The sequence below is a fragment of the Corynebacterium oculi genome, from assembly GCF_001412105.1.
Lineage (GTDB): Bacteria > Actinomycetota > Actinomycetes > Mycobacteriales > Mycobacteriaceae > Corynebacterium > Corynebacterium oculi.
Genome location: NZ_LKST01000004.1, coordinates 225,457 through 283,127, shown reverse-complemented (window position 1 = coordinate 283,127; position 57,671 = coordinate 225,457). Strand labels below are relative to the sequence as shown.

The 57,671-nt window shown below is 64.3% G+C and carries 46 protein-coding genes and 1 pseudogene (1 of these 47 running past the window's edge); 25 read left to right on the top strand and 22 right to left on the bottom strand.

What is annotated here, in order from left to right:
- Positions 1-153: 153 nt before the first annotated feature.
- From Cocul_RS10980 to Cocul_RS10970, 4 genes are all read left to right on the top strand, one after another.
- Positions 154-981 carry a GDSL-type esterase/lipase family protein gene (locus Cocul_RS10980; protein ID WP_055123329.1) on the top strand — a complete coding sequence of 276 codons (828 nt, stop codon included), beginning with the start codon at positions 154-156 and terminating at the stop codon, positions 979-981.
- Between the two features lie 13 nt (positions 982-994).
- On the top strand, positions 995-1,147 hold the full coding sequence (locus Cocul_RS12520) for a hypothetical protein (RefSeq protein ID WP_160318516.1): 153 nt from the start codon (positions 995-997) through the stop codon (positions 1,145-1,147).
- A gap of 179 nt (positions 1,148-1,326) precedes the next feature.
- Positions 1,327-4,560 (top strand): bifunctional cytochrome P450/NADPH--P450 reductase, encoded by a 3,234-nt coding sequence (locus tag Cocul_RS10975; protein ID WP_055123328.1) that lies wholly within the window; start codon positions 1,327-1,329, stop codon positions 4,558-4,560.
- A 32-nt stretch (positions 4,561-4,592) separates the two neighbouring features.
- Positions 4,593-6,278, top strand: coding sequence for an AMP-binding protein (locus tag Cocul_RS10970; protein ID WP_055123327.1), 1,686 nt, complete (start codon positions 4,593-4,595; stop codon positions 6,276-6,278).
- 55 nt (positions 6,279-6,333) lie between these two features.
- On the opposite strand, the gene Cocul_RS10965 is transcribed toward Cocul_RS10970, so the two are convergent.
- The 4 genes from Cocul_RS10965 to Cocul_RS10950 all read right to left on the bottom strand — a co-directional run bounded on the left by Cocul_RS10965 (position 6,334) and on the right by Cocul_RS10950 (position 12,541).
- Complete coding sequence (locus Cocul_RS10965; RefSeq protein ID WP_055123326.1) at positions 6,334-7,545, bottom strand: YibE/F family protein; 1,212 nt, start codon at positions 7,543-7,545, stop codon at positions 6,334-6,336.
- A 249-nt stretch (positions 7,546-7,794) separates the two neighbouring features.
- Positions 7,795-9,048 carry a pyridoxal phosphate-dependent aminotransferase gene (locus Cocul_RS10960; protein ID WP_055123325.1) on the bottom strand — a complete coding sequence of 418 codons (1,254 nt, stop codon included), beginning with the start codon at positions 9,046-9,048 and terminating at the stop codon, positions 7,795-7,797.
- Positions 9,049-9,228: 180 nt separating this feature from the next.
- The gene (locus Cocul_RS10955) at positions 9,229-9,789 is read right to left on the bottom strand and encodes a DUF1707 SHOCT-like domain-containing protein (RefSeq protein ID WP_160318515.1); all 561 of its coding nucleotides are present in this window, start codon (positions 9,787-9,789) and stop codon (positions 9,229-9,231) included.
- A 40-nt stretch (positions 9,790-9,829) separates the two neighbouring features.
- A complete protein-coding gene (locus Cocul_RS10950) occupies positions 9,830-12,541 on the bottom strand; it encodes a (Fe-S)-binding protein (RefSeq protein WP_055123323.1) in 2,712 nt (903 codons plus the stop codon).
- A gap of 485 nt (positions 12,542-13,026) precedes the next feature.
- Between Cocul_RS10950 and Cocul_RS10945 the strand changes: the two genes are divergently transcribed.
- Positions 13,027-13,353 (top strand): type II toxin-antitoxin system HicB family antitoxin, encoded by a 327-nt coding sequence (locus tag Cocul_RS10945; protein ID WP_055123427.1) that lies wholly within the window; start codon positions 13,027-13,029, stop codon positions 13,351-13,353.
- A gap of 1,120 nt (positions 13,354-14,473) precedes the next feature.
- A complete protein-coding gene (locus tag Cocul_RS10940; RefSeq protein WP_150114471.1) occupies positions 14,474-14,779 on the top strand; it encodes a hypothetical protein in 306 nt (101 codons plus the stop codon).
- A 50-nt stretch (positions 14,780-14,829) separates the two neighbouring features.
- Here the strand turns inward: Cocul_RS10940 and Cocul_RS10935 are convergent, their stop codons facing one another.
- A complete protein-coding gene (locus tag Cocul_RS10935) occupies positions 14,830-16,560 on the bottom strand; it encodes an alkaline phosphatase D family protein (protein ID WP_055123321.1) in 1,731 nt (576 codons plus the stop codon).
- A gap of 367 nt (positions 16,561-16,927) precedes the next feature.
- Here Cocul_RS10935 and Cocul_RS10930 point away from each other — a divergent pair, with 367 nt between their 5' ends.
- Genes Cocul_RS10930 through Cocul_RS10900 form a run of 7 tightly spaced genes read left to right on the top strand, consistent with a single transcriptional unit; the run spans position 16,928 to position 23,401 of the window.
- The gene (locus Cocul_RS10930; protein ID WP_055123320.1) at positions 16,928-18,619 is read left to right on the top strand and encodes a nitrite/sulfite reductase; all 1,692 of its coding nucleotides are present in this window, start codon (positions 16,928-16,930) and stop codon (positions 18,617-18,619) included.
- Entirely contained in the window at positions 18,616-18,855 is a 240-nt protein-coding gene (locus Cocul_RS10925; RefSeq protein ID WP_055123319.1) for a hypothetical protein, read from the top strand. Before Cocul_RS10930 ends, Cocul_RS10925 begins: the two co-directional genes overlap by 4 nt.
- Positions 18,852-19,631, top strand: coding sequence for a phosphoadenylyl-sulfate reductase (locus Cocul_RS10920; RefSeq protein WP_055123318.1), 780 nt, complete (start codon positions 18,852-18,854; stop codon positions 19,629-19,631). The genes Cocul_RS10925 and Cocul_RS10920 overlap by 4 nt, the downstream gene beginning before the upstream one ends.
- Entirely contained in the window at positions 19,628-20,524 is an 897-nt protein-coding gene (gene cysD / locus Cocul_RS10915) for a sulfate adenylyltransferase subunit CysD (protein ID WP_055123317.1), read from the top strand. The genes Cocul_RS10920 and cysD overlap by 4 nt, the downstream gene beginning before the upstream one ends.
- Positions 20,524-21,771, top strand: a complete 1,248-nt coding sequence (locus Cocul_RS10910; protein WP_055123316.1) for a sulfate adenylyltransferase subunit 1 — start codon at positions 20,524-20,526, stop codon at positions 21,769-21,771. Before cysD ends, Cocul_RS10910 begins: the two co-directional genes overlap by 1 nt.
- On the top strand, positions 21,768-22,493 hold the full coding sequence (locus Cocul_RS10905) for a sirohydrochlorin chelatase (RefSeq protein ID WP_055123315.1): 726 nt from the start codon (positions 21,768-21,770) through the stop codon (positions 22,491-22,493). Before Cocul_RS10910 ends, Cocul_RS10905 begins: the two co-directional genes overlap by 4 nt.
- The gene (locus Cocul_RS10900) at positions 22,493-23,401 is read left to right on the top strand and encodes a sulfite exporter TauE/SafE family protein (RefSeq protein ID WP_055123314.1); all 909 of its coding nucleotides are present in this window, start codon (positions 22,493-22,495) and stop codon (positions 23,399-23,401) included. The genes Cocul_RS10905 and Cocul_RS10900 overlap by 1 nt, the downstream gene beginning before the upstream one ends.
- A gap of 406 nt (positions 23,402-23,807) precedes the next feature.
- Here Cocul_RS10900 and Cocul_RS12040 read toward each other — a convergent pair whose 3' ends face one another.
- The 5 genes from Cocul_RS12040 to Cocul_RS10885 form a co-directional block, all read right to left on the bottom strand.
- Positions 23,808-24,140 carry a HigA family addiction module antitoxin gene (locus Cocul_RS12040; RefSeq protein WP_082422299.1) on the bottom strand — a complete coding sequence of 111 codons (333 nt, stop codon included), beginning with the start codon at positions 24,138-24,140 and terminating at the stop codon, positions 23,808-23,810.
- Positions 24,141-24,159: 19 nt separating this feature from the next.
- Positions 24,160-24,393, bottom strand: a complete 234-nt coding sequence (locus tag Cocul_RS12035; protein ID WP_150114470.1) for a type II toxin-antitoxin system RelE/ParE family toxin — start codon at positions 24,391-24,393, stop codon at positions 24,160-24,162.
- An 80-nt stretch (positions 24,394-24,473) separates the two neighbouring features.
- The gene (locus Cocul_RS10895; protein WP_055123313.1) at positions 24,474-25,877 is read right to left on the bottom strand and encodes an AI-2E family transporter; all 1,404 of its coding nucleotides are present in this window, start codon (positions 25,875-25,877) and stop codon (positions 24,474-24,476) included.
- Positions 25,878-25,897: 20 nt separating this feature from the next.
- Positions 25,898-28,267, bottom strand: a complete 2,370-nt coding sequence (locus tag Cocul_RS10890) for a hypothetical protein (RefSeq protein WP_055123312.1) — start codon at positions 28,265-28,267, stop codon at positions 25,898-25,900.
- On the bottom strand, positions 28,264-28,959 hold the full coding sequence (locus tag Cocul_RS10885; protein ID WP_069723630.1) for an ABC transporter ATP-binding protein: 696 nt from the start codon (positions 28,957-28,959) through the stop codon (positions 28,264-28,266). The genes Cocul_RS10890 and Cocul_RS10885 overlap by 4 nt, the downstream gene beginning before the upstream one ends.
- Positions 28,960-29,729: 770 nt before the next feature.
- On the opposite strand from Cocul_RS10885, the gene Cocul_RS12410 reads away from it, so the two are divergent.
- Positions 29,730-29,924: a hypothetical protein gene (locus tag Cocul_RS12410; protein ID WP_150114469.1), complete on the top strand. Its 195-nt coding sequence runs from the start codon at positions 29,730-29,732 to the stop codon at positions 29,922-29,924.
- 30 nt (positions 29,925-29,954) lie between these two features.
- Here the strand turns inward: Cocul_RS12410 and Cocul_RS10880 are convergent, their stop codons facing one another.
- The 8 genes from Cocul_RS10880 to Cocul_RS10845 form a co-directional block, all read right to left on the bottom strand.
- Positions 29,955-30,509, bottom strand: a complete 555-nt coding sequence (locus Cocul_RS10880; protein ID WP_055123310.1) for a PepSY domain-containing protein — start codon at positions 30,507-30,509, stop codon at positions 29,955-29,957.
- Between the two features lie 45 nt (positions 30,510-30,554).
- Positions 30,555-34,007: a bifunctional proline dehydrogenase/L-glutamate gamma-semialdehyde dehydrogenase gene (locus Cocul_RS10875; RefSeq protein WP_055123309.1), complete on the bottom strand. Its 3,453-nt coding sequence runs from the start codon at positions 34,005-34,007 to the stop codon at positions 30,555-30,557.
- A gap of 82 nt (positions 34,008-34,089) precedes the next feature.
- Positions 34,090-35,118 carry an ornithine cyclodeaminase gene (locus tag Cocul_RS10870; RefSeq protein ID WP_055123308.1) on the bottom strand — a complete coding sequence of 343 codons (1,029 nt, stop codon included), beginning with the start codon at positions 35,116-35,118 and terminating at the stop codon, positions 34,090-34,092.
- Between the two features lie 50 nt (positions 35,119-35,168).
- The gene (locus Cocul_RS10865) at positions 35,169-36,701 is read right to left on the bottom strand and encodes an amino acid permease (RefSeq protein WP_281176089.1); all 1,533 of its coding nucleotides are present in this window, start codon (positions 36,699-36,701) and stop codon (positions 35,169-35,171) included.
- Positions 36,702-36,978: 277 nt separating this feature from the next.
- Complete coding sequence (locus tag Cocul_RS10860; RefSeq protein WP_055123306.1) at positions 36,979-37,887, bottom strand: helix-turn-helix domain-containing protein; 909 nt, start codon at positions 37,885-37,887, stop codon at positions 36,979-36,981.
- 11 nt (positions 37,888-37,898) lie between these two features.
- Positions 37,899-39,257, bottom strand: a complete 1,359-nt coding sequence (locus Cocul_RS10855) for an MFS transporter (protein ID WP_055123305.1) — start codon at positions 39,255-39,257, stop codon at positions 37,899-37,901.
- A gap of 1 nt (position 39,258) precedes the next feature.
- The gene (locus Cocul_RS10850) at positions 39,259-40,467 is read right to left on the bottom strand and encodes a cytochrome P450 (protein ID WP_055123304.1); all 1,209 of its coding nucleotides are present in this window, start codon (positions 40,465-40,467) and stop codon (positions 39,259-39,261) included.
- Positions 40,460-41,110 carry a tRNA-dependent cyclodipeptide synthase gene (locus Cocul_RS10845; RefSeq protein WP_055123303.1) on the bottom strand — a complete coding sequence of 217 codons (651 nt, stop codon included), beginning with the start codon at positions 41,108-41,110 and terminating at the stop codon, positions 40,460-40,462. Before Cocul_RS10845 ends, Cocul_RS10850 begins: the two co-directional genes overlap by 8 nt.
- A 489-nt stretch (positions 41,111-41,599) precedes the next feature.
- Between Cocul_RS10845 and dnaK the strand changes: the two genes are divergently transcribed.
- From dnaK to Cocul_RS10825, 4 genes are all read left to right on the top strand, one after another.
- Positions 41,600-43,435 carry a molecular chaperone DnaK gene (gene dnaK / locus Cocul_RS10840; RefSeq protein ID WP_055123302.1) on the top strand — a complete coding sequence of 612 codons (1,836 nt, stop codon included), beginning with the start codon at positions 41,600-41,602 and terminating at the stop codon, positions 43,433-43,435.
- Entirely contained in the window at positions 43,432-43,971 is a 540-nt protein-coding gene (gene grpE, locus Cocul_RS10835) for a nucleotide exchange factor GrpE (RefSeq protein WP_082422297.1), read from the top strand. Before dnaK ends, grpE begins: the two co-directional genes overlap by 4 nt.
- 90 nt (positions 43,972-44,061) lie before the next feature.
- Positions 44,062-45,216, top strand: a complete 1,155-nt coding sequence (gene dnaJ, locus Cocul_RS10830) for a molecular chaperone DnaJ (protein WP_055123301.1) — start codon at positions 44,062-44,064, stop codon at positions 45,214-45,216.
- Between the two features lies 1 nt (position 45,217).
- A complete protein-coding gene (locus Cocul_RS10825; protein WP_055123300.1) occupies positions 45,218-45,649 on the top strand; it encodes a heat shock protein transcriptional repressor HspR in 432 nt (143 codons plus the stop codon).
- Here the strand turns inward: Cocul_RS10825 and Cocul_RS10820 are convergent.
- Both Cocul_RS10820 and Cocul_RS10815 read right to left on the bottom strand, forming a co-directional pair.
- On the bottom strand, positions 45,600-46,619 hold the full coding sequence (locus tag Cocul_RS10820) for an alpha/beta hydrolase (protein WP_055123299.1): 1,020 nt from the start codon (positions 46,617-46,619) through the stop codon (positions 45,600-45,602). The two genes, Cocul_RS10825 and Cocul_RS10820, sit on opposite strands and share 50 nt — an antisense overlap.
- Positions 46,620-46,836: 217 nt before the next feature.
- Positions 46,837-47,085, bottom strand: coding sequence for a hypothetical protein (locus Cocul_RS10815; RefSeq protein ID WP_055123298.1), 249 nt, complete (start codon positions 47,083-47,085; stop codon positions 46,837-46,839).
- Between the two features lie 91 nt (positions 47,086-47,176).
- Between Cocul_RS10815 and Cocul_RS10810 the strand changes: the two genes are divergently transcribed.
- Complete coding sequence (locus Cocul_RS10810) at positions 47,177-47,980, top strand: carbon-nitrogen hydrolase family protein (RefSeq protein WP_055123297.1); 804 nt, start codon at positions 47,177-47,179, stop codon at positions 47,978-47,980.
- 21 nt (positions 47,981-48,001) lie between these two features.
- Here the strand turns inward: Cocul_RS10810 and Cocul_RS10805 are convergent, their stop codons facing one another.
- Complete coding sequence (locus tag Cocul_RS10805; RefSeq protein WP_055123296.1) at positions 48,002-49,168, bottom strand: hypothetical protein; 1,167 nt, start codon at positions 49,166-49,168, stop codon at positions 48,002-48,004.
- A gap of 153 nt (positions 49,169-49,321) precedes the next feature.
- Positions 49,322-50,457 (bottom strand): annotated as a pseudogene (locus tag Cocul_RS10800) (NAD(P)-binding domain-containing protein).
- A gap of 86 nt (positions 50,458-50,543) precedes the next feature.
- Here Cocul_RS10800 and Cocul_RS10795 point away from each other — a divergent pair.
- The 6 genes from Cocul_RS10795 to Cocul_RS10770 form a co-directional block, all read left to right on the top strand.
- Entirely contained in the window at positions 50,544-51,881 is a 1,338-nt protein-coding gene (locus Cocul_RS10795) for a sodium/glutamate symporter (RefSeq protein ID WP_055123295.1), read from the top strand.
- A gap of 527 nt (positions 51,882-52,408) precedes the next feature.
- Positions 52,409-54,979, top strand: a complete 2,571-nt coding sequence (gene clpB, locus Cocul_RS10790; RefSeq protein WP_055123294.1) for an ATP-dependent chaperone ClpB — start codon at positions 52,409-52,411, stop codon at positions 54,977-54,979.
- Between the two features lie 121 nt (positions 54,980-55,100).
- On the top strand, positions 55,101-55,424 hold the full coding sequence (locus Cocul_RS10785; RefSeq protein ID WP_055123293.1) for a hypothetical protein: 324 nt from the start codon (positions 55,101-55,103) through the stop codon (positions 55,422-55,424).
- Between the two features lie 204 nt (positions 55,425-55,628).
- Complete coding sequence (locus Cocul_RS10780; RefSeq protein WP_211257129.1) at positions 55,629-56,777, top strand: type III secretion system chaperone family protein; 1,149 nt, start codon at positions 55,629-55,631, stop codon at positions 56,775-56,777.
- A 3-nt stretch (positions 56,778-56,780) separates the two neighbouring features.
- Positions 56,781-57,320, top strand: coding sequence for an orotate phosphoribosyltransferase (pyrE, locus tag Cocul_RS10775; protein ID WP_055123291.1), 540 nt, complete (start codon positions 56,781-56,783; stop codon positions 57,318-57,320).
- On the top strand, positions 57,313-57,671 hold the 5' portion of the coding sequence (locus tag Cocul_RS10770; protein ID WP_055123290.1) for a TrmH family RNA methyltransferase. Its footprint extends 292 nt past the window's final position; only the first 359 of its 651 coding nucleotides appear in the window; the start codon lies at positions 57,313-57,315; its stop codon lies off the right edge, out of view. The genes pyrE and Cocul_RS10770 overlap by 8 nt, the downstream gene beginning before the upstream one ends.

Sequence of the window (57,671 nt, the reverse complement as noted above, 5' to 3'; positions counted from 1 at the left end):
CTCGCTTGCCCTCACCACCGTGTGCACGGTGGTCGGCATGGGCCTAGCAGGGGGGGGGGAGGAACTGCCCTCGCGCAGGAGAATCAGCAGGACGCTGGTGCGCAGTTCCTGGGGGAGGTTGCTAAGGCGCAGTCCCCGATTCCGCAGCCGAAGGTGGCGGCACCCGCCCCGATCAATCCCGATGCGAACGATAGCTACGTCAGCTTTGGTGATTCCTTGGCGGCAAACCCGACCGTGCTGGACATCATGGTGACCCGCGCGCAGAGGCAGGGCCTGGATATTCAGTGGCCCACCATCCGTGAGGGATTCTGCGCCCAGGGGCCCAATAACTTCCCGTCGCAGGTGGCCCAGCAGACGGGCCTGCGCCTTGAGGATTACTCCTGTGGTGGCGCCACCGCGTACATGGAGGAAAACCCCAAGAGTGCCATTCCCCATGACACGATCAACGATCAGGTGACCAAGGCCCTGGACGCTGGCGCTCTTGACGGCCGCACCAAGCTCGTGACCGTTTCCATCGGCGTGAACGATCTGTGGCAGCCCGGTAACTATGAGAACGTGGGCCAGGAGCGCCGTAACGCCTTGTACCACGAGAACGTGACCCGCGCCCTCAATCGGATCAAGCAGGCGGCTCCGCAGGCCAAGGTGGTTATGCTGGGACTTCCGGATCAGACCGACGGTGCCAACCACACCTGCGCCACCAACCTCCTCGGCGTGGTGTCCCACTGGTACTTCCCGATCGTTTCCTACTACCAGGACGAGCTGCGCAATGCTCAGCGCGCGGCCGCGCAGGCCACGGGTTCGCAGTACCTGGACATGGTGAGCGAGATCAACCTGGCCAATGACAACAACGGTTGCTCGCCCAACCCGAATCGCCTAAGTGCCGCGATCTTTGATGACATGCCGCACAACTTCACCTTCCACCTCACCGATGCTGGTCATGGCTACTACGCCAACCGCGTGGTGCAAGAATTTAACGCATAAGGAGAATCTCCCCATGAGCCCTGAGTTGCTGACCCAGATCGTCAACGACTACCCCCTGACCACCCCGCTGGTTCACTTCACCGGATCCCTGGAGCTGGATGACTTTGTGGAGCGCACCCTCAACGCATGGCCGGATACGCGCCAGCTGATTGAGTATTACGGCTAACCCAGTATCCGTAGTACGGATGGTCTAGCCGGGTGCCTCGATCCCTCCGGAGCGAGGCACTTTGCGTATCTCCTCGGTTTCTCGCGCGTACCCCGTTTCTCAGAGTCCCCGGGAAATTCACCGGCGATTGTTAGTGCCGTTGAATTTTTCCAAATAAAAAGTAAGGATCTCCGCTTTCCATGACCACCGCTGTTCCTGGACCCAAGCCCCTACCAGGTATCGGAACCGCATACACCATCAACCCCAATAACCTCGTGCAGTCCGCGGTGAGGCTCGGTGAGAAATACGGGGAGGTGTACGCTCACCACTTCCCCGGACACAATCCGCTGTATATCGTCAGTTCCCAGCGGTTGGTCAACGAACTCTCGGATGAGACACGCTTTAAAAAGCAGCTTCATTCCTCCCTCCGGGAGATCCGCAACTTCGCCGGAAACGGTTTGTTCACCGCGGAGCAGGAGGACCCCGAGTGGGCCAAGGCTCACCGCATCCTCATGCCGGCCTTCAACCCGGTGGCGCTCAAGGCCATGTATGACGGCATGACGGACATCGCGGATCAGTTACTTATGAAGTGGGCGCGTACGCGCCCGGACGTCCCCGTGGATATTCCCGGAGACTTCACCCGCCTGACCTTGGACACCATTGCTCTTTGCTCGTTTAGCTATCGCTTTAATTCCTTCTACTCCGAGGGTTTCCATCCCTTCATCGAGTCCATGGGCGATGCCCTGGGGGAGTCGGGGCGTAGGGCACATGCCACCGACGTTCAAAAGAAGTTGAACGTTTTAGGCCAGCGCCGCTTTGATAAGAACATTGACACGATGAATGAGATCGTGGATACCCTCATCGCGGAACGCCGGGAAAACCCCAGCCCTGCGGGCGAGGAGGACATTCTCGATGTGATGCTGTCCGCCAAGGATCCCGAGACTGGGGAATCCCTTTCCGATGAGAACCTGCGTTACCAGCTGGTAACCTTCCTGATCGCGGGCCATGAGACCACCTCGGGTCTGTTGAGCTTCACCATCTACGAGTTGCTGCGTAACCCGCGCGTGTGGCTCAAGGCGCGCAAGATCGTCGATGAGGTGTTGGGTGGGCGGTTCCCCGAGCACGGGGACCTCAAGAACCTTGGTTATATCGATCAGATTCTGCGCGAGGGCCTGCGCCTGTACCCCACCGCTCCCGCTTTCGCGGTGACTCCCTACGAGAGCACCATTGTGGGCGCGGACGAGGAACACGAGGGCTTCGAGGCGCATCCGGGGGACATTCTCCTGGTGATCCTCCCGCTCATGCACCGCGATCCCAAAGTGTGGGACAACCCGGAGGAGTTCCGCCCCGAGCGCTTTGACTTTGAGAACGCCAAGAAGATTCCGCACAATGCGTGGAAGCCCTTTGGTAACGGGCAGCGCTCCTGTCTGGGGCGCGCCTTTGCGCTGCAAGAGGCCACGATGGTGCTGGCCCTGATTATCCAGCACTTTGACATTGAGCTCGCGGACCCTGGCTATCAGCTGGAGGTTTTGGACGGCCTGACTTCCAAGCCGAAGGACTTTTATATCAACGTGCGCCCCCGCCCCGAGTGCCCCTATCGGGGCCGAGGCGAGGAGAAAAAGACCACCGGCGTGGACGCGGACGTCTCCGGCATGGAGTGCCCCGTGGCGCATGCCGAGGTGGAGTCCTCCCCGAACGGGCATAACGTGCAGATCTTGGTGGGGTCGAACGCCGGCACCAGCCGGAACTTTGCGCGCCGCCTGGCGGCCTTTGCCACCGCCCAGGGCTATGAGGTTACTACCCTTGACCTCGATGACGCCGTGGACAACCTGTCCACGGACGGCCCGGTGCTGATCTGCACCGCCTCTTATGAGGGCCTGCCCACGGAGAACGCCAAGAAGTTCGTGGAGTGGATCAGCGGCGATGCCTCCATCGACCTCAGCGGGGTGGATTACGCCGTCTTTGGTTGCGGCAACAGCGAATGGGCGGCCACGTTCCACCGCATCCCCACGCTTATCGACGACCAGCTTGCCGCCCTCGGCGCGAACCGCATCGTGGAGCGCGGCGTGGGCGATGTACGCAGCGACTACGTGGGTGCCTTCGAGGAATGGGCCGAGGGCCTGTGGGAGGCCGTCTCCGAACTTGAAGAGGTGGAGCACTCCGCGGTTTCCGCTACGGAGAAGGTCAGCCTGGAGATCGTGGACGGTGGCCGCGGTGAGACCCTGCGCACGGAGAACAGCGAGGGCTTCGTGCGAGGCGTGGTGGAGGAAAGCTACGCCATGAGCCCCACGGAGGACGAGGGGCCGATCCACGCCAAGCACCACGTGGCTATCCGCCTGCCGGAGGGACAGACCTATCGCACCGGCGATTACCTGGAGGTCTTGCCGCGTAACCCGCAGGCCCTGGTGGATCGGGTGTTGGCCAGGTTCAACCTGAACTCGGATACCCGCGTGCGCCTGGACGGGCGCGAGAGCTTCCTGCCACTGGGCGAGCCGGTGAGCATCGCGGAACTGCTCGGCGGGTACGTGGAACTCACGCTCCCGGCGGGGCGTCGGCACGTGCAGGCCCTGGCCGAGACGTGCCCCTGCCCGCCGGAGAAGGCGGGGCTGATGGCCTTGCTGGAGGCGGAGGCCTATGAGGCCGAGGTGCAAAAGAAGCGCCGCAGCGTGCTGGATCTGTTGGAGGAGTATCCCTCCGTGCAGGTTGAGTTCGAGGACTTTGTGAACATGCTGGAACCGCTGGCCCCGCGCCGGTACTCCATTTCCTCCTCGGCGCTCACCGAGGGGGCCAACCGCCCCGCGCTCACCTTCACTGTGATTAACGAGCCCGCCTGGTCTGGCCGTGGGCAGTACGCGGGTATTGCCTCCACGTATCTTGCGGAATTGCCGGTGGGCGCCTCTGTGCCCGTCAGCGTGATTCCCGGCACGGAGCATTTCCGCGCGGAGGAGGACGTCACCCGCCCGATGATCCTCATCGGGGCGGGCACGGGCCTGGCCCCGCTGCGCGCCTTCGTGGAGGACGCCGCCCTGCGCGCCGAGGAACAGGGAGTGACCCCGGGGCGCAGCCTGCTCTTCTACGGCTGCCATGGCAAGGATTCCGATTACCTCTACGCCGAGCAGTTCGAGCGGTGGTCCGAGCAGGGCGTGGTGGACATGCGTCCGGCCTTTTCCCGGCACCCGGAGCAGGGAATCGACGGAATAATCAAGTACGTGCAAGATCGCTTGTGGCAGGATCGTGACGAGGTCATGGAACTGGTGAAGCAGGGTGCGCGCCTGTATGTGTGTGGAGACGCGGAGCGCCTAGCGCCCTCGGCACGCCTCACGATCACCCGCATGGTGGCCGAGGCGTACCGGCTTTCCGCCGACGACGCCGCGGAGTACGTGCAGCGCATGGAGCACGAAGAGTTCAGCTACGTCAGTGACGTTTTTGACTAATCCTAATTAAGTACAACGAGAAAGGCTTTTCAATGGCTAGATACACTCTCACCCCCGAGGCAGAGCACGGTGTGCCTCGGAAGGAGATCATCAAGCAGTTCCTCTTCTTCCTCAAGACGATGAAGCAGCGCAATGTTCTGGAAACCTCTCCGGCCTCGGAGATTCCCGGTGAGATGAGGTTGCGCAAGCGCTGGGGCAGCCTGGAGGGCGGCACGCTGACGCTGACGGCCAAGCGTCACCCCGAGCGCCTGGGTCTGGTGGATGATGAGGGCGAGCTGACGTACGCGGAGTTCTTCGATCACGTGTATCGCCTGGCCCACCGGTTGCAGGACTTTGGCATCCGGGATGGCGATAACGTGGCGGTGATGGCCCTGAACGGCCGCGCAGCGATCTTCCCCCTGTGCGCGCGGCAGCTGCTGGGCTACCACATCTTTATGATTAACGCCAACAGCTCCGGCCCGCAGATTCATAAGGTGCTGGAATACCACGAGGTTGATGCCTTCATCGTGGACGAGGAGTTCTACGAGCGCCTCCTGCCTGAGACGAAGGAAAAGTTCAACATCATCATCGGGTACACCGATAAGGGCGCACCCGACGGACTCAAGACTCTCAACCAGATCATTGATGAGACGCGCCTGCTGGTCAACGAGGATCGTCTCCCGGAGAAGCCCACCAAGTCCGCTCACGTGGTGATGACCTCGGGCACCACGGGAATGCCCAAGGGCGTGGTGCGGCGTCAGCTGCTTTCCCCGCAGGGTATCGCCCCGGCCTTTGCCTCGATCCCGTGGCGGCAAGACATGGTGGTGATGCTGCACGGCGTGCTCTTCCACTTCTACGGGTGGGCGAACATGCTCGTGGCTATGCTGACAGGCTCCACCATCATCACCCGCCGTCACTTTGATGTGGACGAGACGCTGGAGGTCTTTGATAAATATAAGGTCACGGCGTGGATCTCTGCGGCCTCGCGCCTGCGTTCCATCATCGCGGAGCTGGATGAGCGGAACGTGAAGCACGTGGACGGCCTGGAGTTCATCTGCTCCTCCGGCAGCCCGCTCACCGAGTATGAGGTCACCCGCGTGGTGGAACTCTTTGGCCCCATCCTCTGCAACAGCTACGGTTCCACGGAGACCGCCGCCCTGGCGGTCTCCCCGCCGGAGATGCTGGCAGCAGATCCCAGCCTGACCGGGCGCATCTACCCCGGTTATCTCATTGAGATCCGCGATGACGAGGGAAATCTGCTTCCGGACGGCGAGATCGGCGAGATCTACGCAGGATGCTACGACATGTTCGCTGGCTACACCGATCCCGACGTGCCGGTGCGCGTGGTGAACAACCTCCTGCGCATGGGTGACCGCGGATACAAGAAGGGTGACCGCCTCTACGTGCTGGGCCGCGCCGATGACCTGGTGATTACCCAGTTCGGTGAAAAGATCTTCCCCTCCGAGCTGGAGGATCTGCTCATCCGCGATCCCCGCGTGGAGGACGCTCACGTGCACGGCGTGAAGGACGCGGAGTTTGGCCAGGCGCTGCGCGCGTACATCATCCGAGCCGAGGGCGTTTCCGCCGAGGACCTCACTGAGGAAGAGGTGCGCCGGATCATCGTGGACGAGCTTTCCGCAGCCCACGCTCCCCGCGACGTGTTCTTCATGAAGGACTTCCCGCGTAACCCGATGGGCAAGGTGATCCGCCCCGAGCTGCCGGATCACTCCACGGCGTAGTGCGGTGAGCTAAGAAAAACCGGGTGCTCTGAAAAAGGGGAGCACCCGGTTTCTTCTATTTCGGGGACCGCTCCGGTACCGTCCATGCCGCAATCAGGGTGGTGAGCGGCACTGCGAGGATCAAAGCCAGGCCGCCGATCCCGGAGCGCAGTAATTCCGTGGCCACCACGTCGCTGCTCAAGGTCTCCCCGAGCGGGCGCTGGGCCACGGAGATGAGCAGGAGCAGCGGCAGCGCCGCGCCGGTGTAGCTGAGCACTAGGGTGTACACCACCGAGGCGATGTGGTCTTGTCCCACCTTCATTGCGCCGAGGAAAAGCCTCCACGGGCTCGCCTCCGGGTCGAGCGCGGAGAGTTCGTTGATCGTGGAGGCCTGGGCAATCGTGACGTCGTTGAGCACCCCCAGCGTGCCGATGATGAAGCCCGCCGCGAGCAGCCCCAACACTGAAACCTCCGGGAGATAGAGCAGGATGGTGAGGTTTTCATCCGAGCCCAGGCCGCGCACCTCCGTGGTGCGCAGGCCGATGGAGGTTAGGCCCGCCGCCACGAGGAGGGCGAGCAGAGTGCCACCGAGGGCCGCCGCGGACTTCCAGTTCAGCCCGTGTACCAGCGGCACCACCACGAGGAGCACCAGGGCCCCGGTAATCACGGCGAGCAGTGCGGAATCGCGGCCGGAGGCGAGCGCGGGGAGGAGGAAGAAGCCGATCATGGCGAGGGTGACGGCTAGGCCGATCAGGGCGCGGAATCCCCGCCACCCGGCAAAGACGATGAGCGCTACAACAATGACGATGCCCCAGATCAACAGGGGAGTGCCGCGCTGGTAATCGGCAAAGGCCATGCTCACGCGGCCATCTTCCGCGCGGGTTTCGGTGAGATGAATCTTCTCACCCTCCTGCAACTCGGGCTCCCCCGGCATGCCGTAGGAAACAAGCATGGTGCGCTTTCCGGCGAACTCGCCCGAGGTGATGTCCACCAGCGCCCGGCGGCAGTCCTGCCCGGAGGACTCCAGAGGGGTCACCGGGGAGCCGTCAAAGATGGTGCCTATCGACGGCGAGTTGCAGGCGTTGCCGTCCACCAGCGTCACGGTGCCCTCCACGAGGGTGCGATTAAAGGCCGAGGAGGCGAAGGTCTCGGAGACCTCGGCGCGTTCTGCATTGGGCCAGTTCAAGGCCACGGCGATGGCAGAGGCCAGGCAGGACAGGGTGATGCCTATGAGCAGCGCCAGGCGGGGGAGGGTGAGCGCTGTGGGGGAGGGGCGGTGACGGCCCAATGGTGCTCCTTAGAGTGGACGGAGCGCAGGCGGAGCCGCGCCCGGTAATGATAACTATTCTTGATAGTGGGGAATAGTAGCCTATGAGGGTGGTTGGGGGTAGTGCCGTAAATACTCGTCGAAACTTGTTTTACTTGTTTTATGCCGTTGAACTGCGGCGATGCGGCGACGGGCGGGCTGTAGACGCAGAGAAGTTGTTTCAAAGTTTCGACAACAACTTTGAAACAACTTCTCTCTGATGGGGCGGGGCTACTGCTTATAACTGCTCAGGAAGTTCCCCAGCCGCTCGATCGCGTCCTCTAGTTCCGAGGCCCAGGGCAGGGTGACCACACGGAAGTGATCCGGGGTGGGCCAGTTAAATCCGGTGCCGTGCACCATCAGGATCTTCTCCTTGCGCAGCAGATCCAGCATGAATTGCCCGTCATCGTGAATCTCATGCACGTTGGGGTCGAGCCGGGGGAAGGCGTACAGGGCACCCATGGGTTTCACGCAACTCACGCCGGGAATGGCGTTGAGCTTCTCATAGGCCACGTTGCGCTGCCGCAACAGGCGGCCGTGTTCTCCGGTGAGGTCGTAGATGGATTGCCGCCCGCCCAGGGCCACCTGGATCGCGTGCTGCGCGGGAACGTTGGGGCACAGGCGGGTGCCGGCCAGGAGTTCCAGCCCCTCGATGAACCCGCGCGCGTGACTCTTCGGCCCGGTGAGCACCATCCACCCCGCGCGATACCCCGCCACGCGGTATGCCTTGGACAGCCCGTTAAACGTGATGGTGAGCAGATCCGGGGCGAGCCCCGCGATGGAGATATGCTGTGCGCCGTCATACAGAATGCGGTCATAAATCTCATCGGCCAGGATCAGGAGGCCATGCTCGCGGGCAATGTCCACGATCCCCTGCAAAATCTCGCGGGAGTACACCGCGCCGGTGGGATTATTGGGGTTAATCACCACGATGGCCTTGGTCTTATCCGTCACCTTGGCCCGAATATCCTCTAGCGAGGGGTTCCAGTTATCCTCCTCGTCGCACAAATAGTGCACCGGAGTGCCCCCGGCTAGCGACGTCGCGGCAGTCCACAGCGGGTAATCCGGTGCGGGAATGAGCACCTCGTCGCCGTCGTTAAGCAAAGCCTGGGTGGTCATGGTGATGAGCTCGGATACGCCGTTGCCCAGGAAAACGTCGTTGACGTCGAAGGAGGGGAAGCCGTCGATGAGTTCGTAGCGGGTGACGATGGCGCGGCGCGCCGGGATAATACCCTTGGAGGTGGAATAGCCCTGTGAGGTGGGCAGGGAGGCGATCATGTCCCGCATGATGACGTCTGGGGCGTCGAAGCCAAACACGGCTGGGTTGCCGGTGTTGAGTTTGAGAATGCGGTGGCCGTCAAGTTCCATGCGCTCGGCCTCGGCGGCGACGGGGCCGCGGATCTCGTAGAGAACATTCTTCATCTTCTCCGACTGGTCGAACTCGCGGCGCTTGCGGGGTTGCTTGGGGGCGGGGGTCTCGTTCATGGGAACTATCCTAGAACGTCCGGGTGTGGGGGTAGTGACAATTATGGTGACAATGGTGGGGATGTGTGTGTCAGTTTGTCAGATGGATTGTCACTACGGGGCGTATAGATTGTCACTACCGCAGGTCAGGGCGCATACAATGTTGCGACAATCGTGTCAGAACATTGTCACTTGGTGTTGCTACTGACGCCGCTGCATGGTGCTCCGCGCAAAGTTGTAGGCGCTGTTCTTCAACTCGTGCTGGAGTTCTAGGCGCTGCGCGCGCCGCTCGATGGCGCGTTGACGCTCGGCTTCTTTGATCTCCCGAACCCGCCGCTTGTTCAAGGCCCGGGGGCTAGGGGCATTCCACGCGGACGGGCCGATCTTGAGTATGTAGAGCAGGACGAAGACGGTGGGAATGGCCACCAGGGCCGCAGTGGGATTCTGATTGGCAAAGGAGATCCACAGAGCAATGATGGAGGTCAGCGCCAGAATCCCAGCCTTGGGATACCGGGAGGCCTGCCGAGCGGCCTCAATCTCCTCGGCGGAATATACCTGGACGGACTTATCCACCTGGTGAACCGGCAGCGGAGGAAGATCAATAAAAAGCTGTTCGATTTCGTAACGATACTGTGCGCGGGCTGCGGCCTGGCAGCGGGCATCGTATTCATCCACCCCGAGGCGTCCCTGGGAAAAGGCAGTGCCCAGGAGGGACATAGCCTGGGCACGCTCATCATCGCTGAGACGAACACGATCATTCATGGTGCTCATCCTATCGCAGGAAAGCGCTTTTGGAGCAGGGCTATGCTCCGGGAGGCGGCACTGCGCCACCCGGCTTCGGCACGGCATTGCCTGGTTGCGGCGGGGTAGGAACAGATTGGCTGGGCTTGGGGACGGTGCTTCCTGGGCGTGGTACCGAGTTACCGGGCCGGGGCGGGGTAGGAACGGCGCTGCCGGGGGCTGGTGCGGAGCCTCCTGGGGGTGGCACTGCGCCGCCGGGTTGTGGCGGGGTAGGAACCGAACTCTCCTGCCGGGGCACTGCGTTCCCAGGCTGAGGAGGCGTGGGGGCAGAACCACCAGGAACGGGCACCGCACTACCTGGCCGTGGAACAGAAGCACCGGGTTTGGGCACGGCGCTTCCAGGTTGCGGTGGCGCAGGTGTGGCTGCACCGGGGGTGGGCACCGCACCACCCGGTTGCGGAATGGGGGGCGTCGGCGGCACGGGCGCGCCCCCCGGAACGGGAACCGCGCCACCGGGCTGCGGTACCGCTGTCCCCGAGGGGGTGGGGGGCGGAGTCGAAGCGGGAGCCGGTACCTTACTTTGCTCGGGAGCGGGCGGCGTCGATAGTTTCTTCGGAGTGAGCGGCAGCGCGGTGCGCACGGGGGCATCGAGGAACTCGCGTTCGCGCGGGGCGGGCAGGTGACCATCGACCAGCACGGAATCCCGCAACATGCGGGCGACGTCGCGCACCACCGGAGCCTGGGAGGGCTCCTCGCTCAGCGCCTTGACTCCGCCGCTCATCATGGTGTTGCAGAAGGGGCAGCCGACGGCGATTTCTTCCGCCCCGGTGTTCAGCGCCTGCTGGGTGCGAAACTCGTTGATGCGGGTGCCGAGTTTTTCTTCCATGAACATGCGCGCGCCACCGGCGCCGCAGCAGAAGGCCTCGTTGCGGTTGCGATCCATCTCGCGGAGTTCCATGCCGGTGGCCCCGAGGAGCGCGCGGGGAGGATCAAAAACCTTGTTGTGGCGGCCCAGAAAGCAGGGATCGTGGTACGTGATGGGCTTGCGGTTATGTGGGCCGCGCGGCACGGGGGTCAGGCGCTTTTCGCGCACCAGGCGATTGAGTAATTGCGTGTGATGGAAAACGTCGTAGTGCCCGTCAAAGTCCGGGTACTCGTTGCGCAGGGTGTTAAAACAGTGCGGGCAGGTGGTGATGATTTTGCGCTGGCCCTGGGGAACGCCCTCAAAGGTGTTATTAAGAGTGGCGATGGTGTCGGTGGCCAACATCTGAAACAGGAACTCGTTGCCCGCGCGGCGGGCGGGATCGCCGGTGCAATTTTCTCCCGTGGAGAGGACAGCAAACTTCACCCCGGCGGTGTGGAGCAATTCCACCACGGCGCGGGTGGTCTTTTTGCCCTCATCGTCAAAGGCACCGGCGCAGCCCACCCAGAAGAGATACTCGGTATCGGAGAAGTCCATGACATCCTCGCCCACCACGGGCACCTCTATGCCATCGCGACGGGCCTCCTCCACCCAGGTGGCGCGCTCGGCGGAATTACGCCCCCAGGGGTTGCCCTTGACCTCAAGGTTCTTGAACATTCCCGCCAATTCCGAGGGAAAATCGGAATCCACCAGCACCTGGAATCGGCGCATATCGGTGATGTGGTCTATGTGCTCAATATCCACCGGACACTGTTCCACGCAGGCACCGCAATTGGTGCAACTCCACAGCACATCGGGGTGAACGGCCTGATTCTGGCCCACTAATTTCAGCACGTCCACTCCGGCCTCGGAGGAATCTGCCTGATACAGGGAAGGATCGCGCAGATACTTCTCATTATCTAAGGCCACGTCCCGCAGGGAGGTCATCAATAACTTGGGGCTTAGCGGCTTATCCGTATTCCACGCCGGGCACAATTCCTGGCAGCGTCCGCACTCGGTGCAGGTGGTGGCGTCGAGAAGCATCTTCCAGGGAGCCTGGGGCAGCGTGCCGACGCCCACCTGCTCCCCCTCCTCGGCATCGTCCAGGGAGACCGGTTGGAGCGGGCCGAGGGGACGCTCGCGGCGGAAGAAGATGGTGAAAAACGCCAGGAAGCGGTGCCAGCCCACGCCCCAATTCAGGTGCAGGGCCACGGCCACGAGAAAGACCATGCCGTCCAGCAGTTTTGCCAGGGCGAACGCACTGACCAGCACCGGCGAGGCCGGCAGCAGCGCGGCGAGGCGGATACTCAGGAAGTCCGCCCACGGGGAACCACCGCCATAGGCGGCGATCTTGGCGGCCTTGACCAGCAACATTCCCAGGGCCTCGGTAGCCACCACGGCCTCGATCAGGCGGGCCGCAGTGGGATTAGAGCCATAGAAGCGACTGCCCTTATCCGTGTGTCCCAGGCGCAGGCGCACGCCGATGAGCAGCGCGATCCCCAGCAGCGTGCCCACCGCCAGCACCTCCTCCGCGAAGTGATACGGCGGCCAATGGTGCAGCAGCGGCCACCCCCCGGCGGGATAAAAGGCCTGGATATAGGCCTCAAACCACACCACGGCGCCAAAGAGGAACCCCACCATCACCGCCCAGTGCGCGGCCCCCACCCACGGCTTTTTCATCATGCGCGGGTGCGCGAACACCTCCACCAGCACGCGGCCCAGGCGGCGCAACGGGTGAGAGAACCGGCCGGGGGAGGTGGTGCCGGAGGAAATCAGCCGGAAGATGCGCCAGGCGGCGCGGATAAAGAGGAACCATGCGGGCAGCGAGAGCAGCACGCCGAGGCTACCGAGGACAAAGGTGGTGGAGGTCATGCCTTCTAGGGGGTGGGGAACGGGAAACGGTGTTCCCCTTACCTTAAAGGGTGGACGGCGCGGTGCCCTAAGAATTAAGCCATGAGTGAGCCGTAGGTCTCATGGGGGAAGGTTCCGCGCAGCGCCGGGGAGGGTGTCTGACTTCCTGCCGATTCAACTCTCAGGTTCGGGTGGGCGTCACAACTGCCGCACTAATATAGTACCGCATGTAGTATCATTTCTGCGTGCGCGAAGAGAAGGCCCTGCTCATGCTCGATAGTTTCCGTAGCTCGCCTGCTAACGTGCGGTTCTCTGACCTGGAGAAAAATATGTAGCCATTTCTTTGGGGAGCCTCGATCCCGGCGTGGGCCACACCAGGTGTATCGGATGCCGTGGCCGGGAGACCCCCGAGTCAATATCCAAAACGATCATGGCAAGGCCAAGAAATACCAGGTTGAGCAGGTGCTTCGGGCTATAGAAAAGTTGCAGAAGGAAGGACGATGATGATGGATGCGGAGAAGTACACCTACCAGGTCTTTTGGTCGGAGGAAGATCAAGAGTATGTGGCGACGGTTCTAGAGTTTCCTTCCCTATCGTGGTTAGCCCCGCTGCGCCGTGAAGCTGAGGACGGACTGGTGAACCTCGTTGCGGATGTACTTGAGGATATGAAGGAAAGCGGAGAGGCTGTTCCTACCCCTTTTGGGGCGCAGACCTACTCCGGGAAGTTTCAGGTACGCACCTCCCATTCTCTGCATCGAGATCTGGTTATGGAGGCGGCACGAGAGGGAGTTTCTCTCAACGCGCTGATTAATCGGAAACTCTCTTCTGTGTAGTGGGCGTTGTGTAGCGGAGCGGTGATTCCATGATCGGCTCCGTAGGCGCTCTTTGGGTGTCGGACGGATCGTTTTCTTGTATGGGGCGAGGCCGTGCAAGGCGCAGTGTGGTACTTTCCTGCCTGTATGGGAGGCGCGGAGGGGAGCGCTGCTTGGGGGTAGGGCTGTACCACGCCAGAGTGATTGCCTTCATTGGTGGCTGCACTGATCCCTGTCTAGAAAAATGCAAGAAATCTACGGTGGAATCGGTGGTGAGATTAATCTGAACAATCGTGACATTATTTCTTTACTTCCTTGCTTTTATCTGAGCGTGGGTGTGTGATGCTTCTGTAGAATCTTTGCTACTTTTCTAGTCGAAGGGGCGGGTGGGATATTCTGTGTTATATCTTATCTGGTATCGCTTGACCTTTCTTTGAGAGGAAAGAACATGGTGAATAGAAAGAACGTCAGTACTTCCTGCTGGGGGATGCCTGCTGAGGTGGCGCGAGGTTCCTATGGAAAGATTGTCTGCTCGATGATCTTGGGGGCGGGGCTGCTTGTGGCCTGTAGCTCTGGTGACGGGGGAGAGGTGAGCGGTGCTTCTGTGCAGGCGGAGGCTCCCGTGACATCTACTGCGGTGAGGTCTGCTGGGGAAACGGAAAAGAACGTGGAAACCCCGACCACGGTGAATTCGGAGAGCACTCCACGCGCAGATGCTAAGCGGGAAAACGCGGATACGTGTGGGGAGTTGGCTTCTTTGGGTAAGAGTGGTCGTATTGTGTGGGATAAATATGAGAGTAAACCTGGGGATTCCGTAGTGGGGTATTGTGATGGGCAATGGGCTGAGGCGGGGATAGGTGGTACTGACGGAACCGGATCGCCTTTGTTCTGGGACGGTTCCACGTGGCAATCGGTGTCGGCCAAATCTAACGGTGGTACTGCGGCAGCCTGTTGGGACACGCAGGCCCTTGCGGCACAGGGTGCACCCCAGGGGGTTATCGATTTGGTGCCCGATTGCAGTGATTACCAAGAGCCACGGCAGACCGCACAGAACGCGCCTCAACAAACTGCTTCTTTAGCCGGCGTAGAAAGCCTGGCTGCTTACGAGCAGCCCCAGTGCGATGGCCGGTACATCACGATTGTGGATAGCGTTGTTCTCCCCGAGCGCCTCCCTGGGGAGGATCAGGTGGTGCAGCAGCGTCTCAATAACTATCCGGTAGCCAAGACCGCCAAGCCGGGGGCGTGTCCGTCCTTGCGGGCCAACAAGCCGGATAGTCAGGGCCGCTCGTTCATTGATGCGGAATATGACGGCGGGTACATCATTCCCATCTATTACGATTACGGCGCGGATCGCTCTGCGGCGTGCGCCGCCGCCCAGCAGTATTCGGGCGCTTACGCGCGCCAACTCACTCAGGTGGAGGGGGATTACAACAACCCCTGTGGCTGAGTCGGCCAGACGCTCACCCAAGCTTCTTGAAGCCCGCCCCAGAAAAGCCCTTACACCCGCACCGCCCCCGGCTGCCCGGCCAGCGCCTGGTAGCTGGGCCCGGCGAAGAAGGGAGTGTCGGGGTGCAGCACGTCGGCGGTGTAGAACCAGTCGGCGCGCACGGCCTGGGGCGTGACGTCGATGGTCATGTACCCGTGGTGCTCAAAGTCGATCATCTTGTACCAGGGGTCCATGAATTTCAGGGCCTCCTGGGCCATGCCCACTACGCCGCGCATGGACTCCGCGAGTTCTGGTTTGGAGGCCACGCTCTCGAAGAATCCGGGGGCGCTGATGGAGGGGGTCACGAACTCGGTGGCGGCGGCCTGTCCGCCGCGCTGGGCGCGGTAGGAGAAGATGTCGCGGGGGATGTCGCTGGCCCAGGAGGAGTGGATGTCTCCGGTGAGGAATACCACGTTGTTCATGCCGTTGCCGGCGATGAGGTCGATGATGCGCTGGCGCTCGGCCATGAAGCCGTCCCACTGATCCGTGTTGAGGGGGAAGCCTTGGTCGGGCACGCCGAGTTTGTCTACCAGCCAGGAGTGCACGCGGGGGTCGATGCTGTCCGGCAGGGTCATGGGGGCGAACATGACCTCGTTGGCCACGATCTGCCATTGGGCGGTGGAGGCGGTGAGGGAGTCGGAGAACCACTGGAATTGTTCGGAGCCGAGCATGGAGCGCTCGGGGTTGGCGGCCTCGCGGAGGAAGTCCGGGTTGGTGTTGGTGCGGTTGGCCTCGCCGTATTGGAGCAGTTGGATGTCTCGGTAGGAGCGGAGGTCGGGGATGATGAACTCGAAGAGGCTTCCGTAGCGCAGGGTGCGGTAGAGGCGCTGGCTGAGCCCGGAGGAGTCCGGGCCGGAGGGGCGCACGGGCATCCACTCGAAGTAGGCACGGCTGGCCTCGGCCTTGATGGCGGCAAAGACGTCGTCTTTTTCGGCGGAGTTGCCGCCTAGTCCCTCGCGCCAGGCGTTGTCCCCGAACTCGTGGTCGTCCCAGATGGCGATCATGGGTTTGGCGGCGTGGAGGTCCGCGAGGTCGGGGTCGAGGTGGTAGATGCCCTGGCGGATGCGGTAATCGGCCAGGGTGCGGGTGCGGTTGGCGGGTTGCACGGTGCGCACCTGGGTGTCGTAGAGGCCGTTGTATCCGCCGGTCTCGTATTCGTAGGTGTAATCGCCCAGGTGGAGCACAAATTGGATGTCTTCGCGCTCGGCCATGTCGCGGTAGCCGCGGAAGTAGCCGGATTCGAAGTTGGAGCAGCTTGCTACGCCGAAGCGCGCGTGGGTGGCGGCGGTACCGTCGGCGGGCATGGTGCGGGTGCGGCCGGTGCGGGAGTAGGTGCCGGCGGCGGGGCCGTCGATAATGCGGAAGCGGTAGAAGTACGCGGTGTCGGGTTTGAGGCCCTGGACGTCGATTTTCACGGTGTGGTCGGTGTCCGTGGTGGCGGGGTATTCGCCGTGCTGCGCGGGGACGGTGAACTCGGCGTCGGTGGCTACCTCCCAGGCCACGCGGGTGTCCGGGCCGATGCCGGAGCCGGGAAGGGCCTCCGGGGTGGGGGTGACGCGCGTCCAGATGATGACGGCCTCGGGCAGCGGATCGCCTGATGCCACGGAGTGCTGGAAGGGGGCGCCGGGTTCCTCGGCGCGGGCGCGGGGGAAGTTGCGGCCCACGGTGGTGGCGCCTAGCGTGGCGACGCCCAGAAGGCTGGCGCTTTTGAGGAAGTTGCGGCGGGCGATGTGCGTGTTCACGGGGCCTCCTGAAAGCGGCGGGAAACGGGGAACAGTGGGATACCTCTAGGTAGGCTAATCCCGGTGGGGCGGGGAGGATAATGCGGCGAAGCGGGGCGGGGGAAAGTTCACTCAAAGTTTCCGTGGCGTTATTTCTTGTTTACTTTCCGTTTGCTTGGCGCTTGCGGGGCAAGATAGACAGGTTGGTCTGGGTGTATTTATTTTCACGCCCGTTTTTCTTGTGTTTATGCAGTTGGGAGGAGGTATTGCGGGCGGTTAGTAGTATAGACAGATCGGAACATTCTTTATAGACCGATCGGTATGACTATGGTGGTGCACACTTCCCGAACCGTTCTTTGTCACACCGTTTCCCAAGGAGCCACGCACCATGGCACCACACACCGCAACCCGCCCTCGCCCCGCCAGCCGCCCCCGCAGGGCCCCCAAGCCCGAGGGGCAGTGGAAGATCGACGGGCGCAGCCCGCTCAACGATGACGAGCGCATCAAGCAACAAGAGGACGCCTTTGCCATCAAGCAGCGCGTGATCGACGTTTATTCCCAGCAAGGCTTTGAATCCATCGCCGCAGAGGACATGGCCCCGCGCCTGAAGTGGCTGGGCATCTACACTCAGCGTCGCCAGGATCTGGGCGGGGAATACACCGGGCAGCTGGATAACTCCGAGTTGCAGGACAAATACTTCATGATGCGGGTGCGCTTCGACGGCGGCCAGGCCAGCCCGGAGCGGTTGCGCGTGGTGGGGGAAATTTCCCGCGATTACGCGCGCGGCACGGCGGACTTCACGGATCGCCAGAATATCCAGTTGCATTGGATCCGCATCGAGGACGTCCCCGCGATCTGGGAGAGGCTCGACTCCGTGGGCCTTTCCACCCTCATGGGCTGCGGTGACGTGCCGCGCGTGATCCTGGGCTCCCCGGTGGCCGGGGTGGCCGCTGAGGAGATCATCGATGCCACCCCCGCCATCGAGGAAATCCTGGAACGCTACGTGGGCACGGAGGAATTCGCTAACCTCCCGCGCAAGTTCAAGACCGCCATTTCCGGACACGCCCGCCAGGACGTCACCCATGAGATCCAGGACGTCTCCTTTGTGGCCTCCGTGCACCCCGAGCACGGCGCGGGCTTCGAGTGCTTTGTGGGCGGCGGCCTGTCCACCAATCCCATGCTGGCCCAGCCGCTCGGCGCGTGGATTCCCCTGGACGAGGTGCCCCGCGTGTGGGCCGGGGTGGCGGGCATCTTCCGCGATTATGGTTTCCGCCGCCTGCGCAACCGCGCCCGCCTGAAGTTTCTGGTGGCCCAGTGGGGCGTGGAGAAGTTCCGCGAGGTGCTGGAGCGCGAGTACCTGGGGTATTCGCTTATCGACGGCCCCGCCATCACCACCAACCCGGGCAACAGGGATCACATCGGCGCGCACCCGCAAAAGAACGGCCTGTTCTATCTGGGCGTGAAGCCCACCGTGGGACACACCACGGGGGAACAACTCATCGCCGTGGCCGAGGTGGCCGAGCGCTTTGGGATCACCCGGATCCGCACCACCGTGGACAAGGAACTGCTCTTCCTCGATGTCCCCCGCGAGCGGCTGGCCGATCTGGCCGCCGCGCTCGACGAGGTAGGGCTGTATTCCGCGCCGAGCGAGTTCCGCCGGGGAATCATCTCCTGCACCGGCCTGGAGTTCTGCAAACTAGCGCACGTGACCACCAAGGCCCGCGCCATTGCCCTGGTGGACGAGTTAGAAGAGCGGCTGGGGGACGTGGACGTGCCGCTAAAAATCTCCCTGAACGGCTGCCCCAATTCCTGCGCCCGCACGCAGGTATCGGACATCGGCCTCAAGGGGCAAACCGTGACGGACGCGGACGGCAACCGCGTGGAGGGCTTCCAGGTGCACCTGGGCGGCTCCATGTCCCTCGACCCCAACTTTGGCCGCAAGCTCAAGGGGCACAAGGTGGTGGCCGAGGAACTGGGCGACTACGTGGTGCGCGTGGTCACCGCCTTCAAGGAACAGCGCGAACCCGGCGAGCAGTTCCGGCACTGGGTGACCCGCGCCGACGAGGAGGCCCTGCGATGAGCCTGCGCAGAAAGCCCAACCCCAACCGCAACCACCCCCTGTACTGCCCCTATTGCGCCGGGGAACAACTCTTCCCCGACGCTCACACCGAGTTCGCCTGGCTGTGCGCCGAGTGCCTGCGGGTATTCGAGGTGAAGTACCACGGCCAGGACGATCCCCCAGAGCGCCCCGCTCCCTCTCTTTCCACGGCCCAGGCCCTACGACGATCGCTACAGCGACACAAGGAGGAACAATGACCGCCCGCGTGAATCTGCTGGGTGGACCCGCCGCCCGCGACCCCGAGGTCTCCCCCGAGGGGCCGCGCACCACCGCGCCCCTGCCCGAGGACATAGCCGCAAAGAACGCCGAGTTGGTGGAGCGCCACGCCGCCGATCTCTACGACGCGGACGCCGCCACCATCATGGGTTGGGCCCGCGAGCACGCCCCCGGCGCGGTGGCGATCACCCTCTCCATGGAAAACACCGTGCTCGCGGAACTGGCCGCCCGCCACCTGCCCGAGGCGGACTTCTTGTTCCTGGACACCGGATACCATTTCCCGGAGACGCTGGCGGTAGCGGGGGGCGTCGATAAGCGCTACCCGCAACGCCTGGTCACGGTGCGGCCCCTGCTGGACAGAAAGCAACAGGACGCCGCCTACGGGCGCGACTTATACCGCACGCACCCCACGGCCTGCTGCCGCATGCGCAAGGTGGAGCCGCTGGCGCGGGCGCTCTCCCCCTACGCCGGGTGGGTGACCGGGCTGCGCCGTGCCGACGCCCCCACCAGGGCGCAGGCCCCGGCGCTGTCCCTCGACGCCACGGGCAGGCTGAAGATCTCCCCGCTCGTCACCTGGACGCTGGCGGATACCCAGCGCTACATCGAGCGCCACCGCCTCATCGAGCACCCCCTGACCCACCGGGGGTACCCCTCCATCGGCTGCGCCACCTGCACCCTGCCCGTGGCCGAGGGGGAGGACCCCCGCGCCGGGCGTTGGGCCCACTCCACCAAGACAGAATGCGGATTACACTCATGAGCCTTTCCCCACATTTACGAGACCTGGAAAATGAATCCCTCCACATCCTGCGGGAGGTGGCCGGGCAGTTTGATAAAGCCGCCCTGCTCTTTTCCGGCGGCAAGGATTCCGTGGTGGTTTTTGAACTCGCCCGGCGGGCCTTCGCCCCGGCTCCCGTCCCCTTTGAACTCCTCCACGTGGATACCGGATACAACTTTCCCGAGGTCCTCGCGTTCCGCGACGCCCTGGTGGAGCGCACCGGCGCGCGCCTGCGCGTGGCCCGGGTGCAGGACTGGATTGATCGCGGTGACCTGCGTGAACGTCCCGATGGCACCCGCAACCCCCTTCAAACCGTGCCCCTGGTGGAGACCATCGCGCAGCAGGGCTATGACGCCGTGCTGGGCGGGGCGCGCCGCGATGAGGAACGCGCCCGCGCCAAGGAAAGGGTGTTCTCCGTGCGCGATTCCTTTGGCGGCTGGGACCCGCGCCGCCAGCGGCCGGAATTGTGGTCGCTGTATAACGGCGCGCACCTTCCGGGGGAGAATATCCGCGTTTTTCCCATTTCCAACTGGACGGAAACGGACGTCTGGGAGTACATCGGGGCGCGCGAAATAGAACTGCCCTCCCTGTACTTTTCCCACGAGCGGGAGGTGTTTCACCGTGACGGCATGTGGCTCACCCCCGGCCCCTGGGGCGGGCCCCGCGCGGGGGAGGAGGTGCAGCGCCGCCGGGTGCGGTACCGCACCGTGGGGGACATGTCCTGCACCGGGGCCGTGGACTCCACCGCCGCCACCGTGGCGGACGTGATAGCCGAGATCGCCACCTCCACCCTGACCGAGCGCGGTGCCACCCGCGCCGATGACCGGCTCAGCGAATCCGCGATGGAGGATCGCAAAAAGGAAGGGTATTTCTGATGAGCACTATTACTTCTGCCCCCGCTTCCTCCCCTGGTTTCGGCGCGGCCCTCGTCCGGCGCGAGACGCTGCGGCTGTGCACCGCCGGTTCCGTGGATGACGGCAAATCCACCTTCGTGGGCCGCCTGCTGCACGATACGCACTCGGTGTTGGCCGATCAGCTCGCCGCCGTGGAACGCACCTCTACCGAGCGCGGCTTCCAGGGCCTTGATCTATCCCTCCTCGTGGACGGTCTGCGCGCCGAGCGCGAGCAGGGGATCACCATCGACGTCGCCTACCGCTACTTTTCCACCCCCGCCCGCACCTTTATCCTGGCGGATACCCCAGGCCACGTGCAGTACACCCGCAACACGGTCACCGGCATGTCCACCTCGCAGGCCGTGGTGCTGCTGGTGGACGCGCGCCACGGGATCGTGGAGCAAACCCGCCGCCACCTCACCGTGGCCGGTCTGCTGGGCATAAACCACCTGGTGTTGGCGGTGAACAAGATAGACTTGGTGGGTTTCTCCGAGGAGGTTTTCCACGCCATCGAGGCGGAGTTCGTGGCCCTGGCGCGGGAGCTCGACATTGAGCACGTCCGGGTGGTGCCCATCTCCGCCCTGCACGGGGACAACGTGGCGCAGCCCTCCACCCGCATGGCCTGGTATGAGGGCCCCACGGTGCTGGGAGTTTTAGAGGCCATCCCGGTGGACGCCGGGCGCGCCCAGCGCCTCCCGCTGCGCTTCCCCGTGCAGCACGTGATCCGCGAGCACGCCCAGGACTATCGCGGCTACGCGGGCCGGGTGGACGCCGGGCGGGTGTCCGTGGGCGAGGAGATCGTCACCCCCGGAGGCAGAACCGCGCGGGTCAGCCACATCGACACCGCCGACGGCCCCGCTAAGGAAGCCCGCGCCGGGCAGTCCGTGGTGCTGCGCCTGGATCGGGAGATCGACGTGGTGCGCGGCGACCTCCTGGCCACCGATCCCCCGCGCACCACCCGCTCCTTCCCCGCCACGGTGGTGGGGGTATCCGAGTCTCCCTTGAGGCCGGGCACGCTGGTGAAGGTGCGCTACGGCACCGCCCTGGAAAAGACCCGGATTACTGCCGACGCCCCCGTGGGGCTCAACGACGTTGCCCGCGTCACCGTGGAGGTGGCCCGCCCCCTCCCGGTGGAGCCCTACGCCGCGCGCGGTGCGGTGGGCGCGTTTTTGCTGATCGACGCCACCACCGGCGACACCCTGGCGGCGGGATTGGTGGCCGCACCATGACGCTCATCACCCTGGCCCACGGCTCCCGGCACCCCCTCGCGGGGGAGACGGTGTCGGCTCTTACCGCTGTTGCCGGTGCGCGGCTGGGCGTGCGGGCAGAGGCGGCCCACCTGGAACTAAGCGATCCTTTGCTACCCGCGTTAGCGACCCGCCTGGCCCGGCGTGGACACCGCAGCGCGGTGGTGGTGCCGCTGCTTTTTACCCACGCCTACCACGCGCGCCACGATGTTCCCGCTGCTCTTTTTGCAGCGCGCGGAAGCGGCCTGGACTTGACGCTGGCCTCGCCCCTTGGCCTGGGCCCGGAGGTGGAATCCGTGGTGGCTGGGGCGGTGGCCTCGGACGCTGATCCCGCCGCCCAACTGGTGTTTTACGCCGTGGGTTCCTCTAGGCCGGGGGCCAACACCGAGGTGGCGGCCCTGTGCTCGCGGGTGGCGAGGCGCACCGGGCGCGGGCACACGGTGGTCTACGCCACCGGGGCGGGCCGGGGCGTGGGGATCGCGGGGCTTTCTGAGGCGGCTCGTCGGCATAAGAACCTGCACCTGGTGCCGCTCTTTGTGGCACCGGGCCTGCTCCTGGCCAAGGCCCTGGCGGCGGCGCCGGGGATCGCGGCGCTAAGGGGTGCCACCATCGGGGTTTCGCGGCCGCTGGGCACGCTACTGGCACCCCTTGTGCAGCAGAGGTATCTGGAGGCCGAAGCCTCGGAGAAAGCGAGGGCCGCCTGATGCGAACGCTGATCCTGGTGTGCCTGGGCGGGCTTGCCGCCCAACTCGTAGACGGCGGCCTGGGCATGGGCTTCGGAGCCACCTCCACCACCATCCTCATCGCCCTGGCGGGAATCGGCCCGGCCCAGGCCTCTGCCGTGGTACACACCGCGGAACTGGGAACCACCTTGGCCTCGGGCCTGAGCCACTGGCGCTTTGGCAACGTGGACTGGCGCGTGGTGGGGTATTTGGCCATACCCGGGGCGGTGGGGGCCTTTGTGGGAGCCACGGTGCTCGCCAATGTTTCCACCGAGGCCGCCCGCCCCCTCACCGCCGCGATTCTGCTGCTCATCGGCGTGAATCTCCTGTGGCGATTCTCCAGGGGGCGGGTGCGCGCCCGCAGCCCCAAGCCACACCACCCGGGATTCCTTGTGGGGCTGGGGCTCTTCGGCGGCTTTATCGACGCCTCCGGGGGCGGCGGCTGGGGGCCGGTAACCACCTCCACCTTGCTCGGTCTCGGACGCACCGAGCCGCGCCGGGTGGTGGGGACGGTCAACACCGCCGAGTTCCTAGTGACGCTGGGGGCCGTGGCGGGGTTTGTGCTGGCGCTCTGGGAGGATCTGGTGGCGAACTTTGTGCTGGTGGGCGCCCTGCTCATCGGCGGGGTGATCGCGGCCCCGATCGCCGCCTGGTTGGTCACGCGCCTGAACCCGGCCGCGCTGGGGGTGGTGGTGGGAGCGCTCCTGGTGCTGCTCAACCTCCCCACCCTGTGCGCGCCGCTGGGGGTGCCGGGGCCGGCGGTGCTGGCGGCGCAGGTGATGGTGCTAGCCGGTGGCGTGATCCTGGCGGTGCGGGCATGGCAGCGGGCCACGCGGGAGCACCAGCCCACCGCGCGCGTGGTGGAGGAAGAGACCGTGGCGGTGGGGTGAGGGGTTCATCTTGGAGTTGCGGTTAGGTATGCACGGATCAAGTTCCTCCAGCGTCATCCCATGTGGTGTAGCGCAGTAAGCGGAATAAAGCGCGGTGGGGAGACCGGGCGTTGCCGAGGTCAGTGCTTCCACGTGGTTTTCTTTCTCAACCGTGATATGTCATGTTGCACGGGGAACATTGAGATCGGCACCGTAGTCGAGTTCTAAATTAATCTTGTTTGCCTCGTTCAGCACGCGGTCAAGGGAACATGTCAAATGGTTCGTTGCTTGTGGTGGGGCGGATGAAAGTTTGTGAGATTTCGAATGGGTAGATTATGATTCCTCCCCAATAGGTTTTCCTGCGGAGCCATGCGTGAGTGTTTCGAGAGGTGTATGTTTTGGTTGGCGATCTGGTCCTTGTTTGGAGCTAGGCGATTTTACGTGTGGGGATATTCGAGACGTCGATGGTAAGGCGGGCATGGAAAAGGTCATAGGATTGTTGTATTCCTGACCAGAACTCGGCAGAATTTCCGAAGTATGCCGCCAAGCGAACGGCGAGGGGGGCTGTGAGACTTATCTTCCCGTGAATAAGTTTTGATATTTGCGATTCGGCTACGCCAATATCCTGTGCCAGGCGGTACTGTGTGAGATTCATGGGTTCAAGGAACTCTAGGGCGAGTATTTCTCCGGGGTGCGGAGCGGGGGTAATTTCTGTATCCGCGTGGTTGTTGGTGTCAGTGGTAGTCAATGAATTCGACATTTTTTGCTCCGTGTTCTGTCTAGGTGAAGATGATGCGGTACTGGTTGTTTACGCGAATAGAATGGTAGTTGGCTAGGTTCCCTTTTAGTCGCTCTAGTCGGTTGGCTGGTGGTATCCGAAGATCATTGAGTGAGATTGCGTTATCTAGAATAGTAAGTTTACGTCGAACAATGCGCCGCAGCTCTGGAGGGATGTATCTGGGCGGTATGCCGTGAACATGGAAGAGCCGCAGGCTTTTCTCCCTAAACTCCATGATCAGATACTATCACGGTGTGAAAGGTGTGCGGAGAGTAAAAAGCCCCGCTCTAGTGCGGGGCTCAAGGGCGGGAACGGCTACTCTTCCTCGGGAGCTGAAGTAACAGACGCGGCCCCCTTGCGTCGGGTGAGGCTGCTGAGCCGTTGGCGCACAGCGTTGACCCCCTCGCTAGCGGTGATCGCCTCGCCCTGGGCTGTGGCGATCTGGATGTCGTCGATAGTAATTTCCCCGGCCCGCAGCGCTACCATCTCGGAGTGGTAGCGGAACCACACGGCAAAGACCGCCGCCACGGGAACCGCCAGGAAGGCCCCGATGATGCCAAAGAGCGTGGAGCCCACCGTGACGGCGAGCAGCACCACGGCGGCGTGGAGGTTCATGGCTTTGGACTGGATGATGGGCTGGAGGATATTGCCTTCCAGCTGCTGCACGGCGATGATGAGCACCAGCACCAGCACGGCGTTGGTCAGGCCGTTAGAAACCAGCGCGATAATCACGGCCAGGGCCCCGGCGGTGAAAGCACCCACGATGGGGATGAAGCCGGCAAAGAACGTCACGATGGCCAGCGCGAGGGCCAGGGGGACGTTGAGCAGCACGAGGCCCAGGCCGATGAAGAAGGCATCGACAAAGGAGACGAGGGCCTGCGCCCGCACGAACCCGGCGAGGGTATTCCAGGAACGAGACAGCACCTCGGTGAGATGCCAGCCAACGTTACCGCCGGTGTATTTGCGCATCCAGGGGAGGAAACGAGTGCCGTCCTTGAGGAAGAAGAACGTGAGCACCAGCGCCACCACGAGCGTGACCACGGCAGAAGAAGCAGAAGAAATACCGGAGAACACGCCCGAGGCGATGTTAGAGCCCTGGGATTGGATCACGGAGGTGATCTCCTGAATAACCCCATCAAACTCGCCTAGTTCCAGGTTGAGCGGCGGGCCTTGGATCCAATCTTGCACGCGGTTGATGCCGTCCGAGGCGCGATTAACAAGCTCGGGAATCTGCTTGGCCACGGAGGGGGCGATGGCGGAGAAGATACCCACCACGAGGCCAAGCGCCCCGAGCATCGTCAAGATGGTGGCAAGAGCGGCCGGTACCCGCCGCTTACGCAGGAAGGAAACGGGCGGCCACAGCACGGTGCAGATGATGAGGGCGAGGAGAACAGGCAACAAACCCACCCAGATCATGCCCAGACCCCGCCACAGGATCACTCCGGCGGCCACCAAAATGATGAAGCGCAGCGCCCACCCGGCCAGCCAGCGCCCGTCATGGCCCAGGATCACGGCGCGGTCGGTGACGTGTTCCTCGGAATCCGCCGGGGGCTTGGGGGCATCTGGATCGTCTTGGGAAGTGCCCTCGGCCAGAGCCTCGATGGCGGCGGGGAAGTCCTCGGAAACCCGGGTGGAGGTTTCCCGGGAGGGTTGCTTGATGGGTGATACCTCGGCGGCGCGCTCGGCCCCCGGGACATCGTGCTTCTTACGTTCGCTCATGCGTACTGAGGCTACGGCAATCAATCGGTTTTGGATAGGAGAGCGGCCACCCCGGCCACCACGGAACCTGCCGCCGCCGCGACCACGGGAGCGGCCCACCACAGCCCCTGGGCGAAGATCCTGCCCGGATTATTCAAGAAGGACATATCTTGCGTGGACAGCAACCCCACCACGGAACCCAGCACCAGGGCCAATATCCACGGCCCGAGCACGGGAAGGAGCAGGCGGAGCGTGGCCGCGCGGCCCGCCCCGAAATCCACCAGCACCCGGCGCAGCGGGCGGTGCTGCTGGCGGTGCAGCACCAGCAGGGCGGTCAAGGCGATCAGCGCGATGGCGCTGGCGGTAAGCGGATAGAGAATCTGCTCGGTGCGCAGCGCCTGCACCTGCGGCCCCTGGGCCTGGATGAGGTTGCCATAGCTGGCCTGGCCAATGAGCACTGCCTTGAACTCCCGCTGCTGCTCCGGGGAGAAAGAGGAGAACTCGGGGATTAACACCCTGGCGATGGCGGAGGGCACCAGGCCCAGGCGCTGCGCCTCGGGGGAATCCGTGCCCAGCACGATATTGGGTATGAGATCACTATCCAAAAGCGGAATGCTGGTGATTCTGGGGAGGGGCGCGGCCCCTTGAATGGTGCCGGTGGTGGAATGATAAAACGCGATGCCGCCGGTGCCGGAGGTGACGTATCGCTCCCCGCCGTGGTTGATAAGTTCCGCCGCGCGGGGAGAGGCCGCCAGGCCCACGAGGCCCAGCGGGGCATGATCGCAGAAAGAACCATCGACGATCTCCCCCACATGCTGTGGGAAGCACTCCGCACCCTGGCCGGTGGTAGCGCGGGGATACGTTTCCGCGCGCTCGGGGGCGACGGGATCGAGGAGAACCACGGCGGTGGACATGATCTCTGGGAAGCGCTCGGTGAGCATGTCCACCTTATTGGAATCCACGTGCGTGGCCACGAGGTAGCCCTCCGCGCCGGGAACGGCGGTTTTCATGTGATGGATCTGAATGCCTGCGGCGGTGCTGGTGAGCGCCGCCTGCCCGATCATCGCGGTGATAAGGGCCGTGGAGAAGAACGTGAGCACTGGCTTAGGCAGGCGGGTGCGGTAGCACAACTCGCTGCGGGACCAGCGCACGCCGAGGGAGATCGCTCCCGCCGCTAGGGCCGCGCACACCAGGGCGAAGCGATGACCCTGGAGAATGGTGAGGCCCCAGCGCATATAGAGGAAGAAACCGCAGAGACACAGGGCGATCACCCCGATCACCAGCCAGGCCCGCCGCGCCGGGGGAGAAAGAGGCCGGGAGCGATGAGCGTGTGCTTCCCACCGCCGTGCCCGCAGGAAGAGAACCGCGCACACGGCCGCGAGACCACCGACGAGGCATAGCGCCAGGAACACCAGCGCGGCACCGGGGCACGGAGAAACCCAGTTCTGATTCCACCACCGGCCTATCTCCGCGGGCCAGAGGCGGAATACCGCGAGGGCGGCCACAGACCCCGCGAGGGCACCTAGGGCGGATACCGCCAGGGCGGGCAGGCCCAACCACAGGGCGCCCGCAGCGGCGCTGCCGCCGCTGGCGCGATAACCCGAAAGGGCGGCGGCGTGGCGATGCAGGTAGGCCAGACCCAGGGCCGCCACCCCCGCCGTGACCACCACCGCGAGGATTCCCCGAAGCACCTCTAACCGGCCAAGATCGGCGGCCCGCGCCTCCTCCAACAGGCCCTGGCTGGCGATGTCCTCCGTGCCCGAACGGATAGCGTCGGTGCTGATGGCCTGCGCAAAGGAGGAATCCTTTTCCACCTCGGAGGAAACCAACCACGCCTCCGCCTCCCCGTGGGCGGCCGCGACGGTGTGGGGTGCGATGGCGTCGATAAGCAACTCCGTAGTATCCGCAGGGTTGGTGGTTAGGCCGGTGACGCGCAGGCTAAGCGGGGCGAACTCGGCGGCGTTCGGGGTGAGAGTGACGGTGCCGCCGGGTGAGACGCTCAGGGCCTCGGCCAGGGCGGTGGAGACCATGGCCTCGCCGGGGTTCTGGGGATAGGCGCCCTGGGAGAGCCAGCCGAGATCGGCGGGGCCGAAACTCAGGCGAGCCTGCGCGGAGGCCCCGCGATCCTGCTCGTCGCGCACCACCGCCTGCGCGGTGGTGATTCCCACGGCCTCGCCCCGGGCCACCCACTCGCGCAGATAGCGCTCTGTCTCGGGAAAAGCGGCGGTGACCTGCATGGAATAGCGGCCAAAATGCGCCTGAGCGGAGGCGGTGGTGGCCTCCCGGTACGCGGTGAGGCTCAGGCCCAACGAGAGCAGGAAGAACGGGGCGATCAGGCTAAAAAGCACGAGGCTTGCGGCGAGCCCCGGTGCACTGCGCAGCGCGCCCAGGCCAAAGCGCAGACGGATCACGGGGTCACCTCCACGCCCACGGAACCATCGCCCCGCAGCCGCCACAGGGTATCCGCGCGCCGAGCCACGGCGGGATCATGCGTGGCCACGATCACGGCGGCCTCGTTGCTCCTGGCCAGGCGCAGGAAAATATCCATGACCAGCGCGGAGTTATCAGAATCCAGAGCCCCGGTGGGCTCATCGGCCAGCACCAGGCGAGGCCGGTTCACCAGTGCCCGTGCGATAGCCACCCGCTGTTGCTCGCCGCCGGAGAGCGACTGAACCGGGGAACTCAGGTGCGCGCCCAGGCCCACCTCCTCTAATAACTCGGCGGCGCGATCCGGCTCCGCGCGCAGCGTGCCGGCGATGTCCTGCGCCAACCGCACGTTATCCAGGGCGCTGAGGTACGGCACCAGGTGATAGTCCTGATACACGCGCGCGATGATCCCGCCGCGTAACTCCCGCGCGGGAATCTCCGCCACCGGGCGATCCCCCAGGGTTACCGTGCCCGAGGTAGGCGATAGCTGTCCGCTGAGCAGGGAAAAGAGTGTAGTCTTTCCGCTTCCGCTGGGGCCCATGAGGGCGGAGACCGAGCCGGGGGCGGCGGTGAGGCTTATCGACGATAACAGTGGCTTTTCCGGTGCTGACTGGCCTGCGTGGCCGGAGCCCTGGCCAGGGTAGGAAAAACTGAGGTGAGATACCTGTAAGTGCATGGTGACCCCGTTCCCCTCGTGTGGTCTGTATTACTTATAGATTAAGGAGTGAGATTATCACGGAGACGGGGGTTCTGGAGTGTGTTTTATATAATTTTATAGGAAGAATATTAAGTATTATTCGGGTTCCTCTGGGGTATTGAACCATGCGAGAGTGTCAAGAATCCCCTCGCGCCAACACGCATAATCATGCCCGCCGGGATACTCGCGGCTGTGCCAGGAACCGGGAGCAAGGCGTTGAGAGAGAAGGGCGGCGAAACGACGGTTTTCCGCGCGGAGGAAGCCCTCTTAGCTAGCCAGAGAGCCTCTGGCTATGAGATATGCGGGGATAGGCGTCAGAAACTCTGGCGTCTGCGGCATGGTTGCGTGGAAAACCTTGCCGTGGGGGTATCGGTGGGGTTAGCTTTCATGTGGGTGTGGTTATCCTGGTGTAGGGCAAATGTCTGGGGTATTCATGGCAGGATTTTTGGCGGGCTGCGGGGGTAGAAGGAAGATGGACTGGGATCTGATTATTCGGGTGAGCCAGATCGTTGTTGCCGTTGCGGGTTTTGTGGGGGTGATGACTACGGTTCGGTAGAAGGCTATGAGTGATCGCCGCTCCGAGTGGTGGCGACGCTATGCCTGGGCTGTGGAGCAGATAGGTGCAGAACATGCGGTTGCTCGCGAGGCCGGGTGGTCTGTGCTCATCGTTCTGTCCGAGGGTAGGCTTGCCACCAGAACGGAGCGGGGTCTGATCTGGGATCAGGCTTCGCTAATGAAGTGGAGGGAAGATGTCGGAAGAAACGATGGATGACATCGGGGAGCGCCGGGTTCTGCGGGCTCGGGCGCGAGCAGCCATCGCGGCGGGGGAGAGCCTGGGTAAGGACATTCCCGATTATTATTATGAGATAGCGGAATTGCCTATCCCTAAAAAGAAGCCCCGAAGAAAATTATCCGATATATTATTCGGTTCCCGCCGCCGTTAAAAAGAGGCCGGGAGCCGCACAGCATTCCGCTTAGACCGCAGGAATCCGTACCTCGGTGAGGTCATTGCCCTGGGCGTCGTCCAGGTCGATCTCCCATTCCAGGGTGCCGTCCTCCTCATCCAGGGAGAGGCTGTCAATTACCCCGTCCGGGTTTTGGTTGAGGGCCTGCTGGGCGGCCTGCATTGCGGCCACGGTGGCGGTGCGGGCCTCGTTGATGTCCTCGGCGTCATCGTCGCTTTCGCGCTCCACCTCGGTGACGGCTCCCTTGGCGTCCACCGTGAGTTCGAGGTGATCCTCGCCCACCACCATGTCGATGTCGTAGGAATCGCCCTCGCGCTCCACGTCGGTGACGATGCCGTCCGGGTGGGCGGAGAGGGCGTCCTGGATGGCGGCCACGGCGCCGTCGGTGCTTACCGCCGCCCCGGCCTCGGAGTCATCGCCGCTGTCGGCGGCCGTGGTGGCCTCGGGGGCTTCCTCGGTGACGGTGACGATCTCCGTGGTGATCGGGTTCTCTTCGTCGTTGCTGCACGCCACGAGCGTGAGGGTTAGCGCGGCGGCGGGAATGAGCGCCAGACGGCGGTTCATGGTGGGGCTCCTATCGTGTACGGATCCAAGGAACCCCAGCCTACCTTAGCGCTCGATGTGCCCCACCTGGGTAGGAATGCCAAAGCGGTGCATGGTCACCGATACCGCCTGCTCCAGGAGGAAGGGAAGCAGTTCGCGGCGGCCATCGGCTACCACGGCGTGATCGAGCACCACGGACTGCGATTCCGCGGCGGCCACGTACAACTCCGGGTCTACCTCGCCGAGGGTGCGCACTCGCACCGAGGAGGCGCGGGCGATACCACGGGCGTAGGCCTCGTCGCTGGCCACCCGCACCTCGGCGCCGGCGCGGCGTAGTTCCTCGGCCAATTCGCTGGTGGTGGAGATGTCCAGCGCCACCCCGGTGACGGCGGAGGCCAGGAGCAGGCGGACGACGTCGCGAAGCGCGTAGCCCGCGCCCACGCGCAGCCGCAGGGGCTCCAGCAGGCGGCGATAGCGGAAGATATTGGCCTCGGAGAGCAGCCCGGTGGGGTCATGCGGCACGCCGAACTCCTCGCGCCAGGCCACCGCGTCCAGCTCTGCGGCGCGCCACAGCCAGGTGCGGTCCGCCTCGGAGAGGTCATCGAAGCGGTCGAGCAGGGAGACCACGGCGGGGGAGACGCTGACGTTGCGGGCGAGCATCGGGGTCTCGGGATCGGCCCAGGTGCCAAACTGCGCCACGTAGTTGGGGCCACCGGCCTTGGCGCCCGGGCCCACCACGGAGTTCTTCCAGCCGCCGAAGGGCTGGCGCTGCACGATCGCGCCGGTGATGCCGCGGTTAACGTAGGCGTTGCCCACCTCCACGTGCTCCAGCCAGTAGGCGATCTCATCATCGTCGAGGGAGTGGATACCGCCGGTGAGGCCAAAGCCGGTGGAGTTTTGCCACTCCACGGCCTGCTCCAGGGTCTCGGCGTGCATGATGCCCAGCACGGGGCCGAAGCACTCGTGGGTGTGGTACCAGGAGCCGGGCTGGACGTTATCGCGGATACCGGGAGACCACAGCAGCCCCTCCTCGTCGAGCTGACGCGGCTTGACCAGCCAGGTCTCGCCCGGCTCCAACTGGGTGAGGCCCCGGCGCAGCTTCTCGCTGGGCGGCTCGATCAACCCGTTCATGGTGGTAGAGACGTCGGTGCCCGTGCCCGCCTGGAGCGTTTCCACCGCGTCCACGAGCTGCCCGAGGAAGCGCTGGGAGCGGCCCTGCGGGCCCACCAGGATTACTAGCGATGCCGCCGAGCACTTCTGCCCGGAGTGCTTGAACGCGGACTGGTAGAGATCGGCCACCGCGAGGTCGGGGTCAGCCGAAGGCGTGACGATGATGGCGTTCTTGCCGGAGGTCTCCGCCGAGATCGCCATGCGGGGGTTCCAGGAGCGGAAGAGCGCGGCGGTATCCGAGGCGCCGGTGAGGATCACCTGATCCACCGAATCATGGCTGATGAGGGCCTTGCCCGCCGCACCCTCGTCCGTGCGCAGCAACTGCACGAGGTCGGGATCCTGGCCTGCGGCTTCGAGGCCGCGTCGGATAGCGGCCACCGCCACCTCGGAGCAGCGCACCACCTGGGGAGCGGGCTTGATAATCACGGCGGAACCTGCCGCCAGGGCGGAGAGCATACCGCCCACCGGGATCGCCACGGGGAAGTTCCACGGCGGAACCACCACCGTGACCTTGTGCGGGGTGAACACGCCGGCGTAATCGTCCAGCGCGGCGGCGCTATGGCCGTAGAAGGAAGCGAAGTCGATGGCCTCGGAAATCTCGGGATCGCACTGGTCGATGGTCTTGCGGGCCTCGTGCGTCATGGTGGCCATGAGTTCCCCGCGGGCGTCGGCAAGCGAATCCGCAATGCGGTAGAGCACCTCGGCGCGCTCCTTGCCGGGCAGGGCGCCCCAGGGCTGTGCCAACTCGGCGGCGCGGGCCACGGCGCTGTCCACCCGGGCGGGATCGGTGATTTCCTCGGCCTGGATCGGCTCCGCTCCGAGCTCCAGGGCGGTCAACGCCCACTCGCGGTTAGCGGCCAGGGCGGGATCGGTGTCCGGCTCGTTGACAAAGCGCCCGATCTTGGGGGCCTGCGTGCCGCTTTCCTCCAAACGATTTTGCGTGCGGCGTTCCCCGGCGAAGGTGCTCCACCGCTCCGCCACGGCGCGCCGGAAGCGCTCCTCCTGCGAGCCCATCGGCGTGAGGTGATCCGGGCCCTCCACCTCGGGGACAAACAGCGAGTACAGGAAGTTCTGCTTCTCGCTGTTCTCCTCCAGGCGGCGCACCAGGTAGCTAATGGCTACGTCGAAGTCCTCCGCGTGGACCACGGGGGTATAGAGGATCAGATCGCCAAAGACCTTGCGCACCGCGCGAGACTGGGCGGGCGCCATGCCCTGCAACATCTCCGCGTCGAGCTGGCGCTCCACGCCGCGCGCGGTGGCCAGCTCCCAGGCTAGGGCCAGGGTGTAGAGGTTGTGGCTGGCCACGCCGATGCGAATGGCGTCCGCATACTCCGGTTGGAGCACGTAATCCAGCAGTCGCAGGTAGTTGGCGTCCACCTCGTCCTTGGTGCGGTAGGGTGCCTGCTTCCAGCCGTGGCTTTCCGCCGCCACGCGCTCCATGGAGAGGTTGGCGCCCTTGACCAGGCGCACCTTGATCGGTGCGCCGCCCTCGGCCCGGCGCTTCAGGGCGAACTCGGTGAGTTCCTCCAGGGCCGCGAGGGTATCCGGCAGGTAGGCCTGGAGCACGATGCCGGCCTCAAGATCCTTGAACTCCTCCTCGCTGATGAGCTCCGTGAACAGGCGGATCGTCAGGTGGAGATCGTGGTATTCTTCCATGTCCAGGTTGATAAACACCTTGCTGCTGCGGGCCTGGGCCTCCTGGTACAGCGGGCGCAGGCGATCCTTCAGGCGCACCACCGAGCCCTCAAAATCCCAGTGATTGAGCTGGGCACACAGGCTGGACGCCTTGACCGACACGTAGGTCACGCGCGGGTTGCGGATCAACTGGCGGGTGCGCTCCGCGCGGGCCTTGGCCTCCTTCTCCCCCAACACGGCCTCGCCCAGCAGGTTGAGGTTGAGCTGGGTGCCCTGGGCGGCGGCCTTATCCAACAGGCCATTGAGGGCATCTCCCTCGGCGTCGAGCACCAGGTGCCCCACCAACTGCCGCATACGGGCCCGAGCCACGGGCATCACCACGCCGGGTAGGGCATAACTGGCCAGGGCACCCAGGCCCATCATGGCCTTGTTCACCGGGCCGAGGAAGCTGGGGATCTCCCCCAGGCTGCGCAGGCTCGCGGCGGCCACCTTATTGTCCTCCGGGCGGGCCACGCGATCCACGAACTCCATGGTGAACCGCACCCCCTCGGGGTCACGCACCATATCCGCCAGCTGCTCCGTGGCGCGGGTCTCCTTGCGGGAGGATTCCGAGTCCGTCTGGTTCAACCATTCCCCGGCCCGGCGCAGGGCCTGGGGCACCACGGCCTCCACATCGGCGGAGTTGCTGGGAATGGGAAGGTGATGGGTGTTCATGGGGATGAGTCCTTTCTTTTTTGAAGATTTTATTGTTAAAAGTACAGGGCCGCCTGGGGCTCGGGGAGCCCCAGGGGAAGCCCTAGGGGAGCGGGGCGAAGGTGGGAATAAGGGAAAAGAGATCCTTGGGATCGTCCGGGTCCGCCACCAGATCCAGCTGCGCCTCCAACCCGGTTCCGGCCACGGAATCGCGCAGATAGCGCAGGGCGGAAAAGTCATTGATGGCGAAGCCCACGGAGTCAAACAAGGTGACCTGCTCGGCGCAGGTGCGGCCCGTGCGACGCCCCGCAATGACCTCCCAGATCTCCACCACGGGGAAGTCCCGTGGCATCTGCTGAATCTCTCCCTCGATGCGGGTTTGCTCGGGGAACTCCACGAATACCTCGGCTTTATCCAAAATCGCGGCTTCCAGCTCGGTTTTACCGGGGCAATCGCCGCCCACCGCGTTGAGGTGCACGCCGGGGGCAACGTGATCCGCGCGCAGAATGGTGTTCTGCGCCTTGTCCGCAGTGCAGGTGGTAATCACGTCTGCTCCTGATACCGCGTCCGCCACGGAGGTGGCCCGGTGAATACGGAAGCCCAGCGGCTCGATATTGCGCACGAACTTCTCCACGGCGGCGGGATCAATATCGTAGATGCGGATCTCCTCGATACCCAGGGCGGCGCGCATGCCCAACGCCTGAAACTCGGATTGGCTGCCCGCACCGATCATGGCCATCACGGAAGAATCCTGGCGCGCCAGGTGCCGCGCCACCATGCCGGAGACGGCCGCCGTGCGCAGGGCGGTGAGCAGGGTCATTTCCGCCAAAAAGGTGGGGTAGCCGTTGTCCACGTTGGCCAACATGCCAAAGGCCGCCACCGTTTGAAATCCGCGTGCCGGATTGGAAGGGTGCCCGTTGACGTACTTGAAGGCGTATTCCTCGCCATCCGAGGTGGGCATGAGTTCGATCACGCCCAGGGGGGTGTGGCTGGCCACCCGGGGGATCTTGTCAAAGCGCTGCCAGCGCCGATAATCCCGTTCCAGGTAGTCCATCATGCCGGTGATGATGTTTTCCACGCCCTCGCGCTGAATCCATTGCGTCATTGCTCGTACATCGACGAATCCGGTCATAGAAAAACAGTCCTCCTTTTTAGAATGAAAATGGTGGTCTCATCATGAGGTCAGCCCGGGTGTGGGCCCTGCTGGCGGTCATGGGCATGGGCCTGAAGCTCCGCCTTACGCCGCTCCTGGCGGGCGTCGAGAGCCGCCATGATCCGCCCTCGGTTGACCCGCCACCCCAGCGCCAGGGCGGGGAAGAAGAGCAGGGAGACGATGAGCGTCCAGGTGCCCACCGGGTAATCAAAGGCCATCAGCAGGATCACGCAGCCCAGGAAAGCCAGGGTGAGATAGTTGGTGAGGGGCGTCAGGCGCGCCCGGTAGCCGGGGCGCTGGTAGATCCCCTTCTTGGCCAGCGCCACGAACCTCATGTGGGACAGGGTGATGGTGGCCCAGCTGGCCATGGTGCCCAGCGCGGCGAGGTTGAGCACGATCTCGAAGGTCTGCTCCGGCACCACGTAATTAAGCCCCACCCCCGCCAGGGCCACCACGGTGGTGAGCAGGATACCCCCGTAAGGAACCCCGGAGCGGGTGAGTTTGGCGGCAAAGCGCGGTGCGGAACCGGCCAGGGCCAGGGAATGCATGATCCGCCCCGTGGAATACAGCCCCGCGTTGAGGGAGGAGAGCGCCGCCGTAATCACGATGAGTTGCATGATCGGGGCCGCCACGTCCACGCCGATGGAGGCGAAGAACGTGACAAAGGGGGATTCCCCGGCCGAATACTCGGTGTAGGGCAGCAGCAGGCACAACAGCAACACCGAGCCGAAGTAGAAGATGGCGATGCGCAGGATCACCAGGTTAATGGCCTTGGGGATCTCCCGGCGGGCGTCCTTGGCCTCCCCGGAGGTGGTGCCCACCAGCTCGATGCCAGCGTAGGCAAAGACCACGCCCTGCACCACGATCAGCGCGGGCAGAAGCCCATTGGGGAAGAGCCCCCCGCCTTCGGAGAGCAGGTGAATGCCCGTGGGCTGGCCGCTGGGGCTGCCGAAGATCACGAAGAAGATGCCGATGATGAGGAAGAACACCAGCGCGCCGATCTTGACGGCGGAGAACCAGAACTCTAATTCCCCAAAGACCTTGACGGATACGAGGTTGAGCCCCAGCACGCCGAGCACCACAGCCAAAGCCAGGAGCCACTGCGGCAGGCCGGCGACGAACTCGCTGTATTGCCCAAACCACTTGATGTAGATGGCGATGGCGGTGCCGTCGGCCACGGCCGTCATGGCCCAGTTGAACCAGTACATCCAGCCCGCCGTATAAGCGGCCTTTTCCCCAAAGAACTCCCGGGCGTAGGAGACAAAGGAGCCGGAGGTGGGACGATACACGATGAGTTCGCCCAGGCAACGCAGGATCAGGTACCCAAAGAACCCGCAGACGAGGTACAGCAGCGCCAGGGAGGGCCCGGCCTGTTCCAGCCGGGCGCCCGTGCCCAGAAAGAGGCCCGTGCCGATGGCGGAACCAATGGCGATCATCTGGAGCTGACGGCGGCTGAGGGACTTTTGCAGGCCCGTGTGCTCATCAGGATGGATATGCCCGCGCCCCGGCCGTGTGGACGAGTGCCGTTTGGGCGAAGAGTTGTTCCGTGGGGAGGGATTCATGCGGAGCCCTCCCCGGTCCCGAGTGCCGTGGCCGTCGGGGCTGCTGTGGCGCGACCTCCCCACGGTATGTGCTGTGCCATAAAAAGGAACCTATATGAGAGGCCACATACGGGGAACCGGGTTCCCGGCGTAGGGGAGGGACAAAAAGAGTCACGCCTGCCTCTGTGTGCGAAGTCAAAGATACGAGGAACTGGGGGTGACCTGGGCGGATAAGGGGGTGATGGGCGGGCTGAACGGGGTGTCAAATCTCCCCGGTGTGTTATTTCTCTCTCCGTAATTACCCCTGAAATAGGGTGGGGTATCGTTCGTTCCGCTTAACCCACTCGGCCCACCGGGCCACCAGAGCGTCCTCGGGCAGGCAAGCGGCCGCCGCCGCGGCAGCCTGGGCCTTGGGTGCTCCCTCTGCGTAATACCGCTCGGCCAGGACAAAGGCGACGTCGCGGGCGGTACGCGCCCCGGATAGCGGCGGAAGCGGCGTGGAATCCTGAGGATCGCACCGGGGCGTGTCCCAGGTGAGGAGCACGCGGGTGGTCTCAGAGATCCGCGGTGGGGAGATCCTGATGACCGCGCCCCGGGCGGCCACCGGCATGTGGAGAAAAACAAGGGAGGCCACGGCCGCCTCCAGCGCCGCGCGGCGAACGTGATCCGGGGCCTCCAGCGTCAAGGTGAGCACGTCAACGAGCCGGTTAACCGAACCCGCGCCGGGTTCCTCCCCCACGCGGGCCAGCGCGTCTAAGACCTCGATGGTCTCCAGGGCCGCCGGGGTGGACGAGCCAAGGGGATCGAGCGAGAGATCCTCGATGAGGGCGCGAGGATCGCCGGGCGACCACGGATCCGCGCACCGCAGAGCGCCTTGGGCGCGCGCTATCCAGGAAGCCATCGGTGAGGTGATGGAGCCGGGGCTATCCCCCAGCGCGAGGCCAAGAAGATCGGCAAACCCCGAGGTAGATTCCGCGAGACGGGAATCAAAACCCTCCCCGGTCAGCAGGTGCACGTCAATGTCCAGCCGCCGGGCAAGCGGCAGCAGAGCCTCGGCGGGAGGGAGGCTGTGCCCGCTTTCCCACCGGGAGATGGCGCTGGCGGAGCAAATCCCCGCCGCCAGGGCGCTTTGGGAGAGGCCACGGTCAAGGCGCGCATGGCGGAGCCGACGCCCCAAAGCCGCAGCGCCATCACGGGGTGCTGACATAGACCCCGAGGTTACGTCGATAAGCATCGCTGCCGCCAGAACAACCCGAAAGCGCTGACGGCGCCGCCTGCGGCAAAGACGGCAATCAGCAGCCCCAGGGCTAGGGCCGACCCTCCCCACGCCCCCACGAAAGCCGCCCCCACAGCCCCGCCGCATTGCAGCATCAACCTGCTGTGCGCGCCCACAGCGGCGGTCTGATCCTCCATCACCACCTCATAAGCGGCGGAAAGCGCGAGCAAGGTGCACGCGCCCAGGCCGACGCCCCGGGCCAGGGAACACCCGACGAGCGCGGCCGCGCCGGGGATACCCCACAGGTCTATCGCCTGAATCCCCACGGTTCCCGCCGCCGCGACGAGAAGCCCCGCGCCGATCAAAGCGAAAGCATTGAGGGACTTCCAACGCCCCCTGACTAGGCTGCGCGCCGCCCACGCGCCCAACCCCTGCACACCCAGCAGCACCCCCGCGACCCAAGCGGGTTGATGCAGAGCGGACTGCACATGAAGCGAGGTAGACAGCAACGTGCCGTAGAACACCGCCCCCACGACGAGGCACAACAGCATGGCCACCGCGAACGCCCCGCCACGGTACAAGGACACATCAAGCAGCGGGGTGCGTGAGCGCAGATCGAGCACACAAAACACGGCGATGAGGATCGCCGCCACTACCAGCACCGATACCGTGACCAGGATTGATTGCTGCCCAACCCCGCTGATCGCCCACAGCACACCGACCATGCCGAGCACCGCCGGAAGGGCCTGCCCCATGCCTAGCGACGCCGCGCTGCCGCGCGTTCGAGGCAAGGCTGTAGGTGCGAGGATGAGGGCGATACCGGCGATGGGAACGTTCACGAGGAAAAGGGCGCGCCACCCCACCACATCCACCAGCACCCCGCCCAGCAGCGGCCCCACGGCGGGAGCCACCACAGCGGGCAGGCCGATGGTGGCCAACGCGGCGCGCATGCCCTCGCGCCCCACGATGCGAGCGACGAGGCCCTGCACCGCAGGCATGATGAACCCACAGGCGAGCCCCTGAAGCACCCGGGCCGCGAGGAAAAACGGAAGAGTGCCGGCCACTCCCACGAGAGCCGAGGCCACCGCAAACACACAAACGGAGGCAAACCAGACCCGACGCTCGCCAAACCGGCGCAAGCAGGTGGTGGACAGGATAATTCCGACGGTGGCCGCGAGCATATAACCGGAAATGCCAAGTTGCAGGGAACTCTCTGTGCTTTCTGGGTTTGCCGCATTAACCGTGACGCCAAAATCCGCACCGATGGCGGGCAAAAGGACGTTGACCAGGCTGGAATCAATGAGGGGGAGAACGGCGGCCAGGAGCATCACCGCCGTGGCGCGCGAGGAGAGGGTTTTCATATCAGCGCCTCGATTCTAGGAAGAGGTGGGAGGGGCCACGGGTATAAAGCCCGTGCTCTATGAGGGGACTATCGGCAAGACGCCAGCGAGAAAGGTAGGGAATGCTCGCTCGGAATGCGGCTTCCACCTGGCGCTTTGCAAGCATGGAGCCAATGCAGAAATGGAGGCCGGAACCAAAAGCCATATGCCGCGCGGAGGGCGAGAATGCTGAGCGCGGAGGATTCTCTGGCCGGGAAAGAATAAAATCGTCTGGGTTGGTAAAACGATCTGGATCTCTATTCGCGGCCCCGATCAGGCAATAAGCGGTGTCTCCATCAGGGATGCGGGTGCCCGCTAGAATCTGATTCCCCATAGCGATGCGCGGAATGATCTGCACGGGAGGGTGGAGCCGGAGCGTTTCTGCGAGCGCTGGACCGATGAGCGCGGTGTCCTGGGAAATCTCTCTTTCTAATTCCGGCGAGCGCAATACCTCGTACACGAGGTAACTGAGTGTCTTATCCAGAGGTTCGGAGGCGGCGAGAAAGATATTGAGGGCCAATGCCACGATCTCAGCGTCGGTTAACCCGGCATCTGACCCTTCGCGGGCAAGGTAGCTGAGGAGATCGTGCTGCGGCGATCGACGTCGCGCCTCGAGCATACGGAGCACAAATGCCCTGAAGTACCCGGCATCCGTGAGGCGGCGTGTGCGTTCATCAGGGGTTTGGTGCAGCAATGTAATGAATTGCACGACGCTTTTGTTCCACGGCAGAACCCGATGCCGCCACTGACCGTCGATTCCGAGGAGTGCGCACGTGACATCGGTAGAAAAAGGAGAAGAAAGCTCCTTGGCGAGGTCTATCGTGGTTTTCTCAGACGCCTGCGACCAGAGGCCTTGTACGGTGCGTTCAATGGCAGGGAGATAGTATCCGTCCATGGCGATGGAGGCGATTCCCCGCATTGTTATGGCTTTTTTCTCGTCATGCTCTGGGCTCTCCATCTGCGCGAGCACGCGAGCGCCGAGCACGGGCTCAGCCCGCTCATCAAGGTGCTTGCTGCTGAAGTTGGTGGGATCGTGCAGAACCTTGTGGACGAGTTCATAGCTGAGAATGCACCACGCATGAGCCGCCTGGTCGTGGTAAATGGGACCATGCTCTCGCATATTCCGGTAGATGGGGTAGGGATCGGCAAGAGCAGATTCGCTGAGAAGCGTGGGATCGTGGGGATTAGACATGATGTGTCTCCAGGGAAAAATCGAGAACGAAAAAGTGGCTGTGTGGATCGAGCCTCAAAGACGTGGGGTGCGATTGGAGGAAATCCCCTACTGGCCACGGTTTGGGGTAACTCAAGGCCGCCGAGGGGTAGCGGAAGAGCTGAGCGCTGTGGGTATAGGCGGGAATCTCATCGAAGATATAGGTGACCGCCGTGTCAATGTTGGGTGAAAGCGATGATCCTTTTGCTCGCAACCGAGACTGCGCCGCTTTGGCGCTCATATCGCGGCAGACATTCCTGAACCTCGGATTGCGGTCATATTCGGTTATTACGCGCTCGCGGAGCCGGGTGTACCCCGTATCCGTCAGATAATCCGAGATGAGGACTGGTGTATTCCTGCCCAGTGTCACCCCCGCCCTAGCGCTTGCTTCTGCGATGGTTCGTAGGTCCCTATTGCACTGCTGCCGCGCTTTTCTGAGGGCGCGCCCCGCTGGGGTGCCGGTAGCGGTGAGCAGGGAGGCCGCCGCAGTACCTGGGTGGAGCACATCAACGGTGCGGAACCGAGATGAACCCCAGCGTAGGGCGTTGGCGAGCCAATCGGTAGAGAAGCGCGGGTTGAACGGGCTCATGCCGATGATGAGGTGATCGGTGTTGGGATATTCCATAGCCTCCCGTCCTTTCTGGTTGAGGGGGATAGCGCTATGAAAGTCCCCGGGGGTGCAGCGCGGCAACGCTTGATCTACGGGCGCGGGGAGGTGTTGTGAACGCGCTGTTCAGGCAAGTTTTCTCAGGTTATTTTTAGAAAAACGTGCGTGGGTATCCCCCGGCCATGTGGCTGCTGTGCGGCTGTCGGCTGGTGTCGATGGGTTGGGCTTCGATAGTGTCCCGGCGATCCCTGCCTCTTGTCTGCCGAAACGCCTCGTGACCTGCGGAGAAGAAAAATTTGAGTGGATCGGGAACAACTTTGCCGGATGGTGCGTTGGGGGAGATGTAGGCTTGAGTGGGATTGACTCAAAGGCATCTGTTAGTGTGGGTGCCAGAGTTGAGCCACTGACTCTCAAGTTTCCCGGTGTGCCCGCGATATTCCGCGACGCTAACCGGGAGCCAGGGGCTTGAGCCTGAACAGCAAAAATACTCAAACAGGAGGAAGAACAATGGGACGCGCAGTAGGAATTGACCTCGGTACCACTAACTCGGTGGTGTCCGTTTTGGAGGGCGGCGAGCCCACCGTTATTGCGAACTCGGAAGGCGCGCGCACCACGCCGTCCGTGGTGGCCTTTGCCAAGAACGGCGAGGTGTTGGTGGGGCAGTCCGCCAAGAACCAGGCGGTGACCAACGTTGACCGCACCATTCGCTCCGTCAAGCGCCACATCGGTGAGAACGACTGGAGCGTGGATATTGACGATAAGAAGTACACCCCGCAGGAGATCTCCGCTCGTACCCTGCAAAAGCTGAAGAGGGACGCGGAGGCCTACCTGGGCGAGGACGTCACGGACGCCGTGATTACCGTCCCCGCTTACTTTGAGGACGCTCAGCGCCAGGCCACCAAGGAGGCCGGGCAGATCGCGGGCCTGAACGTGCTGCGCATCGTGAACGAGCCCACCGCTGCCGCGCTGGCCTATGGCCTGGAAAAGAACGATGAAGAGCAGACCATCCTGGTCTTTGACCTCGGCGGCGGCACCTTTGACGTCTCCCTCCTGGAGATCGGTGACGGCGTGGTGGAGGTGCGCGCCACGGCGGGCGATAACCAGCTTGGCGGCGATGACTGGGATCAGCGCATTGTGGACTGGCTGGCCGATAAGTTCAAGAGCAGCAACGGGATCGACCTGACCAAGGACAAGATGGCCTTGCAGCGCCTGCGCGAGGCGGCAGAGAAAGCCAAGATTGAGCTTTCCTCTTCTCAGCAGGCCACGATCAACCTCCCGTACATCACCGTGGACGCGGAGAAGAACCCGCTCTTCCTCGATGAGACGCTCTCCCGCGCGGAGTTCCAGCGCATCACCCAGGATCTGCTGGACCGCACCAAGAAGCCCTTTAACCAGGTGCTCAAGGACGCGGACATGAAGGTATCGGACATTGACCAGGTGGTGCTGGTGGGTGGCTCCACCCGCATGCCCGCCGTGACGGACCTGGTCAAGGAACTCACCGGCGGCAAGGAGCCCAACAAGGGCGTGAACCCGGATGAGGTGGTGGCCGTGGGCGCCGCCCTGCAAGCCGGCGTGCTGCGTGGCGAGGTCAAGGATGTGCTGCTCCTGGACGTCACCCCGCTTTCCCTGGGCATTGAGACCAAGGGCGGCGTGATGACCAAGCTCATCGAGCGCAACACCACGATCCCCACCAAGCGCTCCGAGACCTTCACCACCGCCGAGGACAACCAGCCCTCCGTGCAGATCCAGGTGTTCCAGGGTGAGCGCGAGATGGCCGCCGCCAACAAGCTGCTGGGTTCCTTTGAACTGGGTGGTATCGCCCCGGCTCCGCGCGGCGTGCCCCAGATCGAGGTGACCTTTGACATCGACGCCAACGGCATCGTGCACGTGACCGCCAAGGATAAGGGCACCGGCAAGGAGAACACGATCACCATTCAGGACGGTTCCGGCCTGTCCCAGGAGGAGATCGACCGCATGGTCAAGGACGCCGAGGCTCATGCCGAGGAGGACAAGCAGCGCCGCGAGGAGCAGGAGACCCGCAACGCCGCCGAGTCCACCGCCTACCAGACCCGGAAGTTCCTGGAGGACAACTCCGACAAGGTCTCCGAGGAGATCAAGACCAAGGTGGAGGCCGCCGCCACCGAGGTAGAGGAGGCCCTCAAGGGTGATGACCTGGAGGCCATCAAGGCCGCCGTGGAGAAGCTCTCCACCGAGTCCCAGGAGATGGGCAAGGCGATCTACGAGGCCGAGGCGGCCAAGCAGGGCGACGCCGCCGGTTCCGAGGGCGGGAACGATGACGTCGTGGACGCCGAGGTTGTGGACGAGGAGGGCGACAAGAAGTGACGCACCCCGAGGAACAGCCCGAGAATATCGAGGACGCTGCGGTAGAAAACCCCGATGCGGCAGGGGCTCCCGAGGTCACAGAGCAGACCGAGGCGGAGGCCCCGGCGGAACCCCAGGTGGAGGAACTCACCGAGGATCTTCAGCGGGTGACCGCGGAGTACGCGAACTATCGACGCCGCTCCGCCCGGGAGCGCCAGGCCGCCGTGGAGGCCGCCCGCGCCTCCGTGGTATCGAGCCTCCTGCCCATCGTGGACGATCTGGCCCTGGCCAAGCAACACGGTGACCTGGAGGAAGGTCCGCTCAAGGCCTTCGCGGAGAAGTTCCGCTCCACCCTGGATTCCCTGGGCGTGACGGCCTTCGGGGAACCCGGTGAGGCCTTTGACCCGGAGGTGCACGAGGCCGTGCAGGATAGTTCCTCTGGCGATGAGAAAGTGTTGGGGACGGTGTTGCGCCAGGGCTATCGCCTGGGCGATAGGACCATCCGCAATGCGATGGTGATGATCGCTGACCCTGGCGAGGACACCGCCGAAGGATAAGGCGCTGAAAACCCCGTGGCACCGCTGTTCGCTCTACTTCGACCAGCGGTGCCGTTTTTATAAGAACGTATAAGGAAGGAGGGATGCCCAGTGGCGGAACGCGAATGGGCAGAAAAAAACTATTACGCAGATCTGGGGGTCACCTCATCCGCGAGTCAGGAGGATATTAAAAAAGCCTATCGCAAGATAGCCAGAGAGAATCACCCGGATAAAAAGCCCGGGGATAAGGTGGCCGAGGAACGCTTTAAAAAGGCCGCCGAGGCTTATGATGTGGTAGGCGATGAGCACAAGCGCAAGGAGTATGACGATTTCCGCGCCATGATACGGGGTGGCGGGATGGGAGGTACCGGCTTCACCGGAGGGTTTCGCTCGTCCGGGACGGCGGGGAACTTCCAGGCCTCAGACTTCTTTGGACAAAGCGGAGGTTATTCTCCAGAGGGCGGTCTTGGTGACATCTTCGGTAGCTTCTTTGGTCGCGGCGGGAATCCTCGCCAGTCAGCTCGGCCGACCAGGGGAGCAGACGTGGAAACGGACATCACGTTGGAATTCCGGGAGGCGGCGAAAGGGACCACCCTTCCCCTTCAATTAAGCGGAGAGGCCCCGTGTAATACCTGTCACGGCTCGGGCTCTCAATCCGGAAATCCTTCCACCTGTGAGAAGTGCCAGGGCTCCGGGTTTACCTCGGAAAATCGCGGCGCCTTTGGATTTTCTGCCCCCTGTTCCGCCTGCGGTGGCACGGGGGAGATCATCGAGGATCCGTGTGTCACCTGCGATGGGCGGGGCACCGTGCACCGCACCCGCTCCATCACGGTGCGGATCCCGGCTGGCGTGGTGGACGGGCAGAAGGTTCGCTTGGCGGGTCAGGGTGAGGCCGGGCCCAACGGTAAGCCATCCGGCGATCTCTTTGTTACCGTGCACGTGCGGCCCGATCCGGTGTTTACCCGCTCCGGCGATGACCTAGAGGTCACGGTGCCGGTGTCCTTCGCGGAACTCGCATTGGGCGATACCATCACCGTCCCCACCTTGGATTCTCCCGTGCGGGTAAAGGTACCCGCCGGTACGCGCACCAATCGCACCCTGCGGGTACGCGGCCGGGGCATCAAGAAGGGCGACTTGCTGGTCACGGTGCAGGTCACGGTACCCACCAATCTGGATGCCGCCGCCACGAGCGCTCTGCGCTCCTATGCCCAGGCGGAGCGGGAATCCGGGTTTAACCCCCGTGAGGGCTGGGAAGGGGCGAAGTAGCATGTCTCGTGCGCAGCAAACCCCTCCGCAGTCCCCGGCCCAGGGGCAGGCGGCCGAGGAGGTCTTTGTGATCTCCGTGGCGGCGGAACTCTCGGGCATGCACGCCCAAACCCTGCGCACCTATGATCGCCTGGGCCTGGTTACCCCCGCTCGCACTAGTGGAGGTGGCCGCCGGTATTCCCGCACCGATGTGGCGATGCTGCGGAGAATTCAAAAGCTCAGCCAGGAAGACGGCGTGAACCTCGCGGGAATTAAGGCGATCATCGAACTGACCAAGGAAAACGAGGAACTCAGGGGGGAGGTGGCGCAGTTGCGGGCAGAGAATGAGCACATGCGCCAGCACTCCGCCACGCGCGGCGGGGAACTCGTCCACGTGCCGAGGTCTACGGCGGTGGTGATGTGGACTCCGAACGCTCGGCGCGGGCGGAGGTAGGGGCGCGCCCCGCTGGGGAATCGGGCGCCGCGATCTCCCGTAGCGCTCGAAACACCAGGGGCTCGTTCCAGTAGGAGGAATGATCCCCGGGGTGCGTGGGCCAGACCCGTGCGCCGAAACGCGGCGAGGTGGGATCAACTCCGTGCACTCCGCCGCGCGGGGTGGCGGTGAGGTCAATCAGATCACCCTTGGCGGTCAAGGCGTGGACGCTGCCGTGCCCGGATCCCCGCAACTGGAACTCGGAGGCGTGCGATAACGGAACACCGGGCGATCCCATGAGCACCACGGCATCGGCCAGCAGCCCCGTGGTGGCCGCCCGACCAACCACCACGGAGCCATAACTGTATCCCAGCACCACCCGCCGCTGCGTGGGATTGCGGGCGGCGAGGTCTCGTTGAAATCGCTGGAGTTCCCGGGCACCGGCGTGCGCCGGGGCGGTGGCGATGGCGTGGGGAAGCGCGGAGGGGGCCTGGTAACCCAGCCAGGTAACCGCCGCACCCCCGGTGGCCTGAGCGATGCTGCGCCCACGCTCTAAGTGGGTGGGCCAGGAGGAAGCATCGGAGGAACCCACCCCGGCCACAAAGGTGGTCACGCTATGAGCGGAATCCAGATCACCGAAGACCACCGCCACGGTATCCTCGCCCGCCTCCACAAAGCGTGCCTCCGGGTAGCGCTGGGCCAGATCGCGCCACTGGGGAGCCGAGAGAAGAACGGCCTCATGGATAGCGTCGAGGGAAAGCTCGGACATGGCCCCCAGCCGGTGGAGGGGTGGGGCCGCTACCGGGGTGCACAGCCGGGTGATTTCGCGGGCGCAGTGCCAATCGAGCGCGGCGCCCAGGGCGGCCACGGCGCGGCCGAGCTGGGCGAGGAGGAAAGAATCATCGCTGAGCCTCAACAACCGTTCGGCTACGCGCTCCACATCCTTATACAGAGCACTCGCGCGGGCCAGTACCCCAGCCACCTGCTCCATGCGGGTGGCCTCGGCCGCCCAGGGGGCGGTGGTGGCATCGAGACGATCGAGCCCCGCGGACTACCGCACCTCGGATACCAGCGTGACGCAGGGCGATATTATCTGCTCTTTCGCGGGCGGAGGCCTCGCGGGCGTGACGAGCCAACAGCATGGTTTCTTGGGCCGCGTGGTCGAGGTCGGCAGAGCGTAGTGGGGAGGCGAGCATGGGGCGTATTCCTTAATCGAGGCTATGGGCGAGGCTGTGATCGACCTGCTGGGCGCGGGCATAGAAAAGAGAGAGGTCTGTCAGGAGTGCCGTGCGGTCGTGCGCGGCGCGTGCCAGGGTGTGTTCCCAGGAGGCTCCGGCGGCGTGCAACGCGGAGGCGGTAAGGGAGGTTCCCGCCATGCGTGGGGCTGCCTTGGGGTGATGCGTGCTGGCGCGGCGCAGCCGGTGGGCGAAGGAATCGGTGAGGAGTAGCTCTTTCATGCCCTCAACTACAGCGCGGCGTCGATAGTGAGGGAAGGTGCGCGGCGGTGATCCTGTGGATAAACCGGGATTATCCACATAGCATGGCGCCATGCGCATCGCACTAGCTCAAATACATGCTACGGGTGACCCGGAGGAGAATCTTCGCACGGTAGAGGCCTATTCTCGGCGTGCGGTAGAGCGGGGCGCGCGCCTAGTGGTCTTCCCGGAGGCCACCTCGCAGGCCTTTGGCACCGGCCGGCTGGACACGCACGCGCAGGACTATGACGGCCCCTTTGCCGCAGGGGTCAACGCCCTCGCGCGGGAGCTGGGCGCGGTGATTGTGGCGGGAATGTTCCGGCCCGCGGATCGCGTAGACAACGGTGCCAACGTGATTCAACGGGTGTGGAACACCGCCCTGATCGCCGATGGCGGGACGCCGCGCGGGTACGACAAGATCCATACCTATGACGCCTTTGATACCAAGGAATCAGAGACCGTGCGTCCCGGAAACACACCGGTGCTGGTGAGCGTTGATACCGTGACGGTGGGGCTGGCTACCTGCTTTGACCTGCGATTTCCCAGCCTATTCCAGAACCTTGCCCGCCGGGGAGCGGAGGTGATCGTGGTGCCGGCCTCCTGGGCGGACGGCCCGGGCAAGCTCCACCAGTGGCGCACGCTGACCGCCGCGCGAGCCCTGGATACGGGGGCGTTCGTCGCGGCGTCGGGAATGGCGCGCCCGGGAGGGGAGGACAACGCTGGGCAGGCCAGCGGCCCCACCGGGATCGGGCACTCTACCCTGGTCAATCCCTGGGGGGAGCGCCTAGCGGAGGCGGGTTACGGCGAGGAACTGCTGGTGGTGGACGTGGAAACCGAGCAGGTTGCGCGGGCCAGGCGCACGCTCCCCATCCTCTGAGCAACCCCTACCCGTGTTGCTTTACCGGGGTGCGGATTCGCTGCGGTGTGGCCAAGCCTCCACCTGAATGTGCTGCGCCCCCGAGGCCCGCAGGGCGTCGGCGCTGTGCTGGGTGCTTTCCTCGGGGCCCGCGATGAGAATCTCATGGTCATTCCAGGTGCCTCGGCTGGCGGCGAGGGCACCGGGGGACTCGGCCTCTGCGATATAAATGTCCGGCAGAGTGACCTTGGAATTAACCCACCAGGCGTCCTCGTGGGCCGTGGCGCAGGGCACCACGGTGAGCCAGGAACTCGCCCGGGCGAGCGCCCATAGGCGGGGCAACTCGTAGAGTTCCCCCGGATAATCCGCGCTGAGGAAGAGCGTGACCTGGGGCTGATGATCCCAGGTGAGGAGGTCAAAGAGGAGGGAACGCAGCGGAGCCCAGCCCGTGGCGTGAGCTATGAGGAGCACATCGCGCTTACCGCTGATAGACAGGGAGCCGGTCGGCTGCCCGAACGTCCAGTGATCGCCCACCTTGGACTTAGCCAGGCGCTGCGCGGAGGTATCGTCCTCGCCCAGCACGTGAAACTCCACCTGGCCGAACTCCGAGGGGGGAGTGGCCGGAGACATGGGAAGCCAGATCCCCGGCAGCATGGCGGTGGAGGTGAGCACATGCTGGCCGGGGTTAAACGGAATGGCCAGGCCGGTATCCAGGGTGACCACGCTGATCCGCCTGCTCATCCGCTGTACGTCGATGACCTCACCGGAGTAGGCCGGGGGCACGCCCTGCTCATCCGCGTTCAGGGCCACGGCGGCCATCTCCACGCACAGTCCCTCGATGAGGTGCTCCGCCTGCTGGGCTGCCACCGTGTACTGCTCGTTGGACACGCGCAGCACCTCGCGTAGACCAAATTTGAGCGCCTGGGCGAAAGAAGCATAGGCAATAGCGGGGAAACCGTGGCGGCGATGATCCAAACCCATCTGCTGCACGCGGAGCAGGGCGTCAGGGGAGAGCGCGGTGGGGGTGCTGTTCTCTAAGACCCACGCCACCGCCGGGGCCAAATCAAGGTGAGACTTGCTCATCTTGAGGGGAAATACAGCGTGTGCCTCCAGGTGATCCACATAGAAACGACCGTGTGTGGCATCGCGGAAAGTGCCGGGGTGATCCCGGATCAGGTGGGCAATCTCAGCGAGCGTGGCGGCGGGCATGACACCTATACTAAGGCCCACGGGGGAGTTTGTAGAGGGCAACCCGTACCAAAGGCCACCGTACGGGTGTGTACCTTCGTCTACGCGGGGTAAGAAAAGCGGAGGAAACCAGGCAAAACGGACTGTTTTCCGGTAGCCGCAGCGGGGGTAATTTTAGCGGTACTGCGCGGCCTTGCGCCCGGCCAATCTCCCCGCCCGCGTGGCCCCCACGGTAGAGGCGGAGGAGGCATAACCCACCAGGAACAAACGAGGCTCACGCCGGGGACTCACCTCATCCACCATCTCGATGCCCGCCGCGCTGTGGAGACGCAGAGGCGCCAGGTGCCGCAGCGCCGCGCGGAAACCGGTGTTCCAGAAAATAGCGTCCACAGGTTCCTCGTGCCCGGCCTCCCAGGGCTGCCAACTTTCCGGCAGCACCAGGGCGTCGCTTTGCGACGGCCCCAAGCCCTGCGTCCTCGGCGGGGGCGCAGCACCGAAGCGCACCCCGTGCGGAGTCACGCTATCCACGCGCCCGCGAGAAACAAGAACCCCCGCCGCCACCGCCTCCACGTACTCGGGCCACAACGGAATCCCCGTGGTGCGCACCACGGAGGCCGGGGACTTACCCGCGTGGGTGCGTTCCCGCACCGCGCGTTCCACCTCGTGCCCCCAGGCTTGATCGAAAGGCCGATCCGTAAAATTGGGCGGACGCCGCGTGGACCAGAGGGTTTCCGTGACGGCGGAGAGTTCCAGCAAGAACTGCACCGCGGAAAGCCCTCCCCCACCACTAGGGTGCGCTTGCCGCGAAAATCCTCGGCGCGGCGGTAGCGCACCGTGTGCAACTGCGTCCCGAGAAAAGAAGCCGCGCCGGGAATATAAGGAATAAAGGGCTGGTCCCACGTGCCGGTGGCGTTGACCACCGTGCGCGCGTGCCAGGTGCGGGCATCGCTCGCCGTGATCCGCAGCGGGCCGGTCTTGCTGACCGACGCCACCTCGACCACCCGCGCCGGGCGGATCACCGCCAGGCCCAGGTATTGCTCATACTTCCCGTAATAATCCGCCACCACCCGGGAGGCGGGCACGGTGGGATCGGGGCGGCTCATGGGCAGCCCGGGAAGATCGGCGATGCCGTGAGCGCGCCCGAGGGTCAAGGAATCCCAGCGGTGCTGCCAGGCACCGCCCGGGCCGGGATTGGCGTCCACCACCACAAAATCCCGCCCCGGCACCAAGCTCCGATGGACTAATTCATGGGCGCAAGCCAGACCAGCCTGCCCGGCGCCGATCACAAGGGTGTGCAGGGGTGCGTTCATCACCCCCATTCTTCCACGCAGGGGTGGAGAAACGTGCCTGAACCGTTAAGATGAGCCGGTCACGTACGTCGCATGAAGGAGACGCTGTGGAATACACCCCTTTTTCCCTGCTTGTTGATGTCGGATGGATCTCCGTCCTGATGGTGATAGGCAACGTCTTGCGCCGCAAGGTGCCGGTATTCCAGGCGCTGCTGCTTCCCGCCCCCATCACCGCAGGCCTGCTGGGGTTGCTGCTGGGGCCGGGGGGACTCGGCTGGATCGGCTTCTCCGATCAGATGGGCGCGTACACCACCCTGCTCATCGCCGTGGTCTTTGCCTGCATGCCTTACTCCATGCAGTTTGACCGCTCCGTGCGTTCCGGCGCGCGCACCATGTGGTCCTATTCCACCGGCATGTTCGTGGGGCAGTGGGGGCTGTTCATTCTCCTCGGCATGTTCCTCTTCGAGCCGGTATGGGGCACCGAGGATTGGTTCGGCATGATGCTGCCCGTGGGATTCGTCGGCGGCTTCGGCACCGCGGCCGCCGTGGGTTCCTCCCTGGAGGCCACGGGGGCGACGGCCGCGAGCACCCTGGGCTTCACTTCCGCCACGGTGGGTACCCTCGCGGCCATCGTGGGCGGCGTGATCTTTGCCAACTGGGGAATCCGCACCGGCCGCACCTCGGAGATGCCCAAGCAACTCCCCTGGGACATGCGCTCGGGATATATCGACGAGGAATCCTCCCGCCCCTCCATCGGCAAGGCCACCACGAACCCCTCCTCCATCGAGCCGGTGGCCCTCCACGTGGGCATGCTCGCCCTCACCGTGATGTTTGCCTACCTGATTAATGAGGCGATTAAGGGGGTGTTTCCCGAGGTCTCTATCCCCCTGTTCATCATGTCCTTTGCCGTGGGCATCGTGGGCAAACTGATCCTCAACCTCCTGGGAAAGCCCAACTACGTGGATCGAGACACCATCAACTCCCTCTCCGGCGCGGCCACGGACTACCTCATCGCCTTTGGCATCGCGGCCATCGTGCCCGCCGTGGTGGCAGACTACTGGGTGCCGCTGGTGGTGATGTTCGTGCTCGGTACGATCTACTGCCTGGTGTTCTTCTTACTGGTGGCGCCCACGTTCTTTGGCAAGAAGTGGCTGGAACGCGCGATCTTCGGCTGGGGCTGGGCCACCGCGGCGGTGGCCACGGGCATTGCGCTGCTCAAGATGGTGGATCCCAAGCTGAAGTCCGGCACGCTGAACGAGTATGGAGTGGCCTACGTGGGCTTTGCCCCCTTTGAGATCGGCATGACGGTGATCGCGCCGATCGCCGTGCTCACCGGGTGGACCATGGGGCTGGGGTGGATCGCCACCCTATTGTCCGTGGTGATACTCGGGATGGCGGTGGTGCTGCGCTGGGTGCCGGGGCGGAACGTGGAGGTGAAGCACTAGGAAGGGGGTGCGTATCGACGCCCTCCGGGGCGGAATCGGGGGCGCGAAACAACTCCGCAACAACTTTACAACAACTTTTTATCGCTCTGACCTGCATGGATAGAGTGATGAGTGCGGGGAGTTGTTGAAAAGTTGTTGCGGAGTTGTTTCAACAACTTGGGGGTATGATGGGGGTGATTTTCAGATTTTCTCGCTGCTGCTTTTGTTGTTTCTTTGGCTGTGGTAACGGAGTGGCCTGTGCTTCGGTTCCGTGTGGCGGGAAAGGCGGGGGGGGGGGCATCTTCTTGCGGTGTCGATCGTTGTTTCGTCGGTATCTCATTCGCGGCACTTGCGTTCACCTCGCGCAACTTTTTTCTCCTTGAGTGGAACAAACTCAACTCTTGGTGCGTTGGAGGGGGTAGTGAGAGAAAAGCTTGGCAGTACGTGGGGCGTGCAAACGCTCGGTGTGGAAGCCGTGGCGTCGTAAAGCAAACCGCAACGGCCCAGGCCCTGTCGGGCGAGGAAGAACGCTAGAGAAAGAGGAAACAATGAACTCGTTTAACCCCACCACCAAGACCAGCGAGGCCATGCAGGCCGCTTTGCAGCAGGCCTCCTCCCTGGGGAACCCGGATATTCGCCCGGCGCACCTCCTGGCGGCCATCGTGGAACAGCCGGAGGGCATCGCCGCCCCGGTGTTGCAGGCCGTGGGGGTGGATCCCGCCGCGATCCGCGCGGAGGGGCAGAAGTTAGTGGAGGGCTACCCCAAGGCGCAGGGTACGAACATGGCGAACCCGAACTTTAACCGCGATTCCTTGAATGCGCTCACGGCGGCGCAGGAATTGGCTGGCGAGTTGGGCGATGAGTACGTGTCCACGGAGGTGCTGCTGGCCGGGATCGCCGCCGGTTCCTCGGATGCGGCCGACCTGCTCAAGGCCAAGGGGGCCACGCATGAGGCGATCGTGGCGGCGTTTCCTTCGGTGCGTGGGCACACCAAGGTGACCTCGCAGGACCCGGAGGGTCAGTTTCAGGCGTTGGAGAAGTACGCCACGGATCTCACCGCGCGGGCGCGAGAAGGCAAGATTGACCCGGTGATCGGGCGCGATGCGGAGATTCGCCGCGTGGTGCAGGTGCTCAGCCGCCGCACCAAGAATAACCCGGTGCTCATCGGTGAACCCGGCGTGGGTAAGACCGCGATCGTGGAGGGGCTGGCGCGGCGCATCGTGGCGGGTGACGTGCCGGAGTCCCTTCAGGGCAAGACGCTGCTGTCCCTCGACCTGGGTTCCCTGGTGGCGGGCGCAAAGTATCGCGGGGAGTTCGAGGAGCGCCTCAAGGCGGTGCTCGATGAGATTAAGCAGTCCGAGGGGCAGGTGATTACCTTCATTGATGAGCTGCACACCATCGTGGGTGCCGGCGCAAGTGGGGAGTCCGCGATGGACGCGGGCAACATGATTAAGCCCCTGCTGGCGCGCGGGGAGCTGCGCCTGGTGGGCGCCACCACCCTGGATGAATACCGCAAGTACATCGAAAAGGACGCCGCCTTGGAGCGCCGCTTCCAGCAGGTGTACGTGGGCGAGCCCTCGGTGGAGGACGCCGTGGGTATCCTGCGCGGGCTCAAGGAGCGCTACGAGGTGCACCACGGCGTGCGGATTCAGGATTCCGCCCTGGTGGCGGCGGCTGCGCTGTCCGATCGCTACATCACCAATCGCTTCCTGCCAGATAAGGCCATTGACCTCGTGGACGAGGCCGCCTCCCGGCTGCGCATGGAGATTGATTCCTCCCCGCAGGAGATTGATGAGGCGCAGCGCATTGTCCGCCGCCTGGAAATCGAGGAGCTGGCCCTGCAAAAGGAGAAGGACGCCGCCTCCCGGGAACGCCTGGAGAAGCTGCGCGGAGAGCTTGCCGACGAGCGTGAGAAGCTCGGGGAACTCACCGCGCGGTGGAACAACGAAAAGGGTGCCATCGACGAGGTGCGCGCCGCCAAGGAGGAATTGGAGAAGCTGCGCGGAGAGTCCGAGATAGCCGAGCGCGAGGGCGATTACGAGCGGGTTTCCGAGCTGCGCTACGGCAAGATCCCCGCGGCCGAGAAGGCGGTGGAGGCCGCCGAGGCGGCGGTGAGTAACGGGGCGAATAACTCCATGCTCACCGAGGAGGTCACCCCGGATACGATCGCTGAGGTGGTATCCGCGTGGACGGGGATCCCCGCGGGCAAGATGCTTCAGGGTGAGACGGAGAAGCTCCTGAACATGGAGGCCGAGCTGGGTAGGCGCGTGGTGGGGCAGGCCGAGGCCGTGACGGCGGTCTCGGACGCCGTGCGTCGTTCCCGCGCCGGGGTAGCCGATCCGAACCGCCCCACGGGTTCCTTCCTCTTCCTTGGCCCCACGGGCGTGGGCAAGACGGAGTTGGCCAAGGCGCTCGCAGAGTTCCTCTTTGATGATGAGCGCGCGATGGTGCGCATTGATATGTCCGAGTACGGGGAGAAGCACTCCGTGGCCCGCCTGGTGGGTGCCCCTCCCGGATACGTGGGCTACGACGCGGGCGGCCAGCTCACCGAGGCGGTGCGGCGTCGCCCGTACACGGTGGTGCTCTTCGACGAGGTGGAAAAGGCGCACCCGGACGTGTTTGATGTGCTCCTCCAGGTGCTCGATGATGGCCGCCTGACCGACGGCCAGGGGCGCACGGTGGACTTCCGCAACACCATCTTGATCCTCACCTCCAACCTGGGCGCGGGCGGCGGCCGGGAGCAGGTGATGGAGGCCGTGAAGCACGCCTTCAAGCCGGAGTTCATCAATCGCCTGGATGACGTGGTGGTCTTTGACGCTCTCAGCCACGAGCAGCTCACGCACATCGTGGACATTCAGGTGGGGCAGCTCGCCCGCCGGTTGGAGCAGCGGCGCCTGCGCCTGCACGTTTCCGACGCCGCCCGCGATTGGCTGGGGGATCGCGGTTACGATCCGGCCTACGGGGCCCGTCCGTTGCGCAGGTTGATCCAACAAGCCATTGGCGATCGGTTGGCCAAGGAGCTGCTGGCCGGGACGGTCAAGGATGGTGACCGGGTGAGTGTGGACGTGGCGGAAGGCGGCGCCGGTTTGGAGTTAAGTGCGAGTTCTACTACCAAATAACGGTAATTAGTCCCCCTTTAGGTACTCTTTATGGTACGAAAGTGGATTGCTATTGAATGGGGCTTGACGGAGTTTTACACTCAGTCTTGTCCATCGCATTCGAGTAGAGAAAGGAAACGCGATGTTTTCTCGTAAGAACCTTGCCGCCGCGGCAGCCTCTGCCGTGATTGCCACCGGAGTCGTGGCTGCCCCCGCTTTCGCTGAGGAGCCCGTGGACCCGGACTACAGCGTGGCCACCGCCACGGAACAGGCCCCCGAAGTTGACCCGGACTACAGCGTGGTCAAGAAGGACGAGCAGGGTGAGGGCTCCACCAGCTTCCTCTCCGAGCTCTCCTCCAGCAACGAGGGCAAGACCACCGACGAGCAGACCGAGGGTTCCTCCACCGAGGACGCCCTGGGCGTGCTGGGCCAGGTGGTGAAGTTCATCCTGGGCATTCTTGTCTAAGGAATCATTGCCATATTGCTGGCATTGATATTGGTATTATTATTTGATGCCAAGTAAAAGGGTGGGGGCGGGGTACGGGCCGAGGTAATCGGTTCCCGTACCCCGCCCCCACCCTGTGTTATTACCGTTTTTATCGGTCGCGTCTTCTTCTCGGGGGTAGGGGCGTGGGAGCGGAAGATCACCCGAGCCATTAGAGTAATGGGCGTGTCCGTAACACTCATCTTTGTGCTCGCCGCCGTTGCCCTCGTGATTGCCGCCGTGCTGTGGTGGCTTGATGCGCGAGGCCGCGCCTCGCGTTCCGGTGCGTTGGGGGAGGCGCCCCTCGCGGAGCCGGAGGACGTGGGGCAGGAGGGATCGGTGGAAACCGAGCGCCCAGAGCACCCCGAACGCTCGGAACGCCGTGCCCCGAGCCGCCTGGCCATGCCGGGACAGGGCCGCCGCGAGCGTCGGGCGTGGGCGCAGGAGGCGGGCTTTAGCTTTACCCGCACCGATGATTCCCTCGCGGAGGAATGGCGGCGCGGGGCGGCGGCCTCCGGGGCCACGGCGCATGACGTGGTGACCGGGGTGAGCGAGGATCACGAGTTTGCCCTCGCGGATGTGGATTCCACCACCGTCCTGGCGGTGCGCCGGGGCGCGGCCTCTGATGTGGTGGTGGATTTCCGCCGCCGGGGCGTGGGCGAGGAGGCCTCCTCCGATCTCCACGAATGCGGCGAGGTGGAGGGGTTCTTGCGCTTTAGCACGGATACGTCCGCTGCGGAGCGCTTCAGCGACGAGCGCGTGAGCGCCGCCCTGGAGGCCATGCCAGATTTTGTGCGCGCCGTGTGGTGCGAGTCCGATTGGGTGCTGGCGCAACTCGATCGCGGCACGCACGGCCATGACTGGGAGGCGATCATGGCCCCGATGACGTGGCTTGCCGACGCCGCCCACGCCCTTCCCCCGCGCGCGGCCGCGCCGCTGCGCGTGGATGAGGCCTTGCCCTCGCGGCTCATGCCGGCCCCGGCCTCCGCCCCGGAGGAATCAGGGGCCCCGGAGGAGCAGGCGGGGGGCGACAAGCAGGATCAGGCCAAGCCAGCGGTGATCCGCCCGGAGGAGCCGGTGGAGTTGCCTACCCGCGCGCGGACGCAGTCTCGGGGCGTGGTGGAGCCGCGTTCCCTGGGCGGCGACGAGGTGCCGGGCATCGGGGATAGGGCGGAGAAACCCTCCGATTACCAGGGCACGAGGGTGCTGCGTTCCCGGGACGCCGGGCCGTCCATCTTCGATGACCTGGCCGAGAAACTGGGCCGCGATCCTCTGGAGCACATGCGCGGGCTTCACGCCCCCCAAACCTCCCCGAAGAACAAGGAGAACGAGTAAGAGATGTCGCAGCAAGAACGCGCTGAATTGGCGGAATTGGTCAAGGAATTGGCCGTGGTGCATGGCAGGGTCACGCTGTCCTCCGGCAAGGAGGCCGATTATTACGTGGATCTGCGCCGGGCCACCCTTCATCACCGGGCCTCCCGGCTCATCGGTTCCCTGTTGCGCGAACTCACCTCGGATTGGGACTACGTGGCCGTGGGTGGGCTGACCCTGGGGGCCGATCCCGTGGCCACCGCCGTCATGCACGCCGAGGGTAGGACTATCGACGCCTTCGTGGTGCGCAAGGAGACGAAGAAGCACGGCATGCAGCGCCGCATCGAGGGCCCCTCGGTGGCGGGGCACAAGGTGCTGGTGGTGGAGGACACGACCACCACGGGGAACTCCCCGCTCACCGCCGTGGAGGCGCTGCGCGCGGAGGGCGCGGACGTGGTGGGGGTGGCCACGGTGGTGGATCGCGCCACCGGCGCGGATAAGGTGCTGGCCGAGGCCGGCCTGAAATACCGCTACCTGCTGGGGCTGGGGGATCTGGGGCTTGCCTGAGCAACTTCCCGGCCCGACCGAATGGGGGGAGGGACGCCACGGCGTGGGCCCCTGGGAGGGGCCGCTTCCCGACGATCCCCGGCTTGACCCCACCCTGCTCGCGGAGGGGGATCGCCGCAACGTGGTGGATGCGTACCGCTATTGGCGGCGCGAGGCGATCGTGGCGGACATCGATACCCGCCGTCACCCCCTGCACGTGGCGATCGAGAACTTTGAGAATGACGCGAACATCGGCACCGTGGTGCGCACCGCCAACGCCTTCGCCGCCGATACCGTGCACATCGTGGGGCGGCGGCGGTGGAATCGGCGCGGCGCGATGGTGACGGACCGCTACCAGCATCTGCGCCACCA

Excerpts from the sequence above, each read along its gene's own strand:
- Cocul_RS12520 (WP_160318516.1), top strand. The coding sequence starts at position 995 with ATGAGCCCTGAGTTGCTGACCCAGATCGTCAACGACTACCCCCTGACC.
- Cocul_RS10975 (WP_055123328.1), top strand. The coding sequence starts at position 1,327 with ATGACCACCGCTGTTCCTGGACCCAAGCCCCTACCAGGTATCGGAACC.
- Cocul_RS10970 (WP_055123327.1), top strand. The coding sequence starts at position 4,593 with ATGGCTAGATACACTCTCACCCCCGAGGCAGAGCACGGTGTGCCTCGG.
- Cocul_RS10960 (WP_055123325.1), bottom strand. The coding sequence starts at position 9,048 with ATGAACGAGACCCCCGCCCCCAAGCAACCCCGCAAGCGCCGCGAGTTC.
- Cocul_RS10955 (WP_160318515.1), bottom strand. The coding sequence starts at position 9,789 with ATGAATGATCGTGTTCGTCTCAGCGATGATGAGCGTGCCCAGGCTATG.
- Cocul_RS10950 (WP_055123323.1), bottom strand. The coding sequence starts at position 12,541 with ATGACCTCCACCACCTTTGTCCTCGGTAGCCTCGGCGTGCTGCTCTCG.
- Cocul_RS10945 (WP_055123427.1), top strand. The coding sequence starts at position 13,027 with ATGGATGCGGAGAAGTACACCTACCAGGTCTTTTGGTCGGAGGAAGAT.
- Cocul_RS10930 (WP_055123320.1), top strand. The coding sequence starts at position 16,928 with ATGGCACCACACACCGCAACCCGCCCTCGCCCCGCCAGCCGCCCCCGC.
- Cocul_RS10925 (WP_055123319.1), top strand. The coding sequence starts at position 18,616 with ATGAGCCTGCGCAGAAAGCCCAACCCCAACCGCAACCACCCCCTGTAC.
- Cocul_RS10920 (WP_055123318.1), top strand. The coding sequence starts at position 18,852 with ATGACCGCCCGCGTGAATCTGCTGGGTGGACCCGCCGCCCGCGACCCC.
- cysD (WP_055123317.1), top strand. The coding sequence starts at position 19,628 with ATGAGCCTTTCCCCACATTTACGAGACCTGGAAAATGAATCCCTCCAC.
- Cocul_RS10910 (WP_055123316.1), top strand. The coding sequence starts at position 20,524 with ATGAGCACTATTACTTCTGCCCCCGCTTCCTCCCCTGGTTTCGGCGCG.
- Cocul_RS10905 (WP_055123315.1), top strand. The coding sequence starts at position 21,768 with ATGACGCTCATCACCCTGGCCCACGGCTCCCGGCACCCCCTCGCGGGG.
- Cocul_RS10900 (WP_055123314.1), top strand. The coding sequence starts at position 22,493 with ATGCGAACGCTGATCCTGGTGTGCCTGGGCGGGCTTGCCGCCCAACTC.
- Cocul_RS12040 (WP_082422299.1), bottom strand. The coding sequence starts at position 24,140 with ATGTCGAATTCATTGACTACCACTGACACCAACAACCACGCGGATACA.
- Cocul_RS12035 (WP_150114470.1), bottom strand. The coding sequence starts at position 24,393 with ATGGAGTTTAGGGAGAAAAGCCTGCGGCTCTTCCATGTTCACGGCATA.
- Cocul_RS10895 (WP_055123313.1), bottom strand. The coding sequence starts at position 25,877 with ATGAGCGAACGTAAGAAGCACGATGTCCCGGGGGCCGAGCGCGCCGCC.
- Cocul_RS10885 (WP_069723630.1), bottom strand. The coding sequence starts at position 28,959 with ATGCACTTACAGGTATCTCACCTCAGTTTTTCCTACCCTGGCCAGGGC.
- Cocul_RS12410 (WP_150114469.1), top strand. The coding sequence starts at position 29,730 with ATGTCGGAAGAAACGATGGATGACATCGGGGAGCGCCGGGTTCTGCGG.
- Cocul_RS10880 (WP_055123310.1), bottom strand. The coding sequence starts at position 30,509 with ATGAACCGCCGTCTGGCGCTCATTCCCGCCGCCGCGCTAACCCTCACG.
- Cocul_RS10875 (WP_055123309.1), bottom strand. The coding sequence starts at position 34,007 with ATGAACACCCATCACCTTCCCATTCCCAGCAACTCCGCCGATGTGGAG.
- Cocul_RS10870 (WP_055123308.1), bottom strand. The coding sequence starts at position 35,118 with ATGACCGGATTCGTCGATGTACGAGCAATGACGCAATGGATTCAGCGC.
- Cocul_RS10865 (WP_281176089.1), bottom strand. The coding sequence starts at position 36,701 with ATGAATCCCTCCCCACGGAACAACTCTTCGCCCAAACGGCACTCGTCC.
- Cocul_RS10860 (WP_055123306.1), bottom strand. The coding sequence starts at position 37,887 with ATGTCAGCACCCCGTGATGGCGCTGCGGCTTTGGGGCGTCGGCTCCGC.
- Cocul_RS10855 (WP_055123305.1), bottom strand. The coding sequence starts at position 39,257 with ATGAAAACCCTCTCCTCGCGCGCCACGGCGGTGATGCTCCTGGCCGCC.
- Cocul_RS10850 (WP_055123304.1), bottom strand. The coding sequence starts at position 40,467 with ATGTCTAATCCCCACGATCCCACGCTTCTCAGCGAATCTGCTCTTGCC.
- Cocul_RS10845 (WP_055123303.1), bottom strand. The coding sequence starts at position 41,110 with ATGGAATATCCCAACACCGATCACCTCATCATCGGCATGAGCCCGTTC.
- dnaK (WP_055123302.1), top strand. The coding sequence starts at position 41,600 with ATGGGACGCGCAGTAGGAATTGACCTCGGTACCACTAACTCGGTGGTG.
- Cocul_RS10825 (WP_055123300.1), top strand. The coding sequence starts at position 45,218 with ATGTCTCGTGCGCAGCAAACCCCTCCGCAGTCCCCGGCCCAGGGGCAG.
- Cocul_RS10820 (WP_055123299.1), bottom strand. The coding sequence starts at position 46,619 with ATGGAGCAGGTGGCTGGGGTACTGGCCCGCGCGAGTGCTCTGTATAAG.
- Cocul_RS10815 (WP_055123298.1), bottom strand. The coding sequence starts at position 47,085 with ATGAAAGAGCTACTCCTCACCGATTCCTTCGCCCACCGGCTGCGCCGC.
- Cocul_RS10810 (WP_055123297.1), top strand. The coding sequence starts at position 47,177 with ATGCGCATCGCACTAGCTCAAATACATGCTACGGGTGACCCGGAGGAG.
- Cocul_RS10805 (WP_055123296.1), bottom strand. The coding sequence starts at position 49,168 with ATGCCCGCCGCCACGCTCGCTGAGATTGCCCACCTGATCCGGGATCAC.
- clpB (WP_055123294.1), top strand. The coding sequence starts at position 52,409 with ATGAACTCGTTTAACCCCACCACCAAGACCAGCGAGGCCATGCAGGCC.
- Cocul_RS10785 (WP_055123293.1), top strand. The coding sequence starts at position 55,101 with ATGTTTTCTCGTAAGAACCTTGCCGCCGCGGCAGCCTCTGCCGTGATT.
- pyrE (WP_055123291.1), top strand. The coding sequence starts at position 56,781 with ATGTCGCAGCAAGAACGCGCTGAATTGGCGGAATTGGTCAAGGAATTG.